The organism is Chryseobacterium wanjuense, from assembly GCF_900111495.1.
Classification (GTDB): Bacteria; Bacteroidota; Bacteroidia; order Flavobacteriales; family Weeksellaceae; genus Chryseobacterium; species Chryseobacterium wanjuense.
On sequence record NZ_FOIU01000001.1, the window covers coordinates 2,478,836 to 2,536,506 of the forward strand.

55 protein-coding genes (2 of these 55 running past the window's edge) are annotated in these 57,671 nt (G+C 35.8%); 32 read left to right on the plus strand and 23 right to left on the minus strand.

Translation table 11 applies throughout. The features are described from left to right. Both BMX24_RS10975 and BMX24_RS10980 read left to right on the plus strand, forming a co-directional pair. Nucleotides 1-1,587: the 3' portion of an alpha-ketoacid dehydrogenase subunit alpha/beta gene (locus BMX24_RS10975; RefSeq protein ID WP_089792468.1), read on the plus strand. The gene continues 486 nt to the left of window position 1, outside the view; the window shows 1,587 of its 2,073 coding nt (coding positions 487-2,073); its start codon lies beyond the left edge, outside the window; the stop codon is at nucleotides 1,585-1,587. A 99-nt stretch (nucleotides 1,588-1,686) separates the two neighbouring features. Continuing rightward, nucleotides 1,687-2,721, plus strand: coding sequence for a bestrophin family protein (locus tag BMX24_RS10980; protein WP_089792470.1), 1,035 nt, complete (start codon nucleotides 1,687-1,689; stop codon nucleotides 2,719-2,721). A gap of 3 nt (nucleotides 2,722-2,724) precedes the next feature. Here the strand turns inward: BMX24_RS10980 and BMX24_RS10985 are convergent, their stop codons facing one another. After that, the gene (locus tag BMX24_RS10985) at nucleotides 2,725-3,183 is read right to left on the minus strand and encodes an Lrp/AsnC family transcriptional regulator (protein WP_089792472.1); all 459 of its coding nucleotides are present in this window, start codon (nucleotides 3,181-3,183) and stop codon (nucleotides 2,725-2,727) included. Nucleotides 3,184-3,338: 155 nt separating this feature from the next. Here BMX24_RS10985 and BMX24_RS10990 point away from each other — a divergent pair, with 155 nt between their 5' ends. Next, entirely contained in the window at nucleotides 3,339-4,565 is a 1,227-nt protein-coding gene (locus BMX24_RS10990) for an aminotransferase class I/II-fold pyridoxal phosphate-dependent enzyme (RefSeq protein WP_089792474.1), read from the plus strand. Between the two features lie 122 nt (nucleotides 4,566-4,687). Here BMX24_RS10990 and BMX24_RS10995 read toward each other — a convergent pair whose 3' ends face one another. Continuing rightward, the gene (locus BMX24_RS10995) at nucleotides 4,688-5,692 is read right to left on the minus strand and encodes a glycosyltransferase family 2 protein (RefSeq protein WP_089792476.1); all 1,005 of its coding nucleotides are present in this window, start codon (nucleotides 5,690-5,692) and stop codon (nucleotides 4,688-4,690) included. Between the two features lie 210 nt (nucleotides 5,693-5,902). On the opposite strand from BMX24_RS10995, the gene BMX24_RS11000 reads away from it, so the two are divergent. Together BMX24_RS11000 and BMX24_RS11005 are read left to right on the plus strand one after the other, a co-directional pair. After that, nucleotides 5,903-6,910, plus strand: a complete 1,008-nt coding sequence (locus tag BMX24_RS11000; RefSeq protein ID WP_089792478.1) for an SDR family NAD(P)-dependent oxidoreductase — start codon at nucleotides 5,903-5,905, stop codon at nucleotides 6,908-6,910. Nucleotides 6,911-7,057: 147 nt separating this feature from the next. After that, complete coding sequence (locus BMX24_RS11005) at nucleotides 7,058-7,864, plus strand: helix-turn-helix domain-containing protein (protein WP_089792480.1); 807 nt, start codon at nucleotides 7,058-7,060, stop codon at nucleotides 7,862-7,864. Between the two features lie 27 nt (nucleotides 7,865-7,891). On the opposite strand, the gene BMX24_RS11010 is transcribed toward BMX24_RS11005, so the two are convergent. Both BMX24_RS11010 and BMX24_RS11015 read right to left on the minus strand, forming a co-directional pair. Then, nucleotides 7,892-8,719 carry a GLPGLI family protein gene (locus BMX24_RS11010; RefSeq protein ID WP_089792482.1) on the minus strand — a complete coding sequence of 276 codons (828 nt, stop codon included), beginning with the start codon at nucleotides 8,717-8,719 and terminating at the stop codon, nucleotides 7,892-7,894. 59 nt (nucleotides 8,720-8,778) lie between these two features. Then, nucleotides 8,779-9,039: a hypothetical protein gene (locus tag BMX24_RS11015; RefSeq protein WP_089792485.1), complete on the minus strand. Its 261-nt coding sequence runs from the start codon at nucleotides 9,037-9,039 to the stop codon at nucleotides 8,779-8,781. Between the two features lie 152 nt (nucleotides 9,040-9,191). Here BMX24_RS11015 and BMX24_RS11020 point away from each other — a divergent pair, with 152 nt between their 5' ends. Continuing rightward, on the plus strand, nucleotides 9,192-9,557 hold the full coding sequence (locus BMX24_RS11020; RefSeq protein ID WP_089792487.1) for a helix-turn-helix transcriptional regulator: 366 nt from the start codon (nucleotides 9,192-9,194) through the stop codon (nucleotides 9,555-9,557). A gap of 59 nt (nucleotides 9,558-9,616) precedes the next feature. On the opposite strand, the gene BMX24_RS11025 is transcribed toward BMX24_RS11020, so the two are convergent. From BMX24_RS11025 to BMX24_RS11035, 3 genes are all read right to left on the minus strand, one after another. Continuing rightward, nucleotides 9,617-11,242 (minus strand): T9SS type A sorting domain-containing protein, encoded by a 1,626-nt coding sequence (locus BMX24_RS11025; RefSeq protein ID WP_089792489.1) that lies wholly within the window; start codon nucleotides 11,240-11,242, stop codon nucleotides 9,617-9,619. A 160-nt stretch (nucleotides 11,243-11,402) separates the two neighbouring features. After that, nucleotides 11,403-11,807 carry a branched-chain amino acid ABC transporter substrate-binding protein gene (locus tag BMX24_RS11030; protein ID WP_089792491.1) on the minus strand — a complete coding sequence of 135 codons (405 nt, stop codon included), beginning with the start codon at nucleotides 11,805-11,807 and terminating at the stop codon, nucleotides 11,403-11,405. 278 nt (nucleotides 11,808-12,085) lie between these two features. Then, nucleotides 12,086-13,249, minus strand: coding sequence for a THUMP domain-containing class I SAM-dependent RNA methyltransferase (locus BMX24_RS11035; RefSeq protein WP_089792494.1), 1,164 nt, complete (start codon nucleotides 13,247-13,249; stop codon nucleotides 12,086-12,088). Nucleotides 13,250-13,372: 123 nt separating this feature from the next. Between BMX24_RS11035 and BMX24_RS11040 the strand changes: the two genes are divergently transcribed. The 4 genes from BMX24_RS11040 to BMX24_RS11055 all read left to right on the plus strand — a co-directional run bounded on the left by BMX24_RS11040 (nucleotide 13,373) and on the right by BMX24_RS11055 (nucleotide 19,575). Continuing rightward, nucleotides 13,373-14,098 (plus strand): SAM-dependent methyltransferase, encoded by a 726-nt coding sequence (locus BMX24_RS11040; RefSeq protein WP_089792497.1) that lies wholly within the window; start codon nucleotides 13,373-13,375, stop codon nucleotides 14,096-14,098. A 2-nt stretch (nucleotides 14,099-14,100) separates the two neighbouring features. Next, nucleotides 14,101-14,829 carry a ZIP family metal transporter gene (locus tag BMX24_RS11045; RefSeq protein ID WP_089792891.1) on the plus strand — a complete coding sequence of 243 codons (729 nt, stop codon included), beginning with the start codon at nucleotides 14,101-14,103 and terminating at the stop codon, nucleotides 14,827-14,829. 341 nt (nucleotides 14,830-15,170) lie between these two features. Beyond that, complete coding sequence (locus BMX24_RS11050; protein WP_089792498.1) at nucleotides 15,171-17,912, plus strand: SusC/RagA family TonB-linked outer membrane protein; 2,742 nt, start codon at nucleotides 15,171-15,173, stop codon at nucleotides 17,910-17,912. A gap of 10 nt (nucleotides 17,913-17,922) precedes the next feature. Continuing rightward, the gene (locus tag BMX24_RS11055; protein ID WP_089792500.1) at nucleotides 17,923-19,575 is read left to right on the plus strand and encodes a RagB/SusD family nutrient uptake outer membrane protein; all 1,653 of its coding nucleotides are present in this window, start codon (nucleotides 17,923-17,925) and stop codon (nucleotides 19,573-19,575) included. A gap of 65 nt (nucleotides 19,576-19,640) precedes the next feature. Here BMX24_RS11055 and BMX24_RS11060 read toward each other — a convergent pair whose 3' ends face one another. Together BMX24_RS11060 and BMX24_RS11065 are read right to left on the minus strand one after the other, a co-directional pair. Continuing rightward, on the minus strand, nucleotides 19,641-21,047 hold the full coding sequence (locus BMX24_RS11060) for an OmpP1/FadL family transporter (RefSeq protein WP_170835689.1): 1,407 nt from the start codon (nucleotides 21,045-21,047) through the stop codon (nucleotides 19,641-19,643). A gap of 32 nt (nucleotides 21,048-21,079) precedes the next feature. Further along, nucleotides 21,080-22,138 (minus strand): prolyl-tRNA synthetase, encoded by a 1,059-nt coding sequence (locus tag BMX24_RS11065; protein WP_170835690.1) that lies wholly within the window; start codon nucleotides 22,136-22,138, stop codon nucleotides 21,080-21,082. Nucleotides 22,139-22,316: 178 nt separating this feature from the next. Here BMX24_RS11065 and proS point away from each other — a divergent pair, with 178 nt between their 5' ends. The 5 genes from proS (at nucleotide 22,317) to dnaJ (ending at nucleotide 28,655) form a co-directional block, all read left to right on the plus strand. Beyond that, nucleotides 22,317-23,792: a proline--tRNA ligase gene (proS, locus tag BMX24_RS11070; protein ID WP_089792504.1), complete on the plus strand. Its 1,476-nt coding sequence runs from the start codon at nucleotides 22,317-22,319 to the stop codon at nucleotides 23,790-23,792. A gap of 128 nt (nucleotides 23,793-23,920) precedes the next feature. After that, the gene (locus BMX24_RS11075; protein WP_089792506.1) at nucleotides 23,921-25,225 is read left to right on the plus strand and encodes an OmpA family protein; all 1,305 of its coding nucleotides are present in this window, start codon (nucleotides 23,921-23,923) and stop codon (nucleotides 25,223-25,225) included. Nucleotides 25,226-25,338: 113 nt separating this feature from the next. Beyond that, a complete protein-coding gene (locus BMX24_RS11080; protein WP_089792509.1) occupies nucleotides 25,339-26,673 on the plus strand; it encodes an Nramp family divalent metal transporter in 1,335 nt (444 codons plus the stop codon). Between the two features lie 231 nt (nucleotides 26,674-26,904). Further along, nucleotides 26,905-27,441, plus strand: coding sequence for a nucleotide exchange factor GrpE (locus tag BMX24_RS11085; RefSeq protein ID WP_089792511.1), 537 nt, complete (start codon nucleotides 26,905-26,907; stop codon nucleotides 27,439-27,441). A gap of 98 nt (nucleotides 27,442-27,539) precedes the next feature. Then, nucleotides 27,540-28,655: a molecular chaperone DnaJ gene (gene dnaJ, locus BMX24_RS11090; RefSeq protein WP_089792513.1), complete on the plus strand. Its 1,116-nt coding sequence runs from the start codon at nucleotides 27,540-27,542 to the stop codon at nucleotides 28,653-28,655. Between the two features lie 53 nt (nucleotides 28,656-28,708). Here dnaJ and BMX24_RS11095 read toward each other — a convergent pair whose 3' ends face one another. Together BMX24_RS11095 and BMX24_RS11100 are read right to left on the minus strand one after the other, a co-directional pair. Further along, on the minus strand, nucleotides 28,709-29,626 hold the full coding sequence (locus tag BMX24_RS11095; protein ID WP_089792516.1) for an acyltransferase family protein: 918 nt from the start codon (nucleotides 29,624-29,626) through the stop codon (nucleotides 28,709-28,711). 78 nt (nucleotides 29,627-29,704) lie between these two features. Continuing rightward, nucleotides 29,705-30,586, minus strand: a complete 882-nt coding sequence (locus tag BMX24_RS11100) for a DUF808 family protein (RefSeq protein WP_089792518.1) — start codon at nucleotides 30,584-30,586, stop codon at nucleotides 29,705-29,707. Between the two features lie 301 nt (nucleotides 30,587-30,887). Here BMX24_RS11100 and BMX24_RS11105 point away from each other — a divergent pair, with 301 nt between their 5' ends. Beyond that, nucleotides 30,888-31,760, plus strand: a complete 873-nt coding sequence (locus BMX24_RS11105) for an alpha/beta hydrolase (RefSeq protein WP_089792520.1) — start codon at nucleotides 30,888-30,890, stop codon at nucleotides 31,758-31,760. Between the two features lie 223 nt (nucleotides 31,761-31,983). On the opposite strand, the gene BMX24_RS11110 is transcribed toward BMX24_RS11105, so the two are convergent. Both BMX24_RS11110 and prfB read right to left on the minus strand, forming a co-directional pair. After that, nucleotides 31,984-32,694 (minus strand): DedA family protein, encoded by a 711-nt coding sequence (locus BMX24_RS11110; RefSeq protein WP_089792522.1) that lies wholly within the window; start codon nucleotides 32,692-32,694, stop codon nucleotides 31,984-31,986. 85 nt (nucleotides 32,695-32,779) lie between these two features. After that, nucleotides 32,780-33,892, minus strand: coding sequence for a peptide chain release factor 2 (gene prfB / locus BMX24_RS11115; RefSeq protein ID WP_089792524.1), 1,113 nt, complete (start codon nucleotides 33,890-33,892; stop codon nucleotides 32,780-32,782). A gap of 105 nt (nucleotides 33,893-33,997) precedes the next feature. Between prfB and BMX24_RS11120 the strand changes: the two genes are divergently transcribed. Continuing rightward, nucleotides 33,998-34,279 (plus strand): hypothetical protein, encoded by a 282-nt coding sequence (locus BMX24_RS11120; protein ID WP_089792526.1) that lies wholly within the window; start codon nucleotides 33,998-34,000, stop codon nucleotides 34,277-34,279. A 2-nt stretch (nucleotides 34,280-34,281) separates the two neighbouring features. On the opposite strand, the gene BMX24_RS11125 is transcribed toward BMX24_RS11120, so the two are convergent. The 3 genes from BMX24_RS11125 to BMX24_RS11135 all read right to left on the minus strand — a co-directional run bounded on the left by BMX24_RS11125 (nucleotide 34,282) and on the right by BMX24_RS11135 (nucleotide 37,174). Then, nucleotides 34,282-34,587, minus strand: coding sequence for a hypothetical protein (locus BMX24_RS11125; RefSeq protein ID WP_089792529.1), 306 nt, complete (start codon nucleotides 34,585-34,587; stop codon nucleotides 34,282-34,284). Between the two features lie 3 nt (nucleotides 34,588-34,590). Then, the gene (locus tag BMX24_RS11130; RefSeq protein WP_089792895.1) at nucleotides 34,591-35,700 is read right to left on the minus strand and encodes an NAD(P)/FAD-dependent oxidoreductase; all 1,110 of its coding nucleotides are present in this window, start codon (nucleotides 35,698-35,700) and stop codon (nucleotides 34,591-34,593) included. Nucleotides 35,701-35,818: 118 nt separating this feature from the next. Further along, nucleotides 35,819-37,174 carry an ATP-binding protein gene (locus BMX24_RS11135; protein WP_089792531.1) on the minus strand — a complete coding sequence of 452 codons (1,356 nt, stop codon included), beginning with the start codon at nucleotides 37,172-37,174 and terminating at the stop codon, nucleotides 35,819-35,821. A gap of 117 nt (nucleotides 37,175-37,291) precedes the next feature. Between BMX24_RS11135 and BMX24_RS11140 the strand changes: the two genes are divergently transcribed. From BMX24_RS11140 to BMX24_RS11155, 4 genes are all read left to right on the plus strand, one after another. After that, nucleotides 37,292-38,194: an ABC transporter ATP-binding protein gene (locus tag BMX24_RS11140; RefSeq protein WP_089792533.1), complete on the plus strand. Its 903-nt coding sequence runs from the start codon at nucleotides 37,292-37,294 to the stop codon at nucleotides 38,192-38,194. Nucleotides 38,195-38,196: 2 nt separating this feature from the next. Further along, nucleotides 38,197-39,042 carry an ABC transporter permease gene (locus BMX24_RS11145; protein ID WP_089792535.1) on the plus strand — a complete coding sequence of 282 codons (846 nt, stop codon included), beginning with the start codon at nucleotides 38,197-38,199 and terminating at the stop codon, nucleotides 39,040-39,042. A 101-nt stretch (nucleotides 39,043-39,143) separates the two neighbouring features. Next, on the plus strand, nucleotides 39,144-39,785 hold the full coding sequence (locus BMX24_RS11150) for a hypothetical protein (protein ID WP_089792537.1): 642 nt from the start codon (nucleotides 39,144-39,146) through the stop codon (nucleotides 39,783-39,785). Then, nucleotides 39,782-40,459, plus strand: a complete 678-nt coding sequence (locus BMX24_RS11155; protein ID WP_089792538.1) for a hypothetical protein — start codon at nucleotides 39,782-39,784, stop codon at nucleotides 40,457-40,459. The genes BMX24_RS11150 and BMX24_RS11155 overlap by 4 nt, the downstream gene beginning before the upstream one ends. 116 nt (nucleotides 40,460-40,575) lie before the next feature. On the opposite strand, the gene msrB is transcribed toward BMX24_RS11155, so the two are convergent. The 4 genes from msrB to BMX24_RS11175 all read right to left on the minus strand — a co-directional run bounded on the left by msrB (nucleotide 40,576) and on the right by BMX24_RS11175 (nucleotide 43,070). Further along, nucleotides 40,576-41,688 (minus strand): peptide-methionine (R)-S-oxide reductase MsrB, encoded by a 1,113-nt coding sequence (gene msrB, locus BMX24_RS11160; RefSeq protein ID WP_089792898.1) that lies wholly within the window; start codon nucleotides 41,686-41,688, stop codon nucleotides 40,576-40,578. Between the two features lie 10 nt (nucleotides 41,689-41,698). Further along, nucleotides 41,699-42,151 (minus strand): DUF417 family protein, encoded by a 453-nt coding sequence (locus BMX24_RS11165; protein WP_228404788.1) that lies wholly within the window; start codon nucleotides 42,149-42,151, stop codon nucleotides 41,699-41,701. An 80-nt stretch (nucleotides 42,152-42,231) separates the two neighbouring features. Next, on the minus strand, nucleotides 42,232-42,504 hold the full coding sequence (locus BMX24_RS11170) for a hypothetical protein (RefSeq protein ID WP_089792540.1): 273 nt from the start codon (nucleotides 42,502-42,504) through the stop codon (nucleotides 42,232-42,234). 11 nt (nucleotides 42,505-42,515) lie between these two features. Then, complete coding sequence (locus tag BMX24_RS11175; protein ID WP_089792542.1) at nucleotides 42,516-43,070, minus strand: RNA polymerase sigma factor; 555 nt, start codon at nucleotides 43,068-43,070, stop codon at nucleotides 42,516-42,518. Nucleotides 43,071-43,142: 72 nt separating this feature from the next. Here BMX24_RS11175 and BMX24_RS11180 point away from each other — a divergent pair, with 72 nt between their 5' ends. Together BMX24_RS11180 and alaS are read left to right on the plus strand one after the other, a co-directional pair. Next, nucleotides 43,143-43,412 carry a hypothetical protein gene (locus tag BMX24_RS11180; RefSeq protein WP_089792544.1) on the plus strand — a complete coding sequence of 90 codons (270 nt, stop codon included), beginning with the start codon at nucleotides 43,143-43,145 and terminating at the stop codon, nucleotides 43,410-43,412. A gap of 102 nt (nucleotides 43,413-43,514) precedes the next feature. Then, nucleotides 43,515-46,118 carry an alanine--tRNA ligase gene (gene alaS / locus BMX24_RS11185; protein ID WP_089792546.1) on the plus strand — a complete coding sequence of 868 codons (2,604 nt, stop codon included), beginning with the start codon at nucleotides 43,515-43,517 and terminating at the stop codon, nucleotides 46,116-46,118. A gap of 51 nt (nucleotides 46,119-46,169) precedes the next feature. Here alaS and BMX24_RS11190 read toward each other — a convergent pair whose 3' ends face one another. Further along, on the minus strand, nucleotides 46,170-46,592 hold the full coding sequence (locus BMX24_RS11190; RefSeq protein ID WP_089792548.1) for a hypothetical protein: 423 nt from the start codon (nucleotides 46,590-46,592) through the stop codon (nucleotides 46,170-46,172). Nucleotides 46,593-46,710: 118 nt separating this feature from the next. Between BMX24_RS11190 and BMX24_RS11195 the strand changes: the two genes are divergently transcribed. The 3 genes from BMX24_RS11195 to BMX24_RS11205 all read left to right on the plus strand — a co-directional run bounded on the left by BMX24_RS11195 (nucleotide 46,711) and on the right by BMX24_RS11205 (nucleotide 50,705). After that, entirely contained in the window at nucleotides 46,711-48,915 is a 2,205-nt protein-coding gene (locus BMX24_RS11195) for a hypothetical protein (RefSeq protein WP_089792549.1), read from the plus strand. 72 nt (nucleotides 48,916-48,987) lie between these two features. Next, nucleotides 48,988-49,224 (plus strand): hypothetical protein, encoded by a 237-nt coding sequence (locus tag BMX24_RS11200; protein WP_089792551.1) that lies wholly within the window; start codon nucleotides 48,988-48,990, stop codon nucleotides 49,222-49,224. 11 nt (nucleotides 49,225-49,235) lie between these two features. Further along, on the plus strand, nucleotides 49,236-50,705 hold the full coding sequence (locus BMX24_RS11205; RefSeq protein ID WP_089792553.1) for a M20/M25/M40 family metallo-hydrolase: 1,470 nt from the start codon (nucleotides 49,236-49,238) through the stop codon (nucleotides 50,703-50,705). A 63-nt stretch (nucleotides 50,706-50,768) separates the two neighbouring features. On the opposite strand, the gene folP is transcribed toward BMX24_RS11205, so the two are convergent. Beyond that, nucleotides 50,769-51,536 (minus strand): dihydropteroate synthase, encoded by a 768-nt coding sequence (folP, locus tag BMX24_RS11210; RefSeq protein ID WP_089792902.1) that lies wholly within the window; start codon nucleotides 51,534-51,536, stop codon nucleotides 50,769-50,771. Between the two features lie 325 nt (nucleotides 51,537-51,861). Between folP and BMX24_RS11215 the strand changes: the two genes are divergently transcribed. From BMX24_RS11215 to tpiA, 6 genes are all read left to right on the plus strand, one after another. Next, nucleotides 51,862-52,428 carry a DUF1599 domain-containing protein gene (locus tag BMX24_RS11215; RefSeq protein ID WP_089792555.1) on the plus strand — a complete coding sequence of 189 codons (567 nt, stop codon included), beginning with the start codon at nucleotides 51,862-51,864 and terminating at the stop codon, nucleotides 52,426-52,428. 1 nt (nucleotide 52,429) lies between these two features. Then, complete coding sequence (locus BMX24_RS11220) at nucleotides 52,430-53,542, plus strand: BT_3928 family protein (RefSeq protein WP_089792558.1); 1,113 nt, start codon at nucleotides 52,430-52,432, stop codon at nucleotides 53,540-53,542. A gap of 87 nt (nucleotides 53,543-53,629) precedes the next feature. Next, nucleotides 53,630-53,980, plus strand: a complete 351-nt coding sequence (locus BMX24_RS11225; protein ID WP_089792560.1) for a tellurite resistance TerB family protein — start codon at nucleotides 53,630-53,632, stop codon at nucleotides 53,978-53,980. 74 nt (nucleotides 53,981-54,054) lie between these two features. Continuing rightward, complete coding sequence (locus BMX24_RS11230) at nucleotides 54,055-55,437, plus strand: AAA family ATPase (RefSeq protein ID WP_089792562.1); 1,383 nt, start codon at nucleotides 54,055-54,057, stop codon at nucleotides 55,435-55,437. Beyond that, nucleotides 55,430-56,101 (plus strand): DUF4276 family protein, encoded by a 672-nt coding sequence (locus tag BMX24_RS11235; protein WP_089792564.1) that lies wholly within the window; start codon nucleotides 55,430-55,432, stop codon nucleotides 56,099-56,101. The genes BMX24_RS11230 and BMX24_RS11235 overlap by 8 nt, the downstream gene beginning before the upstream one ends. Before the next feature lie 5 nt (nucleotides 56,102-56,106). Continuing rightward, nucleotides 56,107-56,865, plus strand: coding sequence for a triose-phosphate isomerase (gene tpiA / locus BMX24_RS11240; protein WP_089792566.1), 759 nt, complete (start codon nucleotides 56,107-56,109; stop codon nucleotides 56,863-56,865). A gap of 405 nt (nucleotides 56,866-57,270) precedes the next feature. Here tpiA and BMX24_RS11245 read toward each other — a convergent pair whose 3' ends face one another. Then, nucleotides 57,271-57,671: the 3' portion of an esterase-like activity of phytase family protein gene (locus BMX24_RS11245; RefSeq protein WP_089792568.1), read on the minus strand. It continues 859 nt past the right edge of the window; the window shows 401 of its 1,260 coding nt (coding positions 860-1,260); its start codon lies beyond the right edge, outside the window; it ends in the stop codon at nucleotides 57,271-57,273.

The following is a 57,671-nucleotide window of genomic DNA, read 5'->3' on the forward strand; positions in this document are numbered from 1 at the left end:
TCGGTAACGGAAGGTGAAGTGAGTGAAGCGCTTCAGTTTGCGGCTTTGCATCAGCTTCCGATCATTTTCCTCGTTCAGGATAATGAATGGGGAATTTCGGTAACGAAAGAAGAAGCCAGAACTTGTGATGCCTACGATTTTGTGGCTGGATTCACCGGCTTAAGCAGAATGAGAGTGGACGGAACAGATTTCGTAGAAAGTTTCGAAGTCATGAAAAAAGCTGTTGATTTTGTACGAAACGAAAGAAAACCTTTAGTTGTTTGTGCTAAAACAGTTTTAATTGGTCACCATACTTCAGGAGTAAGAAGAGAATTCTATAGAGATGAAGAAGATTTAGCAAAACACAGAGCAAAAGATCCGGGAGAAATCCTTAGAAATCAATTGCTTGAAACTGGTGTTGACGAAGAATTATTAAAGCAAATTACCAAAAAAGCCCGTCTTGAGGCAGAAGAAGCATTCGAAAAAGCGCAAAATGCACCGGATCCTTCTCCTGAAACGGTAATGCAGCATATTTTTGCACCGACTCCTATTACAGAAGAAGTAGGAACTCGTGAGCCTGAAGGTGGAGAAAAAATCGTGATGGTAGACGCTGCCATTCACGCTATCCAGGAATTGATGTGGAAACACCCGGAAGCTTTACTGTACGGACAGGATGTTGGAGAAAGAATCGGTGGGGTTTTCCGTGAAACGGTGACTTTAGGGAAAAAATTCGGCAGCAAAAGGGTTTTCAACACGGCCATTCAGGAAGCTTATATTATCGGTTCTACGACAGGTATGAGTGCGGTTGGATTAAAACCGATCGTTGAAGTACAGTTTGCAGATTATATTTATCCGGGAATCAACCAATTGATTACGGAGATTTCAAAATCAAATTATTTAAGCAACGGAAAATTCCCGGTAAGCAATATCATCCGTGTTCCGATCGGAGCTTACGGCGGTGGAGGTCCTTACCACAGTGGAAGTGTTGAAAGTATTTTAGCCAATATTAAAGGTATTAAAATAGCTTATCCGAGCAATGCTGCAGATTTTAAAGGTTTATTAAAAGCAGCTTATTACGACCCGAATCCCGTGATAATGCTGGAACACAAAGGTCTTTACTGGAGCAAAGTTCCGGGAACGGAGGATGCAAAAACCATAGAACCGGCAGAAGATTATGTGTTGCCTTTCGGAAAAGGAAAAGTGATCATTGAAGCAGATAAAGAGGAAACCGAAAAAGGAAGAACTGTATTAGTAGTAACCTACGGAATGGGTGTTTATTGGGCAAAAGAAGCGGCGAAAAGCTTTAACGGAAGAGTTGAAGTGATCGACTTAAGAACGTTAATTCCACTTGATGAAGAACTGGTTTTCGAAAGAGTAAAAGCTCATGGAAAATGTATCGTGTTAACAGAAGAACAATTGAACAATTCGTTTGCAGAAGCTTTTGCACACAGAATTTCCAAAAACTGTTTCAAGTATCTTGATGCCCCGGTTGAAACGATGGGATCGCTGGATACTCCGGCCGTTCCGATCAACCTGGTTCTGGAAAAAGAAATGCTTCCGAATGCTGAGAAATTAGCCGCAAAAATTGAAGAAATGCTGAAAAATTAACAATCAGATAAAAAATCAAACCTCTAAATATTTTTTAGAGGTTTTTTTTCGCACTTTTTTTATTATTTTTAATCAACATATTGCAAACTTCAAGCACCTATGATCACCACAAAATATGTCAATTACAGACAGGTTCTCAATTTATCGGGCATTCATCTTATCTGGATTTCGGTCTGGTGTACGCTGATTGCGGTTCTTTTCTATTTTTTCAACTGGCAATGGATGATTATTCCCTGGGTTCCGGTAGCGTTGATCGGTACTGCGGAAGCTTTTTTGGTTGGTTTTAAAAATAATCAGGCATACGACAGGCTTTGGGAAGCCAGAAAAATTTGGGGTGGAATTGTGAATTCGAGTCGGTCATTTGCTTCGATGGTTTATGCTTTTAATACTGAAAATGAAGAAGTAGGAACTTTTGACCTGGAAGATCGTAGAAAAAAAATCGTATACCGTCACATTGCATGGCTCTATGCCTTTCGTGAGCAGCTTTTGATCCCCACCGAATGGGAGCATATCAGTGCAGAGGAAGAACATTCACATCATCACATCAATCAAAAAAGAAACAGGATCATCAAAGCTGGATTTCCGGATTATGGGCGAACTCCGATTTTCCTTAATAAATATCTTTCGGAACAGGAGGCAGAGCTTCAGTCGACTTATAAAAATTTTGCGACTTATCTTGTTTCCCAGCAGGCAAAAGATATTAATGCTTTAAAAAATTTGGGGGCTATTTCGGATTTCCATCAGATGCAGCTTCAAAATTCTTTAAATGAATTTTATGGTTTTCAGGGACAGGCGGAGAGAATCAAGAAATTTCCTTCTCCAAGGCAGTTTGCGAGTACCGCATTTGTTTTCAATGTACTTTTTATCATGCTGCTTCCCTTAGGTTTGGTGAACGAATTTGCAAAACTCGGCGACTGGGGAATCTGGACTTCCATTCCGTTTTGTATTATCATCGGCTGGGTCTACATCATCATGGAATTGGTTGGTGATTATTCAGAAAATCCATTTGCAGGACTGATGTTCGATGTTCCGATACTTTCCATCTGCAGAACGATTGAAATTGATCTTTTACAAATGACCGGAGAAACCGATCTGCCCGATCCGATTTCCTCTAAAAATGGAGTTTTGGTTTAAAATTTACAACACAATCGCCGTCGTATTTTTCACTTCAGAGATCATAAACGAACTGTGAGTACTGGCTATATGCTGTAAAGTTGTGAGTTTTGACAACATAAAATTCCTGTAATCTTCCATGTCTTTAACGCCGATTTTTAAAATATAATCATAATCTCCACTCACATGGAAACATTCGGTAACTTCCTGTAAATTCATCACTTCCCTTTCAAACTGAAGGACATATTCTTTTTTATGCTGTGTTAATTTGATGTGACAAAGCACAATAAAATCCCGATTAACCTTATGCCGGTCGAGAAGAGCAACATACTTGGAAATAACTCCCATATTTTCCAGTTTTCTGATGCGTTCATAAACAGCCGTTACCGACAACCCCAGCTTATAAGACAACTCTTTCGTCGTTTGTTTCGAATCTTCCTGCAAAAAAAGAAGCAGTTTTTTGTCAATTTCATCCAATGCCATAGATAAATTTTTGTTAAATGTTTACGATATTCAAATATAATAAACTTTTATTCTATCAAATTAAAATTAACTAGATTTATAATCTAATAATCTAAATTTATGTTGTAATAATTCTGGAATTCTTTCAAATTTATCACTTAAAATCTAAGTAAGATATGAAAGACTTTAATGCTGCTAATGAAATCCAGGATTTACAATATTTTGGAGAGTTTGGTGGAGTAAACCCATCAATTTCAGATAGTTCGACCTACACATTCCTTTCTGCTAAAACGATGTTTGATACATTTGAAGGCAATGCAGATGGCTGTTATTTGTACTCAAGGCACTCTTCCCCGATGAACCTGTATCTTTCGCAGGCATTGGCTAAGATGGAAAACACGGAAGCCGCGAATGTTACCGCTTCAGGAATGGGCGCAATTACCTCTGTCTTACTACAGGTTTGCAAAAGTGGAGATCATATCATTTCCAGCAGAACAATTTACGGCGGAACCTATGCTTTCCTGAAAAATTTTCTACCATCCTTTCAAATTGACACCACTTTTGTGGATATCAATAATGTTGAATCTATTGAAAATGCCATCCAAAAAAACACTAAGATTATATATTGTGAAAGTGTAAGCAACCCACTTTTAGAGGTTGCGGATCTGAGAAAGTTATCAGCAATCTGTAAAAAACACAACTTGAAATTGATTGTTGACAATACTTTCTCACCACTTTCCATTTCGCCGATTGTATTGGGAGCAGACATCGTTATTCATTCTTTAACGAAATTTATTAACGGAAGCAGCGATACTGTGGGCGGAGTCTACTGCGGAACTCAGGAATTCATTAATGATACCAAAAATGTGAACACCGGAGCCTGCATGTTGTTGGGACCAACAATGGACAGCCTTCGTTCTTCAAGTATTCTAAAGAACCTGAGAACGTTGCACATCAGAATGAAGCAGCACAGCCACAATGCTATGTATCTGGCTGAAAGATTTGAAAAAGATGGGTTAAAAGTTTCTTATCCCGGATTAAAATCCCACAAAAACCACGAATTAATGAAAAGTATGATGCATGAAGAGTATGGCTTTGGCGGATTATTAACCTTAGATGCCGGAACCACGGAAAAGGCTAACGAACTGATGGAACTGATGCAGCAGGAAAACCTGGGTTATCTGGCGGTAAGTTTAGGCTTTTATAAAACCTTATTCTCATGCTCCGGAAGCTCGACTTCCTCTGAAATCCCGGAAGAAGAACGCGCAACCATGGGAATTTCCGATGGACTTATCAGATTCTCAATCGGTCTGGATCACGACATCGAGCGAACCTACGAAAAGATGAAAGAATGCATGCTAAAAACAGGCGTTCTCAACCATGAAACCATATCCATATTCTAGTTTATTGTATAAAGGCTGTTGAAAATTCGACAGTCTTTATTTTTTATTTTGGAAGTTTGTAACGTCTTGTTTCTCATTCTGAAAGAGTATAAATAGAGTGTTTATTTATTGCTAAAATAAAATTAATTCCTATGAAAATGCTTCGGGAAAGCATCTTCCGGTTTCATTCTGAAAATATTTAACAAAATCCAGGATTTTAAGAAACCATATCCGTAAGAAAACATTTGAATATAGGTAGAAATCACCGCCATTCCGGCAATACTGATATTTTTAGTAACAAACAAAGCATGAAATAATACCATAAAAGTATACAAACCGTAAAATGCAAGGATAATCCCTCTTCCCAGAATAAAATACTCTAAAAAACCTATAATATATCCCAACAGAAACAAACTTGGAAATGCAAATGAAATTTTCACATAGTTCGGATGTCTTTGGTTAAGAATTGGTCTTGCACAGCCAAACTGATACACCTGCTTTGAAAACTTCCCAAAATCTACCCTGCGTTTATGATACACTGCAATATTATCAAAAAAAGCAGTCTTAAAACCATTTTCCCAAAGCGTCATCGAAAGATCCGGATCCTCACCTATTCTCATTTCTGAAAAGCCTCCTACTTTCTCGAAAACCTCTTTCTTTACGCCCATATTGAAGCTTCTCGGCTGGAATTTTGAAACCGATTTTTTGCTTCCCCTTATTCCTCCGGTTGTAAAAACTGAAGTCATGGAATAGGAAATCGCTTTTTGCATCAGGTTGAAACCTTTATGGGCTTTATCCGCTCCACCAAACGCATCGCAGGCAATTTCGAGGATATCTTTTTTAATATTTTCGATATAATCTTTTTCTACGATCACATCACTGTCCACGAAAACCAGCCATTCGTTTTGCGCTCTTCTGGCTCCGTAGTTTCGGCTCAAACCCGGCCCTGAATTGTCTTTCCTGAAATATTTTATATCCAAAAACTGTTCAAAATTTTGGATGGTAGGCTTCAAATCGATCATGGAACCATCGTCTACAATAATGATTTCAAACTCTTTATCAGTTTGCTGGGTAAGAGAATTTAATAACTCAAAAAGTTCATCTTTTCGATTAAAAATAGCAACGACGATGGAGATGGTAGGTTTCAAATTGAAAATTTTTCAAAATTACTTATTCAGGAAAGAATGCGCAAAAAAGTTTTGCATTAATTAAACGGAAAGCACAACAAAATAATATTTCATTCCTTTTAAAAATTTTGAAGATGAAATTTTAAACAAAATAAATTGACATTTTAAACAAAATCTACAAGGTCCACTCCACCTAACTTTGTCTCAAGAAAATTTTAAAACAATTTAAAAATGAAACTTAATAATTTACAGCAGCCTATCAACTCAGGTTTTAATGCACAATCTACAGCACAAGAAGTTATCAACGGAATTGATCTTTCGGGAAAAATAGCCATCATAACCGGCGGTTATGCAGGAATCGGTCTGGAAACGACAAAAGTTTTAGCCGCTGCGGGAGCTACGATTATCGTTCCGGCGAGAGATCTTGAAAAAGCGAAAAAAAATCTACAGGGAATTGAAAATGCAGAAATTGAAAAACTGGATTTAATCGATCCGGAATCTATCGATTCATTTGCTGAAAAATTCATTTCTTCCGGTCGAAAATTAGACTTATTGATCAACAATGCAGGAATCATGTGGGTTCCTTTGAGAAGGGACAGCCGGGGGATTGAATCGCAGTTGGCGACCAATTATTTGGGACAATTCCAACTCACTGCAAAACTTTGGGAAGCCTTAAAAAAAGCCGATGCAGCAAGAGTGATCAATGTTTCTTCTTATGGACATCAAATGTCTCCTTTTGATTTTGAAGATCCGAATTTTGAGAACAGAGAGTATCATACATTAACGGGATATGGGCAGTCGAAAACGGCGAGTAATTTATTTGCGGCTGCATTGGATGAAAAAGCGAAAAAATTCAATGTCAGAGCCTATTCCCTGCATCCCGGCTCTGTATATGGAACCGATCTGGGACGGGAAGAACCGATAGATCTGTACATCCAAATGGGAACCCATGACAAAAACGGAAAAATAAAACCTGAAGTGGAAGCCAAATTAAAAACCATTCCGCAGGGAGCTGCTACAACGATCTGGTGCGCTACAAGTCCGCTTCTTGAAAATATTGGTGGTGTTTACTGTGAAAACTGCGATATTGCAGAGGTTGACAACGGACAGATCGAGCACAGATACGACGAACCATCGACGATCAGGGGAGTTCAGCCCTATTCTATTGATCTGGACAATGCTGAGCGACTTTGGAAAATGAGTGAGGAAATGATCGGATATAAGTTTGAGGTTATGTAATTTAGCTGGATGCGGGAAGTGGGATGCTGGAGGTTTAAAAAAGATATGTTTTCTTCTACCTATTACTCCCTCCTCCAGCCTCCAGCTTCAAGCTTCCAGCCAAAAACAAAATTTTAACTACATTTATCCTTGAAAATTAATACTACAATGGATTTTCATATCAAATATATCACCCCGGACATTAAACTTTCCACCTATGATGATAAGCTTTTCAAGACGGAAACGGTTTTTGAATTTCATATGCTGGTCTGGTTTATTTCGGGCGAAACGAAAATTATTCAGGCTGATACATCCTACCTTTTCAAAGCAGGAGATATTTTCCTGATTCCGAGAAATCATCTCGCAACGATTATTAATTACCCTAAAGACGGGCTTCCGCACAAAGCTGTGGTGATGCATTTAACGAAAGAAAGGTTAAAAGATTTTTATACAACCTTAGAGATTAAGGAGAAAAATATTCGCGAAGAAGCTAAAATTTACAGTTTTGAAAAACACCCGCTTTTGGAAAGCTGTCTCGCTTCACTCGTTCCTTATTTTGATATAAAAGATTCTTTTCCGGAACATATTGCATCGTTAAAAATCATAGAAGCGATCAGTATTTTAAGGGAAATTGATCCCGGGATAGATTCGGTTCTTGCTGATTTTGAAGAACCCGGAAAAATTGATCTGGTGAATTTTATGGAAAAGAATTATATGTTTAATATGCCGTTGGAAAGATACGGGTATTTGACGGGGCGAAGTTTATCCACTTTTAATCGTGATTTCAGGAAAATTTTTCAGACCACACCACAACGGTGGCTTACCCAGAAACGTCTGGAACTGGCTTTTTATCATTTATCTGAAAAGAATAAAAAACCATCGGATGTTTTTATGGAAGTCGGTTTTGAAGATCTGTCACATTTTTCTTATGCTTTTAAAAAACAGTATGGTTTTGCGCCTTCGATGGTGAAGTAATAAAAAGAAATCCAGTAGGATTTCTTTTTATTCTAGCTCAATAGGATTATATGGTTTAGATTTCGTCTGTTGTTTCACTTCATTACCTTCAGAATCATAAATTGGACCGCGAAAAAATGCAGGATTATCATGATATGCCTTCTGTACTTCTCTGTATTTTTTTCTGGTGACTTTAAAAATCTCATCTTCATTTCTTAAATAAATTTGCATTGGTTTTTTATCCATTGCAATTGCAATAAAATGATATTGATTTTTTTTATCTTCAAGTTCCATAATTAATCCTGGCAAACCATTAAAAATATATGGTCCGTTATTTATCGGAAGATCTTTAGAATACCATGCCGTAAATTTCCTGCCCCGAAATTCTGTCGTAGCCTTCTGACATGTATATCCCAAAATATTTTTTGATTCATTTTCAAGTTTCCAATTAATTATAGGCTGTTCTTCTGAGTATTGATAATTATCTTTTGCTTTATCCTGAATTGTTATAAGATTTTTATTGAGATCACGGAGAAGAATTGGCTTCCATTTACTGTAGAAGGCAAACATTAGATTCATTTCCTTTGCTCCAATTTTATCTTCATGGCTATACTTTTCAACAAGAGAATCATATTTCATAGTATTAAGTTCAAAAAATTTTGTAAACTTTTCACCTAATTGCAAAACACAGACTGCATCTTTTTTACTGTCTGATTTCGGATTCGATATAAAATTTAATTGATAGTAAATATTTTGAATACTTTTATCCAATACTTCTGCCTTATATTTATCAGGAGGTAAAGAGAAATTTCCTGACATTTGAGCTTTTGTAAAAATAAAAAGCAAACATGTTAGAGCGCTAATAAATTGTTTCATATTATAAAAAAACTAAATCCGTACAATGTTACTTGTACGGAATGAATTTACATTAAAAATTAATTACCACATTTAATATCGTTCAAATCCTGCTGAGCATCCAGCAAATCTGCTGGGCTTTCATAATTTGATGCCTGTAGCCAATATACTGCTCCACATGGTGAATGGCATTCAACCCATTGATAAGGAAGTCTAAAAACTTTTCCCTCTTGAGAAGACTTATAAACTTCATTTTTAATTTCAAAACTGTTGTTTACATTTTCTTTTGCACTTGTAAAAGCCGCAAAACTTAAAGCGCTTAATAAAATAAATTTTTTCATTGTTTGTTTTTTTAAAATGTTAATGCCTGATTTTTTAAAAGTATTTCCGGATAACTTTTATGCAAATCTAAATCCCTACCTAATGAAAAACAAATAAAATTTATGCGAATAAATTCGAATAATTTTGTTTTATATTTGTAAAAAATATTTCTATGGTAAAGGAAAAATTAATCAGAGCGAGAAAAGAGAAAAAATTCTCCCAGCAAGATATAGCAGAACATTTGAACATAAGCCAGACTCAGTATTTGCGTAAAGAAAAAGGGGAAATTGAGATTAAAGATGAAGAATGGGAACGTATTGCAAAATTACTGGATGTAGAAATAGAGGATATTAAAGAAGAAGATAATATTAATCATAAATTTGAAAATATAACAGACATTACAAATAGTAATATTGGCAGTAATAATGTGTATTATAATGTGCCAGAATATCTTTTAAAAACCCAGCAGGAATATATTGAACTTCTAAAAAAAGAAATAGAAAATCTAAAGTCCAGAATTGCTGAACTTGAAAAATAATGTAAAAGCCTTCAGATAAATTTTGAAGGCTTTTTTTATCAGCAAAATCCCCTTCTCTGCTATTTCTTTATCAACTTGTACCCTTCATTCTGATCACCAATTTTAAGGATATAAGCTCCTTTTGAAAGATCCTGTACATTAATTTTATTCTCCTTCATTTCTCCTCTTTTTACAAGCTGACCTGCTAAATTATAGATATTAAACTTCTGATCTTTAACACCTTTTACAGTAATCACATCGGCAACCGGATTTGGATATATATTTATATTCTGATGATTTCCATTCACTTCACTGGTTCCTAAAGTCGGCAATACAAGATTTTGAGCATAGGCAAATTTATCGGAATCAAAATTTTTCTGCTCATTAAATACAATTACACTTTGCCCATTAACAGGCGGAAGAGAAGATACATACGATTTTAAGGCTGCAAAAGTAGCCAACGGCAAATATTGCTGAGGCCATGCAAAATCTCCATTATCATTCAGCATTACAGCATGCAAAGAAATATTAAACATAGAAGGAGGCATATTCTTCTGAACTACAAAATACGGCTTATCATTTACCAAATAGAGATTTCCTGTGTGCATCATGGAGCTTGCATTAATCGGGAATACCTGTTTTGCATTATCCGTGAAAAGCCTTGCTCCCGTATTCTTATCAAATTTCTGCACATATTCTCCGTAAGCCGTTTGTGAACTGTTACTGTAATTTGCAATAGCCCAAATATTAGGTGACCCCGGAGTATGCGCAATTTTCATATCCATCTCAAGGTTGGTCTGGTTGATATCAAAATCTGCTCCATCTGCACCCCATGGTAAAGTGCCGTCTGCATTTATTCTCTGCAAATAATCTGCAAATCCTGATCCAGAACTTCCCGTAATACCATAATACACAACATTTCCGTCTGCAACTCCTCCGTATTTTGTAAACATGGCTGTCGTTTTAGTTGAAATCTGTTTAGGTGTACTCCACATTATCGTCCCGTTAAGGTCAAGTTTTTGTGCAAATAAATAGGTATCACCCGCCGAATTTATAATTTTATGAAAAACAACTTCAAATTCATTATTCGTAAGTTCAAATAAGCTTGAAGCAACCGTCTGTTTTGTGGGATCATCGGACATGAGAGCCACAGGAGAGCTCCACATCGCCTGTCCGTTGGAATTAAACCTCTTAATTTTCAGATAGGTTTCATTAGTCGGTTTATATGCTACCAATATATCATCGTTGGATAAATGAAGAATACTTAACTGATCTCCCTGCCCTACACTGATACCGTTGGGCCACACAGAATTCCCCTGTGGAGTGATTTTAAAGATATAAGAATCATGATTACCTCCGGTCCCATTTACCGCTACATACAGATTGTTGGAAGCATCTATTGTCGTTTTTATCAACTCGACAGAGCCATTCATCATGATTTGATCGGTTATTAAAGCTCCATAAGGTCCTAGCTGTCTGTTCCCGTTTTGATCTAAAATCTGCATCCGTAATTTATATCCTGTAGGAATAGCCGGATCCGATTGCCAATAAACCACATATGTTTTTCCATCACTCATCCTTTGTGATTGTGTAATAGATATCGAGTGATCTACTACTTTCATATTTTCATCGGTATTAGAATTCCATTGGGCTTTTACTGCTAAAACTGAACATAGCAATACACACATTGTAAATAATTTTTTCATACTTTTTGTTTAAACGTTTAGTCGAAATTAAAAAAATAAATCCCTAACTGGTCATTTATTTATGTTAAAAAAATTATAAATGTTGATGGACAGAATAAGTTTTTTTTATCTGGTTGATAAAAAAATATACCCTTGAAATATAAGAAAAGAAGTGAAAATATTACACAAATAAACCTGATTCAAAATAAACACAAAAAACCACAGAAATAGCAAGCAAAATAGTCGAACAACTAAAAAACAACCATTGGAAAACACTTTTAAAATAATATTTTTCCAGTGCATATAAAATGAAAAAGAACAATAAAGAAACTGCCAAGCCGATCAATGAACCGACAATTAAAGTTTGTAAATAATTTTCCGCAGGTATGGGATCTTTAAAGACAAAGAAAAATAAAACCGAAGCCGCCAGAAGAAAGCCAGCACTTATCTTTTCTACAAAGTATTTTGATTTTTTTTTAATTCTTGACTTTTCATCGTAGCCAGTATTCGAAGATGATGAACCACTAACAAATAAGTCCACAGCATCCGTGACTACATCAAAAATTTCAAGAAAATCCCAACTCATAATTTATGTTTTCACAAAAATAAAATTAATTTGGAAAATATTGCAATCCTTCGAAAACTTTATATTCGAATTAAAAAAATAAAATATGCGCTTTGTCAGGCTGAGGTTCTCAAAGTCTCCTGTTCAACAACCCTTCGAGAGCCTCAGGGTGACAGAAAGTATAACTACTGGTTTTTTAATTAAAGGAAATAAAATACTAAGATTGTCAGGCTGAGGTTCTCGAAGCCTTATTCAAATTTTTCAGAACCTCATATGACTTTGTCTTTTATAATTTAATATTATTTTTCCTCCAATTTATGTACCTTCTTCGTCCCTTCATACATCTCATACTGTAAAAATCTCGTCTCTAATTTTCCATTAAAAAGCTTGATTTTCCTTGACGGGCGCAAACCAATTTTCTTCACCGCTTCAAGATCAGAAGAAATCAGCCAGGCTAAGGTATTTGGATAGCTCGTTTTGAACGTATCCCCTATTTTCTTGTAAAAATCATCATCGTTGATTGAAATTCTCTCATCGTAAGGCGGATTGAATACCATTAATAAAGGGAAAAGCTCTTTCTTGGAATCAAAAAAGTTTTGTTTTTTCACCTCGATTACGTCTTCCATTTCAGCTGCTTCGATGTTCATTCTTGCGGCGTTCAGCATTCTTGCATCAATGTCATAGCCAACAATTTTTCCGTTAAATTCTTTGATTCTGTTAATTCTGAATTCTTTAATTTTCGTAAACAATTCAGCATCATAATTTTTCCAGTTTTGAAAGGCGAATCTTTTTCTGAAAATCTGTGCCGGAAGATCCAACGCAATCATCGCAGCTTCGATCAGTAAAGTTCCCGAACCGCACATCGGATCGAGGAAGTTTCCTTTTCCGTCCCAGCCTGCCAGTTGAAGCATTCCGCTGGCTAATACTTCATTAATTGGCGCTTCTCCCTGCTCTTTTCTGTATCCTCTTTTAAACAAAGGATCTCCCGAAGAATCCAGAGAAATCGTAATCAGTTCCCTGTCGATATGAAGATGAAATTTGATATCCGGCGTTCTGGTTTCAACATTCGGACGTTTCTTGAATTTTTCTTGAAAATAATCCACAATTGCATCCTTCATTTTCAATGTTACAAACTGTGAATGTTTAAAAGTTTCAGAATTCACGGTCGCATCAATAGCAAAAGACTGATCGACATCCATGAATTCTTCCCAATTGAATTTGAAAAGTCTGTCATAAAACTGATGCTGATTAAAAGCCTTAAACTCATGAATCGGAACTAAAATTTTTAAAGCTGTTCTTGCAGAATAATTAATTTTATACAAAAAGCCCAAATCGCCTTCACAATTTACCGCACGGTTTTTTACCTCAACTTTTCTTCCTCCTAATTTTTTGATTTCTTCCGCTAAAATTTGCTCTAATCCGAAGAAGGTTTTTATCTGAATCTGTAGATTTTCTATATCCATGATGCAAAAATAATGATTTTAGTTGTTGGTTGTCAGTTTATAGCCAATAGAAATCATTACAACTTATAAAAACCATCGCCCAACAACGATGAAGTGTAGACCAAAAAACACTATTTTTGCACTATGGAATGGTTTGAATCTTGGTTTGATACCCCTTATTATCATTTGCTTTATAGTAACAGAGACTATACGGAAGCTGAAAATTTCATTACAAAACTGACTGCAGATCTGCAGCTGCCGCCGAATTCTAAAATCATAGATCTGGCCTGCGGAAAGGGAAGACATTCGGTTTTTCTTAATAAACTGGGCTATGATGTTCTGGGACTTGATCTATCGAGACAGAGTATCGAATTTGATAAGCAGTTTGAAAATCAGACATTGTTATTCGATGTTCATGATATGAGAAATCCGATTGATGCAGATCCTATGGATGCGGTTTTCAATCTCTTCACCAGCTTCGGGTATTTCGATAATAAGAATGATGATAAGAAAGTTTTCCAGTCTGTTTATGATGTTTTAAAACCGGGCGGATTTTTTGTTCTGGATTACCTGAATGAAGAATATGTAAGAAAAAATATCATTCCTGAATCTATCATTAAAAGAGGTGATATCGAATTCAAGATCTGTAAAAAAATTGAAGGCAGACATATCATCAAGGATATACAGTTTGAAGACAACGGAAAGTCTTTTCATTTCTTTGAAAAAGTAAAACTTCATACCTTGGAAGCCATTAATTCTTATGCAGCAGATTGTGGTTTTGAAAAAATAAAAATCTGGGGAGATTACCAGTTGAATGAATTTAATAAAGAAACTTCGGTTCGTTGCATTAATTTATTTAAGAAAAACTAATGATAGCAGTAGTATTACTGATTTTAAGTGTAATTGCAGGGGTATTTCTCGGAAAGCATTTTGGTAAAAAAGAAAAACTGGCGAAAAATTTATTGATTTTAAGTGCCGGATTTCTGATCACCATCTGTCTGAACGAGGTTTTTCCGCAGGTTTATACTTCCGAAATCAGCGGTAGCCTTGGGATTTTTGTGATTGCCGGGGTTTTACTGCAAATGATTCTGGAGGCATTGACAAAAGGTTTTGAACACGGCCACTTTCATCATCACAGCGAACATAATATTTTGCCTGTAGCTTTAATGGTGGGGCTTTTCGTGCATGCTTTTATTGAAGGAATACCTTTGGCTAATGAAGAACATGAGTTTTCTCCTTACCTGTTGGGAATTGTCTTTCACAACCTCCCGATTTCATTTATCCTGGGAGCTTTTTTATTCAACAGAAAAAATGAGTCTAAAGCTTATCCTTCCTATCCATCATTATTAATCGTTGCTTTATTTGCTTTGGCATCACCGATGGGGATGTTGCTGGGAAATTATTTTAATCCTGATTTACAGCCTTATTTTCTGGCTATTGTAGGCGGAATTTTCCTGCATATTTCATCCGTTATTATTTTCGAAAGCAATAAAAACCACAATATCGACTGGGTAAAGATCGGGCTGGTCATTGTGGGAGTTTCTTTAGCATTAATCATGCATCTTTTCCACGAGCATCCTCACGTTGGACATCATCATTAGATCTTATTTTAATTTAAAAACATTCTAAAAAACGTATATACTTCACTATACATAATTTTTTCATTAATTCTCTTAATCACATACCTTTTCAGCTTGAATTTTTTATTATAATTGGAGTCAAAATTAGTTTGTATTTAAAATAATTAACTAAAAAAAAGATTCAACAACATTTCAAATAATATATTTTATCAAATCATTATTATTTTACTTTATTATTTATTTATTATTTAAAATTTTTCACTTAAATTTAATAAATATACAATAATTTAACACTATTTAATAAATAAAAATCAATCAAATCAATATTTTTTATACATTTGTGACAATAAATTCACAATTGTATGAGAAAAAATGCTATCAATTTAAAAAAAGTAGGCGTAATCTTTTTTTTAATGCCGGGATTGATTTATTCCCAAAACACAAAAGAAAAAGACACGCTGAAAGAACAAAAAATTGAAGATGTAGTCATTGTTGGATACAAAACACAAAAGAAATCCAGTCTTACAGCAGCCGTTTCGGTAATTTCGGACAAAAAGCTAAAAGATACCAACACTTCTGATGTATCCAGCATGCTACAAGGAAAGGCTGCCGGCGCCCAGATTATGCAAAGCGGAGCACCCGGCTCTACCGCCACCGTAAAAATCCGGGGAACTTCTACGATTAATGGCCCCACTGACGCACTTTGGGTAGTAGATGGCGTAATGATGAATGGAACTCCAAATTTAGATCCCAACCAAATAGAAAGCATTAATATTCTAAAAGATGCGACCTCAACGGCATTATACGGATCTAGAGGTGCAAACGGAATTGTACAGGTATTTACAAAATCCGGAACTTCTTCTGGAAAAGGAACTTTGAATGTATCTATGAATACATCTTTTAATACTTTCACCAATGGAAAGTTTAAACTGATGGATGGTGAGCAGTTTTATGATTATTTTAATTCTTTACAAAATGTCCCTGCTACTGCACCAAGAGGAGTAAGAGCTCCCGGATATAATTGGCTGAAAAACGGAACACAAACAGGAGTCGCCAAAAATTATACGGTAGACTTCAGAGGAGGTTCCCAGAATTCCAAAACTTATATTTCGGGAAATTATTATGACGAAACCGGAACGATAAAAGGATTTGATTACAACAGATTGTCTTTCAGAATTAATCATGAACAAACGGTAAAACCATGGTTGATCTTAAAACCAAAAGTAAGTTTGTCTTACACAACGGGCAAAGATGTAAGAGCATCTCTATTTGAAATGTATCTTAACTTACCTTGGGACAACCCGAGGGATGCCAACGGAAACTATGTAAATCCAAATACGTCCGTCTGGTATGGTAGAGATCATAGGAATTATCTCTACGATCAGCAATGGAATTACGGAAAGAATAATCAACTGGATTTGGTAGGAAATATGGATGCAGAAATCAAAATTACAGATTATCTGAAATTCATTACAACCAATAACGTTACTTATAGAAATTTCGACAGTATGTACTATATAGATCCCAGATCTATATCCGGTGAGAGCAACAAAGGAGAATTATCCGAAACTTATCTAAAAGACATCAGTAAGTTTTTTAATCAAATGTTGAGATTCGATAAAGATTTTGGCGTACATAATGTGAATGCACTTGCAGCATATGAATATTCTGACCGATTTTATAAGACATCTACAGCGGGTGTATTTGGTGTCGTGCCAGGAACTGATATTTTCGACACAGGCGCATCATCCGGACATAAACCATCAGGAACTAAATTTGACAGAGCATACAATGCACTTTTATTCAATGCCGAGTATGTATATGATAAAAAATATTTTGTTCAGGGGTCTTTACGCAGTGAGTCTTCTTCTGCATTTGGAGCGAATCACAGAAGCGGATTATTCTACTCTTACAGTGCAGGTTGGAATGTTCACAAAGAAAAATTCTTCCATGTAAAACAAATTAACGAATGGAAATTAAGGGCCAGTAGCGGGCTTGTCGGAAATACACCGGCTCCCAACTACGGATGGCAGGATCTTTATGCCTTGACTCAAAAATACAATGGCCAAATAGGTGCAACCTGGTCTCAGTTGGGAAATCCTGACCTTACGTGGGAATCCATTGTTCAAAATAATATCGGTACAGATATCAGGGCTTTTGATAACAGATTGACCATTAATATAGATTATTTCAACAACAAAACAAAAAATTTATTAGCCCTTGTTACACTTCCTGCATTAACAGGTGTCGACAGGCAATATCTGAACATAGGTGATGTGAAGAATAAAGGCTGGGAATTTAATGTGAATTATGCTTTCATAAAAACAAAAGATGTGACATGGGATCTTGGTTTCAATGTGAGTACCTACCAAAACGAAGTACTTTCTACCAGAAATAATGCAATACAATATTTAAACAGCAACGGAGCTGCAATTCCCGGATATGATGTAACTTCTTTCTATATGAGAAAATGGATGGGCGTAAATCCTGACAATGGTGCAGGTCTATGGGAAGTAGTAAATGCGGATGGAAGCAAAAGCCTGACATCTGACTATAACAAAGCAAGTTTGCAGGTGGTAGGAAATGCAACTCCTGACTATTACGGATCTTTTAGCACCAATCTTACCATCAAAAATTTTTATATGAACGCCAATGTCTACTTCTCACAAGGTGGACAAATCTATAACTTTTACAGATCATTTTTTGATTCTGATGGTGCATATCCCTACTACAACCAGATGGTATTACAAAATGGATGGAACCGATGGGAAAAACCAGGAGATATTGCTACCCATCCTGTGGCATTATATGATAATAATAATTTAACAAATAACACCTCATCCCGTTACCTAGAGGATGCTAGTTTTGTGAAGCTAAGATCCATTAGATTTGGGTATAATTTTCCGAAATCTTTAATAGAAAAATTGAACGTAAATACAGCCAGCATTTTCATTATGGGTGAAAATTTATTCACTATTACCAAATTTTCAGGGGTCGATCCTGAAGTTGGTCCACCAGATAGTGGAACTACATATTCCGGCACTGCGGGAGGAATTTATCCTATTCCTAGAAGATTTTCTTTAGGTTTTAACTTTTCTTTTTAAAAAAAAAATTATGAAAAAAATACTTATATCATTAATAGCTTTATCTTTCGTCTCATGCAACACAGATCTGTCTCCGTATGACTCTAAAGAATCAGACGTCATCTTGGCAGATGCTACAGGGCTGCAAACCATTACGATAGGAAACTACGCTCTTCTAAAAGGAGATGCCAATGCCGGAGGATTTTTTAATAATCTTTATAGATTTAATGAATACAGTGGTGATAATGTGAACATAAGTGGGGTAACATCAGATAATTTTTTCTATTATTATAATTATAGAAATATTAAAAATAATGTTCGTACCAACATAACTTGGAATTCCGGCTACAAGGCTATTGTAGGCTGCAACAGAGCGATCGCAAAATTTGCTGAAGGAACAGATGCAACAACAGACCAATTACTTGGAGAAAATTATTTTTTAAGAGCATATGTCTACTTTTCTTTAGTTAATATGTTTGGAAGGCCTTACAGTCAAGGAACTCAAAATCTGGGAGTTCCACTGAAAATATCTGATGATATAAATGACATCCCTCCAAGAGCAACTGTCGGCGCAGTATATGATCAAATAGTAAGCGATTTAAAAAAAGCAGAACTACTCATGAATATTGACAAATCCAATGTTTATGCATCCAAACTAGCTGCTGAAGCGCTACTTTCCAGAGTATATTTATATATGGAAAATAATGATAAAGCCATTGAATATGCTGATAAAGTGATCAATTCCGGAAAATATATGCTTTTATCCAAAACAGATCTACCCTCTTATTCCACCAAAGTACCTGAAAGCAATACGGAAACCATTTTTGCTTTTAAATATAATAAAGATGGCGATTATGCTGACGGTTGGTCTACTGTAGGATCCATGTACGCCAATATCCAAGGCGTTGGCTGGGGAGAAATGTATGCTTCATCCACTTATCTGGATCTTATCAACCAGCATCCGGAAGATGCAAGATTAAAATTTATTGTTCCTAAATATACCACTTCTCAAGTTCCGGTTGTTTATTGGGTACAACAAGAAACCAACTCCGCGGGAGGTGCAAACTACAACTACAAATTCCAGCCGACTTTTATCCAAGGAGGAAATACCTATTTCACAATGAATGGCGTGAATTATCAAGTTTTTACAGAAGTAACCCCTTTTAAAACAAATTATTATTTTAATAATTCAACAGGCGGAAAAACGTATGTCTATTCAGACTTTGATATGGATAAAAGAAATGGATATCCCAAATTTTTCGTCTATAAATGCTCTCAGCAAGAAGGTATCGCACAATTATGGTCTCCAGTGATTGTAAGACTGGCAGAAATGTATCTGAACAGAGCTGAAGCGTATGCTAAAAAAGGAAATACAACTTCTGCATTAGCTGATGTAAACGTAATAAGAACCAGAGCAGGAATTCCAACCTATTCGTCTGTTCCTGCGGGGCAAACTCTTCTCAATGTAGTTCTTGATGAAAGAAGATTGGAACTCGCTTTTGAAGGGCAAAGAAAATTTGATATATTCAGAAACAAATTGGATATGAACAGACAATATCCAGGTTCGCATCTCAATGGATCAAATCCTTTCTATACAGTACCTTATACTAGTAATAGAATTGTAGAATACATTCCGGAGCAGCAAATACAGATTCAGCCCAATCTTATTCAAAATCCTGATTAGAAAAAACCCGGCTCCGAATTAAAAATTCGGAGCCGGGTTTAATTACTCATTACATCATCCGGAAATTAGAATTTCCATCCGAATGTAAGAAAGAAGTTATTTCTGACATTCTTCACATCTGATACTGCGAACGCATCGCTGGAGATCAGATAGTTCGGTGAATAATAACCAGATTCTATATTGTTAGACGGATCTACGACCCCTCTTAAGAACGGATTGCTGTATTTTGAACTTATATTCTGATAAGAAGCATCGATGTAGAAAGATTTGAAATCATATCCGACACCGAATGACAAAGCATTTCTATCGTTCAGAATCAAGTTGTTATATGATTGATCCGTCACATCTCCGCTATCAGTATATCTGCTCACGGTTAAAGCATCAAAAGGACTTGATGTATAAGCATACCCTCCTCTCAATCTGAATTGCTTGATTCTATATTCTGCACCGATTTTTAATTCTGATAAATTTTTATAATCTTCCTTAAAGAAATCGTTCAGTTCAGCTTCTGCATCGCCGTATTCTTTATATTTTGGTTTTGTCAGTCCAAGACTATAGTCAACATTTAAAGCAAAACTTTTACTTGCAATGAACGCAGCACTCACAGTCGCCTTAAGCGGAGAAGTGAATTTTCTGTTTTCAACGGCAATATCATCTCCATAAATAGGATCGTTGTAGAAGTTATAGCTTCTGTCGATATTCCAGAACATCGGAGTTTCTAAAGCTGCTCCTAATCTGAAATTCGGGCTTAGTTTTCCGATTACCCCCAATGAAGCAGAGAAACCGTTTCCTCTTTCATAGAAAGGTGTGTTCTGCTTGCTGAAATATTCTGAACCGCCAGTAGACAATGAGTTGAAAATAGCTGTATCAGACTGATCGATCGAAGAATTTAAAAAATTCAATCCGGCACCGATGTATAGATTATTATTATAATTTGCACCTACCCCAACGCTTGTTTTTGATAAATATCCATATCTGTCATAAGCGTGTCTTCCGAAAGAAGCACTGTTGGTCGCGTCAAAATCATAGATCAAGTTGCTGTTACCCGGAGTTTCAATATAGTTTTCAATAGATTGGTTGGAGTAATTCACCCCGATATTGATAAACTTCCAGGCACTTTCAGTCATCAGCTGGAACGTCATCACTGCTCCTACGTTTCCAAGGTCAGCTTTATTAATGTTGTATCCGTAAGATGCCCCTGCGTAAGAAGATGTATTCTTATTACTCATAATGGACAGTGTTCCCGAAACCTCTCCTGAAATCGCTACTCCTAAACCAGCCGGGTTAGTAAGTAAAGAATTCGCATCACCTCCCAAAGCACCATTAGAACCTGCCATCGCATTAAACTTAGCAGAACCTACACTCGGCGAGCCGGAATAAACATCTACAGTATTTCTTATCACAGAAACATCTTGAGCCTGCGCAAAAAATGCTGCAGAAATGCTCATTGCTACTAAAGATTTTTTTAACATTATTTTTTTGAATAGTTATTAATTTTTAAAAATTATCTTCCACCTCTGAAGCCTCCGCCTCCGCCGCCACCGGATCTGAATCCGCCACCGCCGCCGCTTCCGCCGCCAAAGCCGCCACCTCCTGATCTGAAGCCGCCTCCGCTGTTGGAGTTGTTGAAGCCACCATTGTTTCTAAATCCGCCGTCATTTCTGTATCCTCCATCATTTCTGAATCCGCCGTCGTTTCTTCTAGATTGAGATTGTTGGTTATAATTAGGTCTTACCTGAGTTCCCGGATTACGGAATCCTCCTTGAGGTCTTACTCCGTTATTGTTAGACCCTCTGAAACCACCTTGCGGTCTTACCCCATTATTGTTAGATCCTCTGAAACCTCCTGTATTGGTGTTTCCGCTTCTGAAACCACCGCTGTTAGAATTGCTTCTTCTGAATCCTGAATTTCCTCCATATTTATTGGCAAAGCTTCCGTTGTAAGAATTAAATCCTCTTCCGTCTGCTCCACTTCTTCTGTAGTTTGGTCTGTAGTAGTTACCACCCCAATATCCGCCATATCCCCAGTAAGGGTATCCATAACCTCCGTAATATCCGCCCCAGAAAGGATCATAGTAGCCCCAATATGGTGAGTAACCCCATCCCATATTCCAGCCGCCCCAACCCCAGGAGCCTCCCCAGCCCCAAGAAAGTCCAAGACCCCATCCTCTGTTCCAACCCCAATATGGGCTGTAGCCTCCGTACCATCCCCAAGGATAACCCCATCCCCAGGAATTGTCATAATAATTGGTTTCACTTCCTGCATAGCTTCCCCAGTCGGAGTCTGTTGCAGTGGTGTTCCAGTTATAATTATTCCACTCATCATATCTTCCTTCTCTTGAGTTGGCTTCGGCATTTTGGATCACGTTGGAATCATCCTGATAGTAATCATAGTCTTCTCCTACTCTGTTTCCTCTGTCACTGATGACCACGCCTTCCGGAAGTGTATCTTTATTTGGGTCATAATAAACGCCATCGGTCTCGCTGTAGCCACCCACCTGAGCGCCACAAGACACAAGTAATAATCCACCTGATATTGCTAAAATCCCTTTAGATTTTAACATACCAAGCAAATTTTTATGTATATTTTTTTTCATGATAACGTAAAGATTTTTAATTTAAATTATATTTGCAATCTGTACCAAAAATGTACCAAAACACAGGTACAAAAAATCTATCAAAAATAGATTTTTATTTTTAGATAACAATAATAGCAAAAAGTTAAAAAAATTTAAAAAAATAATGGCAAAATTAACCTCAAGAAGCGAAGATTACAGCAAATGGTATAATGAATTGGTTGTAAAAGCTGACTTAGCTGAGAACTCAGGAGTAAGAGGTTGCATGGTAATAAAACCATATGGCTATGCAATCTGGGAGAAAATGCGTGATGAAATGGATAGAAAATTCAAAGAAACAGGTCACGTAAACGCTTATTTCCCCCTTTTTGTGCCCAAGAGTTTGTTTGAGGCTGAAGAGAAGAATGCAGAAGGTTTTGCTAAAGAATGTGCAGTAGTTACTCACTACAGATTAAAAACTGATCCGAATAACCCGTCAAAACTGATTGTAGATCCGGATGCAAAACTGGAAGAAGAACTTATCGTTCGTCCTACCTCAGAAGCAATTATTTGGAATACTTATAAAAATTGGATCCAATCTTACAGAGATCTGCCGATATTGATCAACCAGTGGGCAAACGTTGTCCGTTGGGAGATGAGAACACGTCTTTTCCTGAGAACAGCAGAATTTTTGTGGCAGGAAGGTCACACCGCTCACGCGACGAAAGAAGAAGCTATTGAAGAAGCAGAAAAAATGAATAATGTATATGCAGATTTTGCAGAAAACTTCATGGCGATGCCTGTGATTAAAGGTTTAAAGACTCCTTCTGAAAGATTTGCCGGAGCTGATGAAACGTATTGTATCGAAGCATTAATGCAGGACGGAAAGGCTCTTCAAGCGGGAACATCTCACTTCCTGGGACAGAACTTTGCGAAGGCTTTTGATGTAAAATTCACCAACAAAGAAGGAAAAATCGAACATGCATGGGCAACATCTTGGGGAACTTCTACCCGTTTGATGGGAGCTTTAATCATGACGCATTCAGATGATTTCGGATTGGTATTGCCTCCGACTCTGGCGCCAATTCAGGTGGTGATTGTTCCAATTTTTAAAGGAGAGGAGCAATTAGAGCAAATCAGTGAAGTGGCTTTGGAAATCCAGGCTAAACTGAGAGCAAAAGGAATTTCTGTAAAATTCGACAACGACACCCAAAATAAACCGGGCTGGAAGTTCGCAGAATACGAGTTGAAAGGAGTTCCTGTCAGAATCGCAATGGGACCGAGAGATTTGGAAAACAGATCTGTTGAGATTGCAAGAAGAGATAATTTGACAAAAGAAGTTCGCTCGATCGACGGATTAGATTCTTATATCGAAGAATTATTAAAAACGATTCAAAAAGATATTTACGATAAAGCTTTTGAATTCAGAAACGGAAATATCACCAAAGTTGATACTTACGAAGAATTCAAAAAAGTTCTTGAAGAAAAAGGAGGTTTCATATATGCACACTGGGACGGAACGGCTGAAGAAGAAGAACAGATCAAGGATGAAACCAAGGCAACGATCAGATGTATTCCTTTGGATGATGATGTGGAAGAAGGCGTTTCTTTAATTTCAGGAAAACCATCTAAAAGACGAGTTTTATTTGCAAAAGCATATTAAAAATTTCCTAAATAAAATTGATAAATCTTTAAAAATTCTTGTAATTTTTAAAGATTTTTTATTTAAAAATGATATTTAGACGTTTTTTTGTTTAAATTTATAGGACATTAATCTCAAAATAATTTATTATGTCTTTAAATGTCATTGATTTAATTAAAGGACAATTAGGTCCCGCTTTAACAACTCAGGCTGCCTCTCAATTTGGAGAGAGCGAGTCAGGTATTTCAAAAGCAATCGGAGGTTTATTACCTGCGATTATAGGTGGTTTGGCCAACAAGTCGGATAATCCGGGAGTACTGGATGCCATCACCAATGCCTCATCGAGTGGAATTTTAGGAAACTTAATGGGAGAATCTTCCAACAATTCTATCATTTCCAGCTTATTGTCTTCAATTTTTGGTGACAAATTGGGTGGATTAGTAAATACCATTGCTACGTACGCAGGAATCAGCAACAATTCTTCAAGTTCTTTGTTAAATCTTGTAACAGGAGCTACGGTAGGTTCTATCGGAAAATATGCTGCCGATAATAATCTGGACAGATCAGGGATTTCGAGCCTGCTGAATGACCAGAAAGGAATCGTTTCTACATTACTGCCTGCAGGACTTTCTTTAGCTTCATTAAATATTGGTGATTGGGCTAAAGGATACAAGTTTGATAATGATAATGACACAATAAAAACACCTACTTCGGAAGAGCCTAAAATTGAGGTTACGAGAAGTACAACACCTACAGGAACTTTTCCTGAGAGAAATAATAATGAAGGCGGAGGCTCGATCTGGAAATGGTTGCTTCCGCTTTTACTTTTAATTGCTGCAGGATATTTCCTTTGGAAGCAATGTGATAAGAAAACGACCACAACAACTACAACAGGAACAGATTCTACGGGAACAGTTCAGGATACGGCTACTGCGGTTTCGTCTTCCGATACGGCTGCTGCTACAGCTTCTACCGGAAAAGTTGATGAAAATATCGACCTGAACGGAACAGCATTAAAAGGCTACAAAGGAGGAATGGAAGATCAGATGATCACCTTCTTAAAATCCGACGGATATAAAAATGCTGCAAACGACGAAGCTTTGAAAGATATGTGGTATGATTTTGACCATGTAAATTTCAAATCAGGAAGCGGAAACCAGCTGGAAGCAGGGTCTGAAGGACAGCTTCAGAACTTAGTTGCTATTTTAAAAGCATATCCGGATGCAAAAGTAAAAATCGGCGGGTATACTGATAAAACAGGAAATGAAGCCGTAAATCTGAAAATCTCTACAGAAAGAGCTAACTACATCAAAGACTGGCTCGCAAAACAAGGCGTAGGCGGGCAAGTTCTTGGAGCTGAAGGATACGGAAGCAAATTTGCTAAAGTAGATGCAAGCGCATCAGATGCAGAAAGAGCTTCAGACCGAAAAATGTCTGTAAGATTTGCAAAATAATCTTTAGAACCAATAAAAATTAAATCCCGGGAAGTAATTTTCGGGATTTTTTTGTGTCTTAATTTCCGTGTTTATATTTATTTAATTAAATTTGTTAGTCATTTCTAACATTTATGAATCTGAAATTAAAAAGCGCTTGGCGAAAAGATAAAACATCACACTCCTTATCAGAAGTGTATTCTTCTATAAAAGTTCCTCAGAAAGGAAGCTTCTGGAGAAAATACCTGGCCTTCGCCGGACCCGGGTTGATGGTTGCCGTAGGATATATGGATCCCGGAAACTGGGCTACCGACATTGCCGGAGGAGCTCAATTCGGCTATACCCTGCTTTCTGTGATTTTAATTTCAAATATTTTTGCGATGGTTTTACAGCATTTGTCTGTGAAGCTGGGCGTTGTTGCGGAAAGGGATCTCGCGCAGGCTTGCAGAGATCATTTCAATCCTACGACCAATTTTATTCTGTGGGTTTTCTGTGAAATAGCCATTGCAGCGTGTGATCTTGCGGAAGTCATCGGTTCTGCAATTGCCCTGAACTTATTATTCCATATTCCGTTGACTTGGGGAATTGTGATCACTACTGTAGACGTTCTAGTGATTCTTTTGCTTCAGTCTAAAGGATTCCGGTGGATTGAAAGTATTGTTGGCGGATTGATTTTCATTATTTTAGCCTGCTTTATTTATGAAATTATAATTTCTCAACCTGCATTTAAAGAAATTTTAGGTGGATTGGCTCCAAAAGCTGAAATCATCCAAAATCCTGCAATGCTCTATATCGCCATAGGAATTTTAGGGGCAACCGTAATGCCGCACAATCTTTATCTTCACAGCAGTATCGTTCAGACAAGGGATTATCCGCGTAACAGGGAGGGGAAAAAAGAAGCAATCAAGTTTGCGACTTTAGACAGTACGGTTTCATTAATGCTGGCTTTTTTTATTAATGCGGCTATTTTAATTCTGGCTGCGGCTACGTTCCACACCACGGGGAACAAACATGTGGCAGATATTCACGATGCCTATAAGATGCTGACTCCGATTTTGGGAGCTTCCATGGCAAGTATTGCTTTTGCGATTGCTTTGCTGGCTTCCGGACAAAACTCAACTTTAACGGGAACTCTCGCCGGACAAATCGTAATGGAAGGTTTTTTAAATATAAAATTAAAACCCTGGCTGAGACGTTTAATAACAAGATTAATTGCCGTAATTCCGGCTTTGATCGTGACCATCATTTACGGAGAACAAGGTACCACTGATCTACTGGTTTTAAGTCAGGTTATTTTATCAATGCAGCTTAGCTTTGCGGTTGTTCCATTGGTAATGTTTACGAGTGATAAAGCGAAAATGGGCGAATTTGTCAATAAACCGTTTTTGAAAATCTGCGTTTGGATCATTTCGTTTGTTATTATTATTTTAAATCTTTATCTCTTGTATCAAACGTTTTTTGGAGAGTAATCGAATTAACTTTTATTAGGAATTATTTCTCGTTTGCCGCAAAAAATGTAAACCACCCCGTCAAAAATTCATTCTGAATTTTCGCCACCCCTCCAGAAGAGGGGAATTAACACACAGCAACTAAAAACAAGTAACGAGCAACCAACAACTATCAACCACAATCTGCCTAAATGTCTCACTTTTTTCTTTGGCAGACTCTTTGTCAATAAAAAGGAAAATAAATATTGAATTATGGAAAATCAGGATATTAACGAAGAAAGCATCAATAATCAGGAAGAAACGAATATTCAGGATGAAGCAACATCTGGGGACAATGTGACAGCTACTCCTTCTGCTGAGGAACTTTTGGCAGAAGAAAAAGACCGCTACATCAGGTTATACGCAGAATTCGAAAACTATAAAAAAAGAACAGCGAAGGAGAAAATGGAATTTTTCCAATACGCAAACCAGGATATGATGATCTCTATGCTTGGGGTGCTGGATGATTTCGAAAGAGCTCTTAAAGAGATTGCTAAAAATGGCAATACCGCTGACCTTCAAGGTGTTGAGTTAATCTATCAGAAATTCAAAAACAGACTTACCGAAAAAGGCTTAAAAACAATGGAAGTGAAAGCTGGAGACAGCTTTAACGTAGATTTCCATGAAGCCATCACGCAAATTCCTGCGCCATCAGAAGATTTGAAAGGAAAGATCGTAGACGTAATCGAGACCGGATATACTTTAGGTGATAAAGTGATCCGTTTTGCAAAAGTAGTTACAGGAAATTAATAAAGTCAATGATGAATCGCTTCGCTGTGAAAAGTTAATTTAAAAATTCACTTAGTCACTCTTGAAGAATTCACTCAAAGAAATTCACTTACAAAATTATGTCAAAAAGAGATTATTACGAGGTTCTTGAGATCAGCAAATCTGCATCTGTCGACGAAATAAAAAAAGCATACCGTAAAATGGCCATCAAATATCACCCTGATAAAAATCCGGGCGATAAAGAGGCTGAGGAAAAATTCAAAGAAGCAGCTGAAGCTTACGAAGTTTTGAGTGACGAACAGAAACGTGCAAGATACGATCAGTTCGGTCACGCAGGAGTAGGCGGAAACGGCGGCTTCGGTGGAGGTGGTTTCGGCGGCGGAATGAACATGGAAGATATTTTCAGTCAGTTTGGAGATATTTTCGGTGGTGGATTCGGCGGGTTTGGTGGTGGCGGCGGTCGTCAGCAGGTGAAAGGTTCTAATTTAAGAATCAGAATCAGGCTGAACCTTGAAGAAATGGTAAACGGAACCCAAAAAACTATCAAAGTTAAAAAAATGAAGATGGCGGAAGGTGCCACTTCAAAAACCTGTCCTACCTGCGGTGGTTCCGGTGTTCAGATGAAAGTGATGAACACGATGTTTGGCCAGATGCAGACTCAGACAACCTGCGGAACTTGCCAGGGAATTGGGAAAGTAGCAGATAAAATTCCGGCTGGAGCTAATGCTCAAGGGCTGGTAAAAGACGAAGAAGAAGTAACCATCAATATTCCTGCAGGGGCAAGAGACGGCATCCAGCTGAATGTAAGAGGAAAAGGTAATGATGCTCCTTTCGGTGGAATTCCGGGAGATTTGCTGGTGATTATTGAAGAGGAAATCGATAAAGTAATCAAAAGAGAAGGCGACAACCTTCATCAGGAATTATATATTTCATTTGCTGAAGCAGCGTTGGGAACGAAGAAAGAAGTTCCGACAGTGGGCGGAAAAGTAAAAATTACCGTTGACCCTGGAACACAATCCGGAAAAATTCTAAGACTGGCCGGAAAAGGTCTTCCTAGCATCGACAGCTATGGAAAAGGTGATATGTTTATCCACATCAATGTCTGGACGCCTCAAAAGCTTACGAAAGAACAAAAAGATTTCTTCGAAAAGCAAATGTCCAGCGGAGAAATGGTGGCAGAACCTTCCGGAAAGGAAAAAACTTTCTTTGAAAAGGTAAAAGATTTATTCAACTAAAATACAAAAGAGACTTTTTTTAAGTCTCTTTTTTTTATTCTTTAATGAAAATTTTAAAGCAAATATTTCACTTTTCTATTAATAAAAACCAATAATAAACTTACGCTTGTTAAGGCACCTAAAAATATCAGGTTTCTAAATCTCATCTGGGAAGTATAAATCAAATTCATCAACAACGGATGAATGAGGTAAATTGCCGTAGAAATGCTTGCCAGGATTTTGGAATCCGTTTTCACGGGAATATTTTTGCAGTATAAAAACATAGCCGGACAAGCTATTAACAAAGAAAATAATAAATCAATACTTTCACTTTGGTTTAATTTAAAAACTTTATAGTTTAAAAAAGCTTCAAAAATGACCAACCCCATAGCAGCCAATACAAATACAAGCGAAGGTTTTTTCCTGATATCGATCTGTAATTTTTTAATTAAAAATCCGATGCCCAAAAACGGAAAACAAACGAATAAAAAGTTTCTGTAAGTAGGGAAGAAATTCATTACAGAATCAATTTTACCTTCAAAATAATGCGCGTTCCCTAAAAACTGTATCGCATAGCCGCAACAGAAAAAAAATAAAATCAATGAAAATAAAATTTTAACTGATATTTTTCTAAAAGCGAACAGAACTATTCCTGAAAAAAAAGTCCCGATCAGGTACCACAAATGATGAAAACCAAAGATAATGTTTGCTATATAGCTGTCTTTTTCCTTCCAAAGCGAGATGTAAATAACCGTCCAGATAGCGTATAGAATAAAGATTCTTATCAACCATTTTTTCAGTTTCTGAATATCGTCTACATAATAAAAATAATATCCCGTAATAATCAGAAAAACAGGAACCGCCGTTCTGAAAAGCCCGTTGACCAAGACATAGCTTAAAGAAGGATACACATTTCTCAACAAATGCATATGCAGGAACATCACAAAAAATGCAAGAATAATCTTCAGGATATCAATGGATAAACTTCTCATAACAAACAAAAAAAAGCTTATGAAATACGGATATTGAGTGTATTCATAAGCTTTATATATTTTAAATTTTAAGCTAAATTATTTACGTGGTCTTAAAGAATAAATCTTTTTTCCGATCGTGAAAAGCGCCACAGCAGCCAGTCCTCCTACCAGTCCTAATGTAAATTCCTTAAGAATTGATGGCCATGTCGGGAATAACTCGTGCAGATAATGGATATTGTGGGCAAAAATTCCTCCTGAAACCAGCACCAGTGCGATTGTTCCTACAACTCCTAGTAATTTGATGATTATCGGAAGAGCTTTTACCAAAAAATGTCCCAGCTTTCCAAAAAATCCTTTATCGTTGCTTTTTTTGATTAATTTAAACCCTGCATCATCCATTCTTACGATCAATGCAACGATTCCGTAAACGCCTACTGTCGCTATAAACGAAACAAAAGTCACGGTAAGGATTTGCGTCAGTAAAGGATGATTTTCCTGGATAACCGTTCCTAAAGCGATGATCACAATCTCAATAGAAAGAATAAAATCCGTAGTAATGGCTGATTTTATTTTAGATTTTTCAGATTCTTCGGAATCTTCTTCCACTGTAATTTCCTCTACCACTTCATATCCTTTTTTGGGACGGTGAAACAAAAACTCGATAATTTTTTCAACCCCTTCAAAGGCAAGGTAAAGTCCACCCAAAATAAGGATAACTTCTATGGCAGGCTTGTAGAGCCAATTCAACAGAAATGCAATAGGAAGAATAATCAGTTTATTAATAAACGAACCTTTGGTGATCGCCCACAAAACCGGTATCTCCCTTGAAGAAAGGAAGCCCGTTGCTTTTTCTGCATTTACCGCAAGGTCATCCCCAAGAATTCCCGCTGTTTTCTGAGTTGCCAGCTTACTTGTAACCGCCACATCATCCATCAGAGCTGCGATATCATCCAAAATTGCAAAAAAACCAGATGCCATAGTATTTTAATGTTTTTTTAATATCTGTTAAGTTCAGCAAAAATAATGTTTTAATTTCTTTTTTAAGAATCTACGGAACTTATTTGAACTTTTTTATTTACCACAAACGATTAACACATTAGTCATTTAAGTTCATTACAAACTGCAAATAAGAACACATAGGTTTAAAAATCTTTGATTTTTATTATTTTACAAACTGTTCCATTTTTCTTCTGGTTAAATTTTCTAATTAGGTTTCAGGAATGGCAAAAATCATCTTTATAAATGTAATTATCAGCATATTTTTCTGTACATTTATTCTATGAAAAAGCTGATTCTTAAATACCATTTCTTTGTTTTGGGGTTGATTGGCTTTATACTAAATTCCTGCAACACAAAATTCAGAGTTTGGGTAGGAACGAATGACGAACAGAAAATCTACAATCTAAAATACGGAGAACACAAAAAGCAGAAAATGGATGTTTTCCTGCCGTCTCATTATCCTGAAAATTCTCCGGTTGTTCTGATTGTTCACGGTGGTGCCTGGAAATACGGTCGAAAAGAGCATATGATACAAATTCAGAAAATGCTTTTTAAGAACAATATTCCGAGTATCAATATGAATTACAGACCGGTATCAGCATCAAAGAAGATCACTTACCGGGAACAGCTGGAGGACATTCATGCGGTGATTGAAAAGTTTAATTCTTTGGCTCAGAAAGCAGAACTTCAGCCCAACAATTATATTCTATTGGGTGAAAGTGCAGGCGGACATCTGGCTTTATTATATGGATATCAAAACCCGGATCAGATTAAAAAAATTATCTCATTGAGCGGTCCGACCGATTTTTATTCACCGGAATACTTACATTCGTTTTATTCAAAATATTCTTCCCCGACGGTTCAGAAAATGGTGGGTGAGAAATTCCAACGCAAAAATTTGTCAGAAGCATTCAAAAAAGCAAGTCCTATTGCCAATATTTCCAATGTTCCGACTTTATTGTTTCAGGGAAATCAGGATTTTTTGGTGAATCAGAAACAAGGCTTGGCTTTAGATTCTTCTTTAACGGCGAATAATGTTCCGCATAAATTGGTTTTCATGAAAAACTCCGGTCATGCACCAAGATTTTTTAGTAAAATGAAAAGAGACAGTATTATTTATCCTAATATTTTGGAATGGATTAAAAATGAGTGATGGGTAATTGGTGATAATTTCTAAGTTAAGCTGCTTCGACGGAGCTCAGCATGACAATGCTGCTAGTACTAACTGTTTTTATTCAACTGTAAATTTGTAGCGATGTCATGCTGAGCTCCGTCGAAGCAGCTACAATAAGAATTTAAATATCAAAATAAATCCTAATTAATAACAAAAAAACCTCCGAAAATCGAAGGTTCATTTATATTATTTAAATTAATTCTTATTTTTCTTCATCTTCATCAAAATTATGATTTTCATACTTCGAGAAATCTTGTTTTTTCCCGAATAAAAATTTGAAAATCACTGGCAAAGTTGTTACCAATACGATAACGATGATGATTAATTCTAATTTTTTCTTTAAATCTATTCCAAACTGTTCGATGAATAATTTATCCAGATAATGTCCTGAAAAGATTAATATAAACGACCAAAGAACAGCCCCGATCACATTATCTCTAAGAAAATCTTTTTTATCCATTTTTACGATTCCTGCAACGATGGGTGTAAAAGTTCTTACAACCGGTAAAAATCTTGCCATAATGATCGCCAAAGCCCCATTTTTTTCGAAGAAATCATGAGCCTGATACAAATATTTTTTCTTGAAAAGCATCGTGTCCTGCTTTTTGTATAAAGCTGAACCCGTTTTTCTTCCAAAATAATATCCAACCTCGTTTCCGATAATCGCTGCCAATGCTACAGAAGAAGCCAAAATGAAAGTATCTAAAAAATCGCTCCCTGTGGAGCCAAAAGTCTCTTTGATAATGTCGACAGCATAAATTCCCGAAACGAAAAGCAGTGAATCCCCCGGTAGAAAAAATCCTACAAAAAGACCTGTTTCAGCAAAAATAATAAACAAAATCAACCAGAACCCTCCTAATTTTATATAAAACTCAGGATTCAATAAATCTTTCCAACTGTTATAATCTTCCATACATATTCATGAACAACAAAAATAAGCTTAATAAACGTCAAACGGAAATTAATTATAAGATTTTAACTAAATTTAAAAGTGATTTTTACAAGTCCATATCATCATCCGAAACGGCCGTTCCATCCGCCATCAGGAATGCTTTCAGGAATGGTGTGATATTTCCGTTCATTACAGAATCCACATCCGAAGTCTCGTATCCCGAGCGAACATCTTTCACCAATTTGTAAGGATGCATCACGTAATTTCTGATCTGGCTTCCCCACTCTATTTTCATTTTGTTGGCTTCGATCTCATTACGGGCTTTCATACGTTCTTCCAACTCCATTTCATATAATCTCGAACGAAGCAACTGCATCGCTTTTTCCTTATTCTGAAGCTGTGATCTTGATTCTGAGTTTTCGATGATAATTCCTGTCGGTGCGTGGCGAAGACGAACGGCAGTTTCAACCTTGTTAACGTTCTGACCACCCGCTCCGGAAGATCTCATCGTTTCAAATGAAATATCGGCAGGATTGATATTAATCTCAATCGTATCGTCTACCAAAGGATACACATACACCGAAACAAAGCTCGTATGGCGTTTCGCATTAGAGTCAAAAGGAGAAATTCTTACCAATCTGTGAACTCCGTTTTCACCTCTCAGGTATCCGAAAGCAAATTCGCCGTCGATTTCCAAAGTCACGGTTTTCACTCCGGCTACATCTCCTTCCTGGAAGTTCAGTTCACGGATTTTATAGCCTTGCTTTTCCGCCCACATGGTATACATTCTCATCAGCATGGAAGCCCAGTCGCAGCTTTCCGTTCCACCGGCTCCGGCAGTGATCTGAAGTACAGCAGAAAGCTCGTCACCCTCATTGGAAAGCATATTTTTAAACTCAAGGTCTTCGATTTTCTCGACTAACTGAGGAAAAGTTTCGTCCAGTTCTTTTTCAGAATCCGGATCTTCTTTGGCAAAATCTGCCAAGACCTGTAAATCTTCAAACTGCGTGTTGATTTCTTCATAATCTTCTACCCACTTTTTCTTGGAACGCAACTGTTTTAGAAACGTTTCGGCTTCTTTTGGATTGTCCCAAAATTCAGGAGCAGCGGTTTTTTCATCATCATTGGCAATTTCTATCTTCTTTTTTTCGATCTGAAGATATTTATGCAGGTCATCAATTCTGGATTGAATTTCTTTTATCTGGTCGTTGTTGATCACGAATGTTTATTTTTTTGCAAAAATAAGGATAAAATTATGAGTAATGAATAATGTGCAATGAGTAATATTTTTCAAGTATATTTACTTTTATAATTTTTTGATCGAATGGACATTAATGAGATAAATGTTTTGCTGAATAAAAGAAATGGAAATTTTGCACAATTGAAAAAAATCATTGTATCAATGAATTTAATTCCAGCTCTTTCTAAAGATCAATTTGATTTATTAGCTGAAAAAATATTGAAACAATTGGAAAATAATTCAGATTATGATAAAGTAAAACAAATCGTTGAAAATGAATTAACTGTTACGTATGGACTTTGTCGTCAAGAATTTGATTCAGGGAAAATCACTGATGCGTTTTTTGATTGGTGGGCTAAAAATTGAATTTAAAAATGTGCTTTTAATAAAAAGGTTATTGTAACTAATAAACAATGAATCAGAATAATATATGGCAGCACTGTTTTTGCACCAAATTTATCCATAAAGAAACCATAAATGGCGAATTGAAGTAATCCTATCGTAAAAAACAATGATGAAATTTTCTCCGGAACTACAATTCCGAAAGTAAAAAAAGGAAAAATAGTCATCATTGGAAGATAGCTTCCATGACCTCCACCAGCAAAAAATATTACAAATACTAAAATTGGAATTGTTAATATCGCAAAAAGGTTTGTGTACTTTTTATTTTTCATTTTTTAAATCATTTCAGCAACAATTTCCCCAATTTTCGGAGCCAGCGCCACTCCCATTCCTGAAAGTCGAACGGCACAGAATTGTCTCCCGGAAACCTGTTTTACAATTGGTGTTTTTTCTGAACCCATCGCCATAATTCCTGACCATCGAAGGGAAATTCCGACATTTTGGCCGGGCAAAATTACTTCTTTTAAAAAGTTTTCCAAATGGTTTTGCAGAAATTCTGTGGTCTCAAAATTGGTCGTTTCTTCTGTTTTAAAATCCTGATTTCTTCCGCCACCCAGCAAAATCCTGTTTCCAAGATTTCTGAAATAATAGAATCCTTCATCATAATGGAAAGTTCCCTTCAACTTTAAATTTTCAATAGGTTCGGTTAAAATTATCTGTCCGCGAGCCGGAATTATTTCTTCTTTATTTAAAAATTTTGAAGCAAAAGCATTGGTACAATGAATAATCTGATTTGATTTAATAGAAAGATTTTCAGACAATTGAACTTCAACCTCACTAAAATTCTCAACGATATTTTCAACTTCTGTTCCGAAAAGGAATTCTATTTTTAATTCATAACATTTCTCCAACAGTTTCTGCATCAGTTTCCCGGAATGCAGGCTTCCTTCACAAGGGTTTTCAATAAGAAATTGTGATTTTCCGAGTCCGAATTCTTTAATTTTATTTTGATTTAAAAAATAGGTTTTTTCAATTCCCGTGATCGATTTCAGCTTTTCATTTACCTCATCAATTCTTTGTAAAGGCTCATCATTATTGAGAATTTCAAATCCTCCGTTCAATTCAAAATCGATTTCATTATTTTTAAAATAGCTTTGAATTTTCTGAAGGCCTTCAAACCTTATCTTTACGAGTTCCAGCGTTTTTTCCCAACCCATTTTCTCAGAATCGGCAATGACTTCCGTAAGGCTTCCGAAACAGGCAAAACCTGCATTTCTTGTTGAAGCACCCAACGAAATGGCATTCCGTTCTATCACTAAAACCGATTTTTCAGGATATTTTTCTTTAATGGAAATGGCACTCCAAAGTCCTGTAAATCCGGCTCCGATAATGATAATATCCCGGTTTCTGTAAAATGTTTCAAGCTCCCAAACGCTGCTATTCATGAGTGTTTTTTGTGAATGGTGAATGGTGAATCCGCTTCGCTTGTAAATTTTTAATCTTATCAATAAATTCACAATTAACTTGCAAAACAAAATTCACAAGCGAAGCGAATTCACCCAATTATCCCTGACTATCCTCTTCCCCGTTGTGATGAAAACCAATGGCTCTTCTGGGTTCTTCCACCACTTTGTAAGCATCAAGCTCGGTTTTCAAACTTTGAATTCTGTACTGAAACTGGTCGAAATTATTGATAATAACGTCCTCCAAAAATCTCGCAATCTGATCCAGATATTCTTCGGTAAGCTTTCCTGCAGAATCCCTTAAAGCTGCATTAAGAATGGTCTGATCGATTTTCAGGTTTTCATTTCTGGTTCTCTGGTACAGATTTTTTATTCTCTTTTTTAAGCTTTGGGTAAAATCAATCAGCATCGTATTGCTGAACGTTTTCATCTGGGACGAAACACCGTGCCAGAAAGGAATTTTATCGGCTTTGTTATGTTTTAAAATTTTAAATAAAAGAGAATCTTCATCAAGATCTTTGGTCATCGCATAGAGAATGATTTCGGATCTTTCTGCCAGATTTGGTGGGAAAACAGGGATCATTACATCAAACCTTCCCGGAGCGAGAATTTCTTCATCAATTTCCGAAACAGTATTGGCGGAACCAACCATTAACAACTTTTCCTGCTCAAATTTTCCGATATAATGAAGGATGACCTCTTGGGTTTCCAGATTGCAGGAAGCGATATCTTTTTCGGCTTTTCTGGCCATCATGATTTCGTCGAAATCTTCCAAGAACATCAATACTTTGTCCTCTTTCATGATGGTTGACAGAAAATCATTAAAATCTGTTTTGTTGCCGTCTACAAAAGATGTTCCGAGATAGTGTTTTTTAACTTCTTTGAATTTGTATCCGATAATTTCCGCGATTTTATTCGCCCAGAATATTTTGCCGCTTCCCGGAGGTCCGTACAAAATAATTCCTGCCGGTTTGTTGATTCCCCAGTCTTTAATCTGCTGCGGATTTAAAAAAGGTTCCAAAATATTCGAAATATAAAAGAATAAATCCCTATATCCGATAAAATCTCTATGCTGAAGGCTGGTTTTGTGCCCAAAATAATCATAGACAAACTGATAGTTTCCGCCTAGTTTATTATCAATTCCATAGCTGGAAATCGATGATTTGAAAAACCCGTTATCAAAAATATTCGGATTGCTTTCCTTGATGGCTTTTTCCACCTTTTCTTTAGGCTGATTAATAGTTTCGGCGATCTGTTCCAGTGTTTTGGTTTTCTCAAGATCCTTTTCGTATGATCTTAGAAATTCTATATTTTCGCGGGCAAATTTTTCAAAATCTTTTTTTACTTCAAAGTTTGTACTGATGCAAACTCCCAGCTCAAGATCAAAATCCTGAATAAATTGTTTGATAGCTTCTACAGAAACATTAAGTTCTTTTGCTAATTCAATTAACTTCATAACGGTCGATTAATTCTACCAAATTTAATGTATTTAAGATTAAATGTAAATTGATTTATGATAATTCTTGTAACAATTTATCATTTACATAGACTACTACTATGTAAAACAAATTACATGGAAAAAATTTTGTCAGTAAAGAATTTGACTAAAAAATTCAAGAGAGTCGTAGTCAATAATATTTCATTTGACGTAGAAAAAGGGAATGTTTACGGGCTTTTGGGACCTAACGGCAGCGGAAAATCTACTACTTTCGGAATGCTCCTTTCTACCATAAACCCTACTCATGGCGAGTGGTACTGGTTTGGAAAAAGAGGAACCGATCCCGATACACTGAAAAAAATCGGCGCGATCATCGAACAGCCCAATTTCTACCCTTATTTAAGTGCAGAAACCAACTTGAAGATTGTTGCTGAAATAAAAGGAACACCTCAACAAAGAATTGATGAAGTTTTGCAGACCGTTGGTCTTTTGGAAAGAAAAAAAGATCCTTTCAGAACCTATTCACTGGGGATGAAACAACGTCTTGCCATCGCTTCCGCCATGTTGAATAACCCGGAAGTTCTGATCCTTGATGAACCTACCAACGGGCTTGATCCTGAAGGAATTATCCAGATCAGGGACATCATTAACAGTATTGCAAAACAAGGCATTACGATCATCATTGCCAGTCACCTTCTGGATGAAATTGAAAAAATATGCAGCCATGTTATTGTTTTAAAAGAAGGAAACTCAATTTATTGCGGAAGAGTGGACGAAATGACCGCCAACAACGGTTATTTTGAATTAAAAGCAGACAACAACACCCAACTTTTGAACGCTTTGAACGAACTTCAATGGTTTACATCAGTTCATCAGGATGGAGAAATTCTGAAAGCCCAGATCCGCGATGATGCATCAATTTCTGCGTCAGCTTTGAATCAGAAACTTGTGGAAAAAGGTATTTTTCTTTCTCATCTTACCAAGAAAAAACTGTCTCTTGAATCTCAATTCCTTGAACTTGTAAAAAACACGAACTAATCATGATAAAACTATTAAAACTAGAATATTATAAAAACTTGAATTACAAACCATTCAAGATTTTCACGGCACTTTATTTTGCGATTCTTATTGCTTTGCTTTTCATTGGATTGGTAGATTTAAATCTTTTTGGAAATCCAATTAATTTAAAAGAGCAGGGAATTTACAATTTCCCGGAAATCTGGAATTTTACGACATGGATTGTTGCTTTATTGAAAATTTTCTTAGGATTAATCATCGTTTTCTCGATTTCGCAGGAATTCAGCAACCGAATGTTTAAGCAAAATACCATTGATGGATTAAGCAGAAAGGAATTCATTAGTTCAAAACTATTAACAATAACAATTTTTACCATAATTTCGACTGTCGTTGTCTTTGCCATTACCATGTTTTTGGGATACCAATACTCGACAACCACCGAGTCTGAAATGGTTTTCAAGGAAATTTTCTTTATTGGAAATTATTTTGTGAAGCTCTTTACATTCTTTTGTTTCCTGATGTTCCTGTCTATTTTATTGAGAAAATCGGTTTTCGTATTTCTTGCCTTTTTCGTTCTCTGGATTGGTGAAGGTGTTCTGACAGTCATTGAAAAATTCACAAAAGTACAAGGATTACAAGGGCCACAAAGAGAACATGTACTGCAAAACGACTTTTTTCTGACACATCTTTTACCTTTGGAAAGTATGTCGAATCTGATTCCCAACCCGATGATGAGATTGAATCTCGCAAAAATGATGGGCTTAAAATACGAATTTCACTACCCTACGGAAAGCATGATCGCCTGTCTTGTTTGGTGTGTGATTTTTATTTTGGGATCTTACTGGATTTTGAGAAAAAGAGATTGGTAGATTTTAATTAACATATTTAAAATATAAAAGTGATTCATTTTGAGTCACTTTTTTTATTTTTTGGCTTAAAATTTTCATTCAGTTTCGACAAAATAATAGCTATGAAGAAAATTTTCTATGTCCCGGGATTGATCAGTGCATTGCTGCTTCCGATTTTGTTTTGGTATTATGGAAATCAGAGAGTTCATCCACAATATACTGTGATGGATTTGGGACTTCCTGCAAAACATCAATACAATGATAATTTTGATAATACATTTGAGCCTTATAGAAATTGGAATTATAAGAAAATTATTGTAAAGCCCAATACAGCTTTAAAAAATCAACCATATTATGTTTCGGAATTAAAAAAACTTCAGGCAAGAAATGAAAAAGAAACAGGAATTGAGTTTGTGATTGGTGATAAAAACAATTATCAGGATTTTATTGCATTAATTGATGCCATGAAGTTGGCAAAACAGGAAGCTTATGGTGTTGATGTAGGAAAAACCGATCATTTTTTTGCGGTTCATTTTTATAAAGATCCGAATGAAACTAAAAGAGAACACAACTCTATTTGCGGAGGTGTTGTAGGAGGTGAATATTATGAAGAAAAGCCCGTTTTGAATTTAGTCAGACCTGAAACTCTTATTGATCATGTTCCCAAACAAACTTATTACATCATCTTTGGATTTTTATTGTTTTTAAATATTTCGATGTTCAGTATTAAAGAAAATCTTCAACTAAAAAGAACACTTGTATGAAAAAAATATATTACTTCCCGGGATTGATCAGTGCCTTACTGGTTCCTGTTTTGTTTTGGTATTATATCAATCCTCATGTGGATAAAACCGTGTATAATGTAATAGATTTTGCGCTTCCCATAAAATTGGCAAAAGATAAAAGTAATTTTGACTCTACTCTTGAACCTCTCAGAAAATGGAGTTTAAAAAAGATAAAAGTCGATTCCGGGAAAGCAAAAGAAAATTCGAAATTATATGTTTCAGAAATTCAACAGCTTCAACAAAATAATGAAAAAAATACGGCAATTGAGTTTATTTTAAATGAACAAAATACCTATGGAGATTTTGTATCTCTATTAAACGATATGGCCATTGCAAAACATGAAAGCTATGCTTTGGATATGGATAAAACAGGGAATTTTCTGGTTCCGGTAATCCATAAAAGCCAAAAAATTGAGGAAGAAGAATTTGAATGTCTTCTATGTGACGATGTTATTAGAGATTATGAAGATCCGTCTATAACAGATGCAATTTTAGATTTTATTAAGAGACAATTTTACAGTATTTTTTTTGAAGATATTTCCAAACTTCCGAAAGGAGCTTATTACATCATCTTTGGATTTTTATTGTTTTTAAATATTTCAATGCTAAGCATCAAAGAAAGATTTCAGCTACAAAGGGTACTTTTTAAGTAGATTCTTCACTGCGCTCCACTTCGTTCCGCTCCGTTCTGAATGACAGAGCGTCGGCTTTTAAATTTAAAACAAAAAAAGACTGCCTTTCGACAGTCCTTCAATCACCTTACTTACATTTATTTCTTATCTTTTTCAAGTAAAGAAATGTATTCTCCATATCCTTTTTCTTTCATTTCCGCTTTCGGGATAAACTTCAGAGAAGCACTGTTGATACAGTAGCGAAGTCCGCCTTTGTCCGCCGGTCCATCATTGAAAACGTGTCCCAAATGCGCATCTCCGGTTTTACTTCTCACCTCTACTCTGGTCATTCCGTGGGTGCGGTCTAGCTTTTCGTCAATCAATTTTTTAGTAATCGGTTTTGAAAAACTTGGCCATCCACAACCGGACTCAAATTTATCAGTTGAAACAAATAATGGCTCTCCCGTTGTAATATCCACATAAATTCCTTCACGGGTTTCATCCCAATATTCGTTTTGGAAAGGTCTTTCCGTACCGTTTTCCTGAGTTACGTTATATTGTTCGGCAGTCAGTTTTTTCTTTAAAACTTCCTTATCCTGTTTTTGATATTTCACGTCTTTGGATTCCTTTTTTGGAAGCGGGTTTGCATTTCTTGCCATTTCAAACAATCCCGGTTCGATGTGGCAATAGCCTCCCGGATTTTTATCCAAATAATCCTGATGATAATCTTCCGCTCTGTAGAAATTTTTCAACGGAATTGTTTCTACCACTACCGGTTTGCTATAGTTTTTAGCTAATTTTTCAACTTCTGCTTTTACAATTGCTTCCGTTTCTTTGTCGGTTGAATAAATTCCCGTTCTGTACTGGTTTCCTCTATCATTCCCCTGTTTGTCGATGCTTGTCGGGTCAATTGTTTTAAAATACAGATCAATTAACAGCTTCAGATCAACCTGTTCAGGATCATATTTTACCTTTACGGTTTCCGCAAAGCCTGTTGTATGGCTTACAACCTGCTCATAGGTAGGGTTTTCGGTATTTCCGTTGGCGTATCCAACTTCTGTTCCTACGACTCCGCGCACCTGTTGAAAAAAGTGTTCCGTACCCCAAAAACATCCCCCTGCAAAATAGATTTCTTTTACATTTTTAGTATCCATATTAGTCTCATTTTCTTTTTTTATTCCGGTGGATTTTTTCTTTAAAGAATCTCCACAACTTGTTGCAAATACTGCTATACCCAGAACGACTCCGAGTAATATTAATATGCTTTTCATATTTATCTTTTTATTCATTTTTTCCATTTAAAATCATTAATCCAAACCCTAAAAACAGTACATCTTTTACAATGAAAAAGTCTGTTACAGGAATTCCATCCACCACTTTCCAAATATTTGGAGTTGTAAACAAATAGCTTAAAGTGATAAGGAAAGTGAAAATCATTCCGATTCCGGCGTACTTTCTCAGTGATGCAAATTTCACACTAAACAGTAATAGTAAAGCAATGATAATTTCTATCACTCCGATAGCATTTGACACAGCCTGAACACTTACAAAATTATATACGAAAAATGTCAGGAAATGGTTTTCTATTAAAGGTTTTATCGCACTGGCCTCAGTGGGCGTGAATTTGAAAATTCCGATCCAGAGTAGAATAAGCGCTGCCCCGAATAACGAAATATAATAACCGAGCCTGTATGTCGGGCTTCGTTGATTGATCATTGGTGTAGTTCCGTTCATATTGTTAAGATTTTGAATTAATACTTTATTATTTTCAAAAGTATAGTCGGAACAATTTCAAAATCCTGACACCTTTTTTTCTAAATATCTAAATTTTTAAATACTTTTTCTTTAAATCCCTGAATTTCAGAATCATTAATTTTAATTTCCTTCTCCTGAGAAAGTTTTCTTTTTAAAATATCGTCTAAAATTTCCAGTTTTTCTTTATACGCTCTGCACCACTTGCAGATTTTCAGATGCAGATTGAGCTTCCAGTTCTCTTTTGGAGAAATGTCGTCTGCATTGCGTTTTTCCATGAGTAAAGTCGCTTCACTGCATGGTAAAAATATAATATGTATTAGTTTTTTTAGCATTTTTTCAGTCCTTATGATTTTGCAAACCAATTAAATTCCAGACACTCCCTCAACTGCATTCGGCTTCGCTGTAAAATCTTCCAAAGATTAGTCGTAGAAATATTCAATTCCTGACTCACTTCCGGTGCTTTTTTTTCTTCAAGATAATACATTTTCATCGGAATCTTCCATCTGGAGGGCAAATCTTCGATACAATCCTCTAGTGTTTTATTAAAATCTTTGTCATCGAGAAGCTCGGTTTCTTTGTTGGAAGCATCCCAATCATTCAGGACATCATCATTTTTCCAGGAACCGTTTTCATCAAAAAAATGGTCTAGTTTTATTTGTGGTTCTGCTTTATATTTTTTGCGATAAAAATCGGCAACTTTTCTGTTTAAAATAGTCATCAGCCAAGTCAGCGGCTGGCTTTTCCCTTCAAAAGAGTCATACGACGAAAAAGCCGAAATAAAAACTTCCTGAACTACATCTTCCGCCTCTACTTTATCCGACAACAGGTAAACCGCTCTTCTCAACAATGCCCCCGAGTATTGGTCTATCCAATTTTTGAGTGTTTCGTTTTTTGTCATAGCAAAGCTTTATCTTTTCAGATAGTAACGAAGATAATAAGTTAAAGGGAAAGTGCAAAAAAAATATGCAGTATGAAAATTCCCCTCCTCTGGAGGGGGGCGAAAATTCAAAGAACTTTTGACGGGGTGGTTTTCAACAGTATCCTTCTCCTAGCCCTGATTGAAGTGAAAATCCCGCAATGGAGCGGCGGAACGAAGTGGAGCCGCGTAATGAGGAATTGCAACGGAAAGCAGGAAATAGCTCCTAAAAAAGAAAAGAAGTTGGAAAGCCGGATAATGGAAGTTTATCTTATTCAGAATAATAGATTTCTCCTTCGTCGAAAAGACAATGTTGAAGCTTAACATTACTAACAGCTTAAAGAATAAAACTATTTTTACATTGCTTTAAAAACCTTAAATTTGCATCTTATCAAAAATTTGTAAAAAGCAAAGCAATATATCATTATGACATCACAAGAGATTCGTCAAAAATTTTTAGATTATTTTAAAAGTAAAGACCACCTTATCGTTCCTTCAGCTCCAATTGTGCTGAAAGACGATCCTACTCTAATGTTTTCCAACTCAGGGATGACGCAGTTCAAAGATTTTTTCTTAGGCTACAAAACGCCTACCGCTCCAAGAATTGCCGATACACAGAAGTGTCTGAGAGTTTCAGGAAAGCATAATGACTTGGATGATGTGGGTAGAGATACCTATCACCACACCATGTTTGAGATGTTGGGAAACTGGTCTTTTGGTGATTATTTCAAAAAAGATGCTATTGCTTTTGCCTGGGAATTGTTGACGGAAGTCTATGGCATTCCGAAAGAGAACCTGTATGTAACAATATTTGAAGGAGATGCTTCCGAAAACCTGGAAAGAGACCAGGATGCTTATGATTACTGGAAAGCTGTAATTTCTGAAGACAGAATCATCAACGGAAACAAAAAAGATAACTTCTGGGAAATGGGTGCAAGCGGACCTTGCGGACCTTGTTCTGAAATACACGTAGATTTGAGAACTCCAGAAGAAAAGGCTAAAGTTTCAGGACTTGAATTGGTGAATAACGACCATCCTCAGGTTGTAGAAATCTGGAATCTCGTTTTCATGCAGTACAACCGTAAAGCAGACGGAAGTCTGGAAAATCTTCCTGCAAAACATATCGACACAGGAATGGGCTTCGAACGTCTTTGTATGGCACTGCAAGGGAAATCTTCGAATTATGATACCGATGTTTTCACTCCTTTAATTGCTAAAGTTGAAGAACTTTCCGGTAAAAAATATACAGGAATTTTAGAAGACGAAAAAGACATTGCGATCCGTGTTGTGGTAGACCACATCAGAGCGGTTTCTTTTGCGATTGCAGACGGACAATTGCCTTCAAACGGAGGAGCAGGCTATGTAATCAGAAGGATTTTAAGAAGGGGAATTTCTTATTCTTACAGATTTCTGGGCATGAAAGAACCTTTCCTTTATAAATTGGTTGCTGTTTTACAAGAACAAATGGGTAAATTTTTCCCTGAGCTTGAAAAACAAGGAACTTTGGTAACTGAAGTGATCAAAAGTGAAGAAGAATCTTTCTTGAGAACCATTGAAACAGGATTAATCAGAGTTGAAAAACTAATTCAGCAGACGATTGCCAACAATGCTAAAGTCTTACCAACTGAGGAAGTTTTTGAATTGTATGACACTTACGGTTTTCCGGATGATTTAACGAGAATTATTGCTGAAGAAAAAGGGTTAACGATTGACGAAAAAGGATTTGAGCAAGCTTTAAATGAACAAAAACAACGTTCAAAAGCAGATTCTGCCCAGAAAGTTTACGACTGGGTAACATTAGAAGAAAGGGAAGAAAATTTCGTTGGGTACGACCAGATCGAAGCGGAAACATATATTACGAGATACAGAAAAGTAGAAAATAAAGACGGAGAATTTTATCAGGTTGTATTGAGCAACTCCCCTTTCTACCCTGAAGGTGGTGGACAGGTTGGTGATAAAGGTGTCCTGGAAAATGCTACCGAAAGTTTCGAAGTATTGGAAACGAAAAAGGAAAACGGATTAATTATTTCTTTAATCAACGGTCTTCCGAAAGATGCAGGTGCAGTTTTTTATGCTAAAGTAAATGCCACCGACAGAAAGAATTCTCAGGCCAACCACTCGGTAACGCACTTGTTACACGAAGCTTTGAGAGATGTTCTGGGAACTCACGTAGAGCAGAAAGGTTCTTACGTTGGTCCGGATTATCTGCGTTTCGACTTTTCTCATTTCAACAAAATGACAGAGGAAGAACTGGCTTTGGTTGAAGAAAAAGTGAATGCAAAAATCAAAGAAAGTATTGCATTGCAGGAATTCAGAAATATCCCGATTAAGGAGGCCTTGGACAGAGGTGCAATGGCTTTGTTCGGGGAAAAATATGGTGACAGTGTGAGAATGATCCAGTTTGGAAGTTCAAAAGAACTTTGCGGGGGAACTCACGTGAAAAACACCATCGAGATCGGTCATTTTAAAATTGTTTCCGAGAGTTCTGCAGCAGCAGGAATCAGAAGAATTGAAGCTATTTCAGGAGATAAATCTGAGGAATATTTCAAAAATTTAGAAAAACAAATTGCGGAACTTTCTCAATTATTAAAATCTAAAGATGTCGTACGTTCTATCGAAAAATTGATCGAAGAAAATGCTTCATTAAAATCAGAAGTTGACGCTTTGAAAAAAGAAAAAGCAAAAGGAGAAATCGGAGACTGGAAAAATGCTTACGAACAAAAGGGAGACAAGCAGCTTTTAGTAAAGAAAACGTCTCTTGATGCAGGTTCCGTAAAGGACATTGTATTCCAGCTGAAGAGAGAAATCCCAACTTCGGTAACGGTAATTCTTTCCGATGCAGACGGAAAACCGATGATTACAGTTGGTGTTTCAGACGATTTGGCGGCTAATTATCAAGCCGGAGCGATCGTGAAAGATTTAGCTAAAGAAATTCAAGGTGGCGGCGGTGGAAATCCGGGGTTCGCAACAGCCGGAGGAAAAAATATTGACGGTTTGGAAAATGCTTACCAAAAAGCTTTAAATCTTTAATCAACATTAAAATATATATAGAAAGCGCCCGAAAATTTCGGGCGCTTTTTTTTAGTTGTTTGTAGTAATATCGACTGTATAATTCATTTTCTGAAGTTTTGCCTGTATCCTTTGGATATCATTTTCAAGACTTTGAATTTTTTTGTTGCTTTTATCAAGGTCTCTGTTGGCAGATTCCGTTCTCTTCAAAGCTCTTACCGCATCTTTGGCCTGATCTACCGATGAATTAGGTGTCGCAGAATTAAGAGTGACATCAGTATCATTGGATTTGTTGTTCAGATTATTTGTTCTTTGAAGAATCTGTGCATTCTTAAGTTTTTCTTTCTCAAGACTGATTTGTTTTGTTTTCAATTGAGTTTGAAGCTCAAGAACCGCCTTTTGCTGATCCATAGATTTTAAACTTTGGGCATTCATGTTCAAAGAAAAGAACAATAAGATCAAACCGAATAATCCGGTTAAATAATTTTTTTCCATGTTTTTAATGTTTTAAAAATTTTTTTCAAGATAATCTCTATTAAAAATCATGCCAATATCAATTAAGTTCATTTTTCGGTAAGAATAAATATTACTAATTTTGACCTAGATTTTTCACATGAAAAGGGTCTTACTATTTATTTTTTGCTGGATATATGCTTTTGGTTTTTCACAATCAAAAATTACGTCTATTGAAACTGTCGTAATTCAAGACAAAAGCGATCCAAGAGCCCTGGAAATCCTGAAAAAAGTAAATCAGCTATTCCAGGAAAACTCTCCCAAAAGCCTGGATTCCTACTCATATAAATCTTATGAAAAGGTTTCTTTGGACATCGATGAAGACAGTATTTCTCATTTCAATCAAATTTTTGAAAGCAATGATTTTTTCAAGAAAAAAAGAAAAAAAGATTCATTAAATAATATTTCAGCCCGAAAAATATTCTCAAAAAGCAAATTATTCCTGTGGGAAAGAGCTCAGGAGTTTTTATATTCAAAACAATTGGGTGAAAAAATCAATATTCTGGACAACAGAATTTCAGGTCTTAAACAGCCAATCTACGAAATGATCGCCCTACAGCAAAGCAACAGAGACAAACTTCCCGCTCAGCTGAAACAGGAAAACAGAGGCCTTTACAGATTTTTTCTTACCGATACCATTGAAATGGACGGAAGAAAAAATTTCGTCATTCGTTTCAGAGAGGTTAATTATAAAAAGCTCGACAAAAAAAGAAAATACAACGGTGCCATCTATATCGACACGGAAACTTACGGGATCAAAAAAATAGAAAATTTCAGCAAAAATAAAAACGACGGAATTATCACCAGCACATGGATTTTCTTTAATAATAAATGGTTCCTGGCCCATGAAACCGTGAAACTGAAGATGAGCAACATGGCGATGGAGGAAGAAAATAAAGAGCATCCCGAAGAAAAACATGAGAAAAAAGATAAAAGAAGTTTTGGCACTTATGCTTTTCTCACTTCAAAATATTTTGATTTTAAATCACCCATTCAAATCGATAAAAATGATTTCAAGGGCTATACTTTTTCGGTAAAAAATACGGACGGGAAAACCTTAAACCAATACAGAACAGATCCTCTAACAGACAGAGAAAGAAATACATACACCACCATAGACAGTCTTGGAAAAATTTATAATATTGACACCAAAGCACGTGTCCTGACCGGTTTGTTAAACGGACAAATAAGAGTGGGCGTTGTAGATTTTGCCGTGGATGAAATTGCAAATTATAACTCCTATGAAGGCTTCAGAGTTGGTTTAAAGGCTAAAATTAATGAAACTTTCAACCCGTATTTTTCACCGGATTATTATTTTGCTTACGGTTTTAAAGACGACAAGCTCAAATACGGAATCGGGGTTGATATGAAGACCACTCTTGATAAAAACTCATTTTTTAGGGTTGAATACAATGACGATGTAACGGCTTCCGGAGAGTTTTACAGAAGGCTCTGGAACTTTAAAATGAGAATGGCCAACTATGGAAATAATTTGAATAACGACCGATATTACCATTACAAAAGTGCATCCTTATCTTACTTAAATGACGTAACGAACGGGCTTACGCTAGTTTTTGCTGCCAGAAGGAATTTTGAGGAAGCCATGTTTGATTATTCATTCAGAAATCGAGGTGCGGGTTTCGATAATTTCAGTACTTTATTTACGTTAAAATTTTCTCCGAATTCAACCAATATCATGACTCCGCAAGGGAAATCCCTGATCGACCAGAAATATCCCGAATTGTATTTTAATTATGAACAGAGCTATAAAATTTTGGGTGGAGATTTTAATTATACCCGATTTGATGCGCTTTTCGTCCATAATTTCAAAACCATGCTCGGAACTACCGGATTCAGATTATACGGAGGAATGGTTTTCGGAAACGCCCCGATCTGGAAAAACTTCACCATGAATGGTTTGGCGTCGCCAAGAAGAGATTTTAACTTCAACCTTACTTCATTCTTAGGATTTGCTACGCTGGAAGGAGGAAAATATTATAACGACAAGTTCATTGCGTATTATTTTACCCACAAAATTCCTTGGTATTTTAAGAGTGTCGGACAGAATATTTCGAGTTTTGATTTTGTTTTAAGAGGAACCATCGGGAATATGGATCATCCGGAATATCACCAGTTCAAATTCCGACCATTAAATCACCTTTATCAGGAAGTTGGTCTGGAATGGAATAATTTCCTGTCAACTTATTTTAATTTAGGATTATTTTATAGGGTTGGATATTATACGACTACAAATTTTAAACAAAATTTTGCGGTTCAGTTTAAATTAAAACTATTAGAATTTTAAAATAATTTTTTAATTCAAATCTTCCAGAAGATGATTAAACCATTAATAATCAATAATTAGTAATAAAAATAAATGCAAAAAATACAGATAAAAGCAGAACAATTCTTCGATTTATTAAAGCTAAAAGACACTTCCATGTGGGAAATTTTCGCCCAAATGGTAGACAGCAATGAAAAAGAAATCATCTTTCTTGATAATGAAGACAAGATTCTGTTCAACTATATTTTGCCTTCAAACCTGGAAAAGCTGGAAGAAGACAGAAAAGAGTTTTCAAAACAGTTTTCAGAAAAATTGACTAACTTCAATTAATAAAAAACACGATGAAAAAGAATTATATCCTATCTATTTTAAGCCTGTTGATTTTCGGTTGGGGAAGTGCACAAAACTATAAAAAGCCCCTGGTTTCAGCCATCAAAGAAGCAGATCTTCGAAAAGATATGTATGAGCTTGCTGCAGATCAGTTTCTTGGCCGTGAAGCAGGAACTTTGGATGAATTAAAAGTTTCTATGTGGCTTGCCGACAAAGCCAAAGAAGCCGGAATGCAGCCTGCCGGAGACAACGGAACTTTTTTCCAGTTCTTCGATATGTACAGGCATCAGGTGATTCCGCAAAGCACCTTGAAAATTGGTAATAATCAATTAAAATTATGGAAAGATTTTTTGGTTGCAGAACCTGTAAATGCCAATATCGATGGTGAAATTGTATACGCCGGAAATGCTGAGCCCGAAGATCTTTCATCATTAAATATTAAAGGAAAAATCCTTGCTGTAAACGCTTCCAATAAAAATATCGATCAGCAGATGACTCTTTTTGTAAGGAGATATCCTGGATTTGTAAGAACAAAATATTACAATAAAGCGTACGAATTAGGCGCTAAAGGAATTATTTTCATCACAGACGATATTTCCGAAAAAAGCTGGGTGGAAATTCTTCCCCAAATGACAAGAGGAGCTTATGGCGTTGAAGGCTTAAGGGAAAAAGTAACGAATAATATTCCTGTCTTGTGGATAAAAAGAGAAAATGCAAATTGGGTAAAAAACAATCCTAAAATTTCATTAAATCTCATCACGGAAACTTATAAATATCCGTCTGTAAATATCATCGGAAAAATTGAAGGAACAGATCCTGTTTTAAAGAACGAATACGTACTCATCAGTGGTCACCAGGATCACGACGGAATCAGACATCCTGTAAAAAATGATACAATCTACAATGGCGCCGACGACAATGCAAGTACCTGTGTTGCGATGCTGGCAATGGCAAGAGCCTACAAAAAACAGCCCGGAAAAAGAAGTATTTTATTTGTATTTCATGGTGCGGAAGAAAGAGGATTGTTGGGTTCGAGATGGCACGCCGCACATCCCGTTGTTCCCAAAGAGAAAATCGTTGCCGTTCTGAATGGTGATATGATCGGGAGAAATGACAATAATGAAGCCGCTCTATTAGGAGGAAATGCTCCCCACAAAAACTCAGAAGAATTGGTGAAAATGGCGGAAGAAGCTAATAATGAAAGTACAAAATTCAAGTATCTGAAAGATTGGGATTCTCCAAGCCACGCCGAATATTTTTATTTCAGAAGCGATCATCTTCCTTATGCAAAAGCTGGAATTCCGGCTATATTTTTCACGAGTGTTTTGCATAATCAGTACCACACTCCGCAAGATGAATCGGAAAATATCAATTACAAAAAGCTCTATAAAATGACAGAATGGATGTACAGAACTTCATGGAAAGTAGCCAATGAAAATGAACGTCCGAAAGTGATTTCTAATTTTACGCTGGAAAGGTAGTTTGTGTTGAAAGTATTCAGTTTCGGCGGCTTCGCCGCCGAAACTGAATACTCCACGAATCAATTATTTATTCAAAAAAGCGTCAACCGTTTTCTTAGCTTCCACAACATCATGAACCCTCAATATTTTTGCTCCCTGCTGCAAAACTTTTAAATGAAGCTTTTGTGTTTCTTCATTGATATCCAAAGACGATTTTCCGAGCGGTTTGTAAATGAAAGATTTTCTTGAAATTCCAATTAATAAAGGAAATTTTCCAAAATCAAGATACTTTACTTCATCGATCATTTTCATTTGATCTTCCACTGTTTTTCCAAAACCAAAACCGGGATCCAGAATAATGTCATTCACTCCTTTTTCTAATAGCTCCATCGTTTTTTCAGAAAAATACTGATTCTCCGAAAGGGTAATATCAGCGAATTTTATTTTATCATGCATCGTTTCATAAGAAGGATTTACATGCATTAAAACATACGGAAGCTTCGTCGCGGCAACAGTATCAAACATTTTGTCATCATAATGCCCTCCGGAAATATCATTAATAATATCAATCCCTTCATTAAATCCAAATTCTACGGTTTCCGAATAAAAAGTATCCAGTGAAATCAATGCTTCCGGAAATTCTTTTTTCATTAAAGAAATGATATTTCCAATTCGTCTAATTTCCTCACTACTTTCTAAAAACTCAGCCTTCGGGCGGGTTGATTGCGGACCGAGATCAATAATTTCAGCCCCATCTTTTAACATTTTTTCTGTATGTTGCAGCGCTGATTTTTCATTATTAAACTTTCCACCGTCAGAAAAAGAATCCGGGGTCAGATTCAGAATCCCCATGATTTTTGGCACACTTAAATCTACCAATCTCCCGTTGCAGTTGATTGAATGGAAAGGCTGGGAAGTTGGAACGTTGGAGGGTTTTAGAGTTTGAGAGTGGGAAAGTTTGGACATTATTTGAATGATGGATTGAGTTATTTCCGCAAAATTAAAATAATTGCTGAATAATTTATGATCTAATTAAACTTTAAAACATCAATCTCACAAACTCTTCACTCCCCAACCCTAAAACCCTCTAACCCTCCTACTCTAAAACTCTCCAAAACTTACCTTCCCCAAGCGCTCAAACACAAAATTTCGTATATTTGGAAGATTAAGAGATTTTATGTCAAAAACATCAGTACAGTTCGAGAAAATTATTGGTCAGTGCCGTGAACTTTTCAGTAAAAAACTACAGGATTACGGTGCAGCATGGAGGGTTTTAAGACCGAGTTCGATTACGGATCAGATCTACATTAAAGTCAACAGAATCCGTACGTTACAGATGACCGATAAAAAAATGGTGGACGAAAGTGAAGAAGATGAATTCATTGCTATCGTCAACTACTCTATCATTGGACTGATTCAGCTTGAAAAAGGCTTTTCCAACGATTTTAACGAAAATAAAGAAGAAATTTTAAATCTTTACGATAAATATTCCACCGAAGCTAAAAATTTAATGGAAAGAAAAAACCATGACTATGGCGAAGCGTGGAGAGATATGAGAATTTCTTCGATCACAGATTTGATTTATCAGAAAGTTTTAAGAACAAAACAAATAGAAGATAATCAGGGAGTTACTATTGTTTCGGAAGGTTTGGACGCCAATTATTTTGACATGCTGAACTATGCCGTTTTCTGCTTGATAAAATTCTCTGAAAAAGAAAACAACGTTGAATCCAAAACTATTTAATATGATCAAAGGTTTATTACGTCTCGTTATTGCTGTTATTTTCATCCTTTCGGGCTTCGTAAAAGCAGTAGACTTGGTAGGTTTTTCTTTCAAAATGGAAGAATATTTCGCTCCCAATGTCTTTGATATGCCATTTTTAGAAAAATTTGCACTGCCACTTTCGATATTTGTTGTGGTTTTGGAACTTCTTCTGGGGTTTATGCTTTTATTAAAATTAAAACTTAAATTCACGCTTTCAGCATTAATTGCGCTTTGTATTTTCTTTGGTTTTCTTACGTTTTATTCCGCTTATTACAATGTGGTAACGGATTGCGGATGTTTTGGAGATGCTATAAAATTTACACCTTGGCAGAGTTTTATTAAGGATATTGTTCTTTTGGTGGGGTTAATTATTGTTTTTATTCTTTATCGAAAAGAATTTAAGAAAAAAGACGATTACACGTTCACCTCCAAGAAAGATCCTTCCGGGACATTTAAATATATTCTTCTGGGAATTTTCTCTTTGGTAATGATTTACATTATGTCTCAGGGAATTATGCATGAACCACTGATCGATTTCCGTGACTATAAAATCGGAACCGATATCAAGGGTGAAAAGGAAAAAATTAATAAAAACCCATCAGAATACAAAACTTTTTACTCTCTTAAAAATGAAAAAACGGGAGAAGTTAAAAAAGTAAATCAGGACGATTATATCAAAAAAACAGAATATTGGGCAGAAGGCTCCCCATGGAAGATCGAGGAAGGAAAAAATGAATCTGTGCTCATAAAAGAAGGGTATAAATCTGAAATTGTAAAATTCAAAATTGAAGATCCGACCGGAATGGAAGTGACAGACGAAATCATCCACGCGCCAAAAGCGATCCTTGTTTTCTCTTATCATCCGAAAGATATTTCACCGGAATTATTGAAGCAGGTCGAGGCTAAAGTGAAGACTCAGGGAGCAAATATTGTGTACGGGGTTTCTACCGAGCCGAATACTTTTAAAACCATTAAAAACATGATGATGGACGGAACTGCCATAAAAACTATTGCAAGAAGTAACCCATTTGTTTTAATTTTACAAAACGGAAAAATTGTAGACAAACAGCCTGCGAAAGACTATGTGAAATAGTGAAGAAGTGAATGGTGAATTGTCAATTTTTTCACCGTGAAAATCAATTTTAATTTTAAACACTCAACTTTAATTATAAATTTAATAATGCAAAAATCAAATAAATCAATTGCTGGTTACCATTTACTGATGATTCTTTCTTCTGTAGACGGTGAATTTGCCCCAGAGGAAGGGATTCTTATCCAACAATATCTTTCTGAGGAATTTCCTTTCAGAGTAAATCTGGATAACGAACTGGAAACTATCGCTTTACTAAAACCGGAGGAATGGAAAGATCATTTCGAATTCCATGGACGTTGCTTCCTTGACGATTCTACGCAGGACGAGCGTGAAAAATTTGTACAATTTGCGAAAACCCTGATCAAAGCAGATAATAAAGTAACTGACGAAGAGCATACTTTCTATACGCTGTTGAAAAATCTTTGGAATATTAAGTAAGTTAGGAATTAAGATTATTCATTACCACATTTATAAACTTATATTTGTTTAAATTTCAAAATAAAATATAAAAAATGATTACAAAGATTAAAATAAATGGTTTTAAATCATTTCATAATTTTGAAATGACTTTTACACCATTTACCATAATCGCAGGTACAAATGCTTCTGGAAAAAGTAATCTTTTTGATGCATTAGAATTACTTTCAAAACTTGCGGATTCAGACAATATTAAAAAAGCTCTTCAAAGCCAACGGGGAGATTTTTTGGAATTGTTTAGCATGTATGATAGAGGAATTTATACTGATAAGATGGAATTTGAAGTTGAAATGCTTGTAAATAGTAAAGTAAGAGATGCTTGGGGTAATGAGGCCGTTTTAAAATATACAAGATTACAATATCAATTAAAATTAAGAAGATTTGTTAATCAATCTGGTCTAGAGGATGTAGAACTATTTCATGAAAAATTAATTAATCTTAAGCATCAGGATGATAAATGGATTGAATTAATATCAAAAAAAAACAGAGAAATATGGCGGCCCAAAGTACCTGCTGGAAAAAGAGGTGTTCCCTATATAGATTCTGATATTGTTGAGGGAATGAACACTGTTATCGTTCCCCAAGATTCAAAAGGAGGAAATAAAAGAAGATTTCCGTTAAACAATGCCAACAGAACAGTTTTAAGCAGTTTTGATTCAATCGATTTCCCTCACGTTCTAGCAGCAAAAGAAGAAATGAAATCATGGAAATTTCTTCAATTAAATCCAGATGATTTGAGAGAACCAACAAATAAAAATAATGGAGAGGATGAGATAACTATTTCTGGGAAAAATTTAGCAGCTGCATTATATAGAATATCTTTAAAAAATGATTTTGCTTTAAAAGAAATTTCAAGAAAATTAAACAAATTTCTTCCCCAATTTGTAGAAGTAAAAATTATTGATGATAAAGAGAATCGCCAATTTATAATAAAATTAACTGATGTAGATAAAAAAGAATATACATCAAGAGTACTTTCAGAAGGAACCTTAAGGATATTAACATTATGTATTTTAGAATATGATGATAATTTTGGAAGTTTATTATGTTTTGAAGAACCAGAAAATGGTATACACCCCGCAAGAATCTCAACTATGCTTGATTTATTAGCTGATTTAAGCACAGATTTTTCAGATAACGAATTACCTTTAAAACAAGTAATTGTAAATACCCACTCCTCTGTTTTGATTGGAGAATTCTGGAAAAACTTCAAAGAAGATAATAACAAATCTCTTTGGTTTAGTAAAATGGTTACAAAAGTGGATGTCTATAAAAATGAAAAAATAAAGTTTGAAACTACTAAACTTTCTCCAGTAGATAAAAATTTTATTGCTGATTTATTTCCAGATAAAAAAGTTTCAATTCTTAATGTTAAAGATTATTTAGATAATGGTAATTTTTCTTTAGACAATGAGTAATAAACAACTATTTATAGGATTAATTTCCGAAGGTTCTACTGATACTAGATTTCTGTTTTCGGTCGTAGATAGAACTATCAAGCAACTAGTTTATGATTTTGGAAGTAATGTTGAAATATATATAGAAGAATTAAAAAAAGATTCTGGCAAGAAGTTCATAAAACAAATTATTGATGCCAATTTAGCTTATCAAAAAGAAAACTTCATTAATATTCTTTTAGTTCATTGCGATGCAGACAATAAAGATGATTCTAAAGTTCTGAAAGAAAAATATATTCCTTTAATAGAAAACATTAAATCGAATAAAGATATAATTTGTAAAGAAATTATACCTGTTATTCCTATTTATATGATTGAATCATGGATGCTAGCGGACATTGATTTATTCTTAGATGAAATTTCCACTCATAAAACGAAATCTGAACTTGGAATCAATGGTAATCCTGAATCGTTTACAAATCCGAAAAACAAAATAAAAGAAGCATTACAAATTATTAACCAAGAAAAACCTAAAAAAAGGAGAAAAGATTTACAAATAAGTGATTTGTATCAAATTATTGGTCAAAAAATTGAAATTGAAAAACTTATAGAATTAAATTCTTTCAAGAATTTCTATAATCAAATTTCTGATTCGTTGGCAAAATTAAAATTTATATATAAATAAGATCTATGAGAAGAAAAATAGTTGCAGGAAACTGGAAAATGAACAAAAATGTAATTGATGCTCAACAATTAATGGTTCAATTACTAAGCTATAAAAACAATAATACCACCAACTGTGAAGTTTGGATTGCCCCTCCATCTTTGTATTTAATGATGGCTAAAGATATCTTTGAAAAAGATGAAATCGGAGTATTTTCTCAGGATATGAGCGAGCACGAAAGCGGAGCTTATACCGGTGAAATTTCTGCAGATATGCTGGAATCCATCGACGCTACAGGTTCTTTGATCGGCCACTCTGAAAGAAGACAATACCACGGCGAAACAGATTCTCACTGCAACAGAAAAGTAAAATTGGCTTTGGATAAAGGCTTAATTCCCGTATACTGCAACGGTGAAACACTGGAACAAAGAAAAGCAGGACAGCATTTTGAAGTGGTAAAAAACCAAACTGAAGTCGCACTTTTCACTCTTTCTGCAGAAGAAATAAAAAAAGTGGTGATTGCTTACGAACCGGTTTGGGCCATCGGAACTGGTGAAACGGCAACTCCTGAACAGGCTCAGGAAATCCATGCTCACATCAGAAATATCATTGCTTCAAAATACGGAAAAGAAGTTGCTGACGAAGTTTCTATCCTTTACGGAGGTTCTGTAAAACCGGATAATGCAAAAGAAATTTTCTCTCAACCAGATATCGATGGAGGATTGATTGGTGGAGCGGCTTTGAAATTAGAGGATTTCTCTAAAATTATTGAGGCTTTTAATTAATTTAGATTTAAAATATTTTATATAAGATCGTCTTTTTAGACGGTCTTTTTTTGTTTTTAATTTCCCACGGATTTCACAGATTTACTCAGATGATTGTGTTTAAAATATTTTCTTGCGATTGGGAAGATTACGTAATTTTTTTTAACGCAAAGTTTTAATTTAAATTATCATTAATATCAAGGGTGCCAAGAATATCAACAAGTTGATTTAATGAAGCTATATTTTCAAGCTTCGCGCAGCAAATTTATTTGCCTTTTTCTAACTAAAATATAGATTAAATCATAAATTCTTTGCGTTTAAATTTAAAAAATAAAACACAACCATCTGAGGAAAACCTGCAAAATCCGTGAGAGACAAAAAACAAAAGCGGCAATCAAAATGATCACCGCTTTCTACAAAATCTAATTATTGAATATCGACTATATACATTGTTCCTTTGTCCTGTTTCCCTGTTTTAGGAAGAATTTTCGTTTTCGGATTTCCGTTTCCGTCGTCTGCAACACCGAAGTCATCGTCATTGAAAACTGCCAGTTTGTTATTTCCTAAATACACAATTCCTTCGAATTTATCGTGTTCGTAGCCTATTTTTGAAACCAGATCAACCGCTAAAGTTTTTGTCACAGGTTTTAATCCTGCTGCATTTATTTCATCCCAAGTACTTTGTTCAAGGGTTTTATTATTGATTTTCATTCCGTCAACGGCTGTAAAATCTGACCCACTTACATCAGAAGCTCCTGAAAGATTGATCCTGTAGACTTTTTTAAGTCCGCCTTCTGAGCCAAATTTTCCGTCTCTTTCGATAACTA

Coding starts and splice junctions, on each gene's coding strand:
- BMX24_RS11040 (WP_089792497.1), top strand. CDS start 13,373: ATGGAATGGTTTGAATCTTGGTTTGATACCCCTTATTATCATTTGCTT.
- BMX24_RS11020 (WP_089792487.1), top strand. CDS start 9,192: ATGGTAAAGGAAAAATTAATCAGAGCGAGAAAAGAGAAAAAATTCTCC.
- BMX24_RS11170 (WP_089792540.1), bottom strand. CDS start 42,504: ATGCTAAAAAAACTAATACATATTATATTTTTACCATGCAGTGAAGCG.
- BMX24_RS11145 (WP_089792535.1), top strand. CDS start 38,197: ATGATAAAACTATTAAAACTAGAATATTATAAAAACTTGAATTACAAA.
- BMX24_RS11095 (WP_089792516.1), bottom strand. CDS start 29,626: ATGAGAAGTTTATCCATTGATATCCTGAAGATTATTCTTGCATTTTTT.
- BMX24_RS11195 (WP_089792549.1), top strand. CDS start 46,711: ATGAAAAGGGTCTTACTATTTATTTTTTGCTGGATATATGCTTTTGGT.
- BMX24_RS11220 (WP_089792558.1), top strand. CDS start 52,430: ATGATCAAAGGTTTATTACGTCTCGTTATTGCTGTTATTTTCATCCTT.
- folP (WP_089792902.1), bottom strand. CDS start 51,536: ATGGGGATTCTGAATCTGACCCCGGATTCTTTTTCTGACGGTGGAAAG.
- BMX24_RS11155 (WP_089792538.1), top strand. CDS start 39,782: ATGAAAAAAATATATTACTTCCCGGGATTGATCAGTGCCTTACTGGTT.
- BMX24_RS11235 (WP_089792564.1), top strand. CDS start 55,430: ATGAGTAATAAACAACTATTTATAGGATTAATTTCCGAAGGTTCTACT.
- BMX24_RS11015 (WP_089792485.1), bottom strand. CDS start 9,039: ATGAAAAAATTTATTTTATTAAGCGCTTTAAGTTTTGCGGCTTTTACA.
- BMX24_RS11050 (WP_089792498.1), top strand. CDS start 15,171: ATGAGAAAAAATGCTATCAATTTAAAAAAAGTAGGCGTAATCTTTTTT.
- BMX24_RS11205 (WP_089792553.1), top strand. CDS start 49,236: ATGAAAAAGAATTATATCCTATCTATTTTAAGCCTGTTGATTTTCGGT.
- BMX24_RS10985 (WP_089792472.1), bottom strand. CDS start 3,183: ATGGCATTGGATGAAATTGACAAAAAACTGCTTCTTTTTTTGCAGGAA.
- BMX24_RS11150 (WP_089792537.1), top strand. CDS start 39,144: ATGAAGAAAATTTTCTATGTCCCGGGATTGATCAGTGCATTGCTGCTT.
- msrB (WP_089792898.1), bottom strand. CDS start 41,688: ATGAAAAGCATATTAATATTACTCGGAGTCGTTCTGGGTATAGCAGTA.
- BMX24_RS11215 (WP_089792555.1), top strand. CDS start 51,862: ATGTCAAAAACATCAGTACAGTTCGAGAAAATTATTGGTCAGTGCCGT.
- BMX24_RS11055 (WP_089792500.1), top strand. CDS start 17,923: ATGAAAAAAATACTTATATCATTAATAGCTTTATCTTTCGTCTCATGC.
- BMX24_RS11110 (WP_089792522.1), bottom strand. CDS start 32,694: ATGGAAGATTATAACAGTTGGAAAGATTTATTGAATCCTGAGTTTTAT.
- BMX24_RS11180 (WP_089792544.1), top strand. CDS start 43,143: ATGAAAATTCCCCTCCTCTGGAGGGGGGCGAAAATTCAAAGAACTTTT.
- BMX24_RS11230 (WP_089792562.1), top strand. CDS start 54,055: ATGATTACAAAGATTAAAATAAATGGTTTTAAATCATTTCATAATTTT.
- BMX24_RS11120 (WP_089792526.1), top strand. CDS start 33,998: ATGGACATTAATGAGATAAATGTTTTGCTGAATAAAAGAAATGGAAAT.
- BMX24_RS11125 (WP_089792529.1), bottom strand. CDS start 34,587: ATGAAAAATAAAAAGTACACAAACCTTTTTGCGATATTAACAATTCCA.
- dnaJ (WP_089792513.1), top strand. CDS start 27,540: ATGTCAAAAAGAGATTATTACGAGGTTCTTGAGATCAGCAAATCTGCA.
- BMX24_RS11060 (WP_170835689.1), bottom strand. CDS start 21,047: ATGTTAAAAAAATCTTTAGTAGCAATGAGCATTTCTGCAGCATTTTTT.
- alaS (WP_089792546.1), top strand. CDS start 43,515: ATGACATCACAAGAGATTCGTCAAAAATTTTTAGATTATTTTAAAAGT.
- BMX24_RS11100 (WP_089792518.1), bottom strand. CDS start 30,586: ATGGCATCTGGTTTTTTTGCAATTTTGGATGATATCGCAGCTCTGATG.
- proS (WP_089792504.1), top strand. CDS start 22,317: ATGGCAAAATTAACCTCAAGAAGCGAAGATTACAGCAAATGGTATAAT.
- BMX24_RS11000 (WP_089792478.1), top strand. CDS start 5,903: ATGAAACTTAATAATTTACAGCAGCCTATCAACTCAGGTTTTAATGCA.
- BMX24_RS11135 (WP_089792531.1), bottom strand. CDS start 37,174: ATGAAGTTAATTGAATTAGCAAAAGAACTTAATGTTTCTGTAGAAGCT.
- BMX24_RS11190 (WP_089792548.1), bottom strand. CDS start 46,592: ATGGAAAAAAATTATTTAACCGGATTATTCGGTTTGATCTTATTGTTC.
- BMX24_RS11010 (WP_089792482.1), bottom strand. CDS start 8,719: ATGAAACAATTTATTAGCGCTCTAACATGTTTGCTTTTTATTTTTACA.
- BMX24_RS11140 (WP_089792533.1), top strand. CDS start 37,292: ATGGAAAAAATTTTGTCAGTAAAGAATTTGACTAAAAAATTCAAGAGA.
- BMX24_RS11030 (WP_089792491.1), bottom strand. CDS start 11,807: ATGAGTTGGGATTTTCTTGAAATTTTTGATGTAGTCACGGATGCTGTG.
- BMX24_RS10980 (WP_089792470.1), top strand. CDS start 1,687: ATGATCACCACAAAATATGTCAATTACAGACAGGTTCTCAATTTATCG.
- BMX24_RS11065 (WP_170835690.1), bottom strand. CDS start 22,138: ATGTTAAAATCTAAAGGGATTTTAGCAATATCAGGTGGATTATTACTT.
- BMX24_RS11225 (WP_089792560.1), top strand. CDS start 53,630: ATGCAAAAATCAAATAAATCAATTGCTGGTTACCATTTACTGATGATT.
- BMX24_RS11200 (WP_089792551.1), top strand. CDS start 48,988: ATGCAAAAAATACAGATAAAAGCAGAACAATTCTTCGATTTATTAAAG.
- BMX24_RS11130 (WP_089792895.1), bottom strand. CDS start 35,700: ATGAATAGCAGCGTTTGGGAGCTTGAAACATTTTACAGAAACCGGGAT.
- BMX24_RS11080 (WP_089792509.1), top strand. CDS start 25,339: ATGAATCTGAAATTAAAAAGCGCTTGGCGAAAAGATAAAACATCACAC.
- BMX24_RS11025 (WP_089792489.1), bottom strand. CDS start 11,242: ATGAAAAAATTATTTACAATGTGTGTATTGCTATGTTCAGTTTTAGCA.
- BMX24_RS11075 (WP_089792506.1), top strand. CDS start 23,921: ATGTCTTTAAATGTCATTGATTTAATTAAAGGACAATTAGGTCCCGCT.
- tpiA (WP_089792566.1), top strand. CDS start 56,107: ATGAGAAGAAAAATAGTTGCAGGAAACTGGAAAATGAACAAAAATGTA.
- BMX24_RS10990 (WP_089792474.1), top strand. CDS start 3,339: ATGAAAGACTTTAATGCTGCTAATGAAATCCAGGATTTACAATATTTT.
- BMX24_RS11005 (WP_089792480.1), top strand. CDS start 7,058: ATGGATTTTCATATCAAATATATCACCCCGGACATTAAACTTTCCACC.
- BMX24_RS11165 (WP_228404788.1), bottom strand. CDS start 42,151: ATGAACGGAACTACACCAATGATCAATCAACGAAGCCCGACATACAGG.
- BMX24_RS11105 (WP_089792520.1), top strand. CDS start 30,888: ATGAAAAAGCTGATTCTTAAATACCATTTCTTTGTTTTGGGGTTGATT.
- BMX24_RS11035 (WP_089792494.1), bottom strand. CDS start 13,249: ATGGATATAGAAAATCTACAGATTCAGATAAAAACCTTCTTCGGATTA.
- BMX24_RS11085 (WP_089792511.1), top strand. CDS start 26,905: ATGGAAAATCAGGATATTAACGAAGAAAGCATCAATAATCAGGAAGAA.
- BMX24_RS11175 (WP_089792542.1), bottom strand. CDS start 43,070: ATGACAAAAAACGAAACACTCAAAAATTGGATAGACCAATACTCGGGG.